Annotated in this window: 52 protein-coding genes and 1 pseudogene (1 of these 53 running past the window's edge); 32 read left to right on the forward strand and 21 right to left on the reverse strand. The window is 64.1% G+C overall.

Annotated features, from left to right (window positions below; translation table 11 throughout):
* Positions 1-16: 16 nt before the first annotated feature.
* The gene (locus Amn_RS08895; RefSeq protein ID WP_263007785.1) at positions 17-418 is read right to left on the reverse strand and encodes a DUF5330 domain-containing protein; all 402 of its coding nucleotides are present in this window, start codon (positions 416-418) and stop codon (positions 17-19) included.
* A 452-nt stretch (positions 419-870) separates the two neighbouring features.
* Here Amn_RS08895 and Amn_RS08900 point away from each other — a divergent pair, with 452 nt between their 5' ends.
* From Amn_RS08900 to Amn_RS08910, 3 genes are all read left to right on the forward strand, one after another.
* Positions 871-2,646, forward strand: coding sequence for a sensor histidine kinase (locus Amn_RS08900; RefSeq protein ID WP_286296327.1), 1,776 nt, complete (start codon positions 871-873; stop codon positions 2,644-2,646).
* Positions 2,621-3,415, forward strand: a complete 795-nt coding sequence (locus Amn_RS08905; RefSeq protein ID WP_286296329.1) for a peptidoglycan-binding domain-containing protein — start codon at positions 2,621-2,623, stop codon at positions 3,413-3,415. The genes Amn_RS08900 and Amn_RS08905 overlap by 26 nt, the downstream gene beginning before the upstream one ends.
* Positions 3,416-3,498: 83 nt before the next feature.
* A complete protein-coding gene (locus tag Amn_RS08910; protein ID WP_067964346.1) occupies positions 3,499-3,846 on the forward strand; it encodes a DUF1491 family protein in 348 nt (115 codons plus the stop codon).
* Here Amn_RS08910 and Amn_RS08915 read toward each other — a convergent pair.
* Positions 3,833-4,840: a DUF2336 domain-containing protein gene (locus Amn_RS08915; RefSeq protein WP_286296331.1), complete on the reverse strand. Its 1,008-nt coding sequence runs from the start codon at positions 4,838-4,840 to the stop codon at positions 3,833-3,835. The two genes, Amn_RS08910 and Amn_RS08915, sit on opposite strands and share 14 nt — an antisense overlap.
* Before the next feature lie 393 nt (positions 4,841-5,233).
* Between Amn_RS08915 and Amn_RS08920 the strand changes: the two genes are divergently transcribed.
* Positions 5,234-5,422: a hypothetical protein gene (locus Amn_RS08920; protein WP_067964341.1), complete on the forward strand. Its 189-nt coding sequence runs from the start codon at positions 5,234-5,236 to the stop codon at positions 5,420-5,422.
* 60 nt (positions 5,423-5,482) lie between these two features.
* Here Amn_RS08920 and Amn_RS08925 read toward each other — a convergent pair whose 3' ends face one another.
* The 4 genes from Amn_RS08925 to Amn_RS08940 form a co-directional block, all read right to left on the reverse strand.
* Positions 5,483-6,025 carry a DUF1254 domain-containing protein gene (locus Amn_RS08925; protein ID WP_067964339.1) on the reverse strand — a complete coding sequence of 181 codons (543 nt, stop codon included), beginning with the start codon at positions 6,023-6,025 and terminating at the stop codon, positions 5,483-5,485.
* Complete coding sequence (locus tag Amn_RS08930; RefSeq protein WP_286296337.1) at positions 6,018-6,602, reverse strand: DUF1214 domain-containing protein; 585 nt, start codon at positions 6,600-6,602, stop codon at positions 6,018-6,020. The genes Amn_RS08925 and Amn_RS08930 overlap by 8 nt, the downstream gene beginning before the upstream one ends.
* A 115-nt stretch (positions 6,603-6,717) precedes the next feature.
* Complete coding sequence (locus Amn_RS08935; protein WP_286296339.1) at positions 6,718-8,871, reverse strand: transglycosylase domain-containing protein; 2,154 nt, start codon at positions 8,869-8,871, stop codon at positions 6,718-6,720.
* A gap of 29 nt (positions 8,872-8,900) precedes the next feature.
* Positions 8,901-9,281, reverse strand: a complete 381-nt coding sequence (locus Amn_RS08940; protein WP_157097147.1) for a hypothetical protein — start codon at positions 9,279-9,281, stop codon at positions 8,901-8,903.
* 35 nt (positions 9,282-9,316) lie between these two features.
* Between Amn_RS08940 and Amn_RS08945 the strand changes: the two genes are divergently transcribed.
* The 16 genes and pseudogenes from Amn_RS08945 to Amn_RS09020 all read left to right on the forward strand — a co-directional run bounded on the left by Amn_RS08945 (position 9,317) and on the right by Amn_RS09020 (position 25,996).
* Positions 9,317-9,613 carry a hypothetical protein gene (locus tag Amn_RS08945; protein WP_067964334.1) on the forward strand — a complete coding sequence of 99 codons (297 nt, stop codon included), beginning with the start codon at positions 9,317-9,319 and terminating at the stop codon, positions 9,611-9,613.
* A 66-nt stretch (positions 9,614-9,679) separates the two neighbouring features.
* Positions 9,680-10,345 carry a response regulator transcription factor gene (locus Amn_RS08950; RefSeq protein ID WP_067964332.1) on the forward strand — a complete coding sequence of 222 codons (666 nt, stop codon included), beginning with the start codon at positions 9,680-9,682 and terminating at the stop codon, positions 10,343-10,345.
* A gap of 22 nt (positions 10,346-10,367) precedes the next feature.
* Positions 10,368-11,768 (forward strand): ATP-binding protein, encoded by a 1,401-nt coding sequence (locus Amn_RS08955; protein ID WP_286297974.1) that lies wholly within the window; start codon positions 10,368-10,370, stop codon positions 11,766-11,768.
* Positions 11,769-11,873: 105 nt separating this feature from the next.
* Positions 11,874-12,317, forward strand: a complete 444-nt coding sequence (locus Amn_RS08960; RefSeq protein ID WP_353622422.1) for an RT0821/Lpp0805 family surface protein — start codon at positions 11,874-11,876, stop codon at positions 12,315-12,317.
* A gap of 99 nt (positions 12,318-12,416) precedes the next feature.
* Complete coding sequence (gene ccmI / locus Amn_RS08965) at positions 12,417-13,553, forward strand: c-type cytochrome biogenesis protein CcmI (protein ID WP_286296344.1); 1,137 nt, start codon at positions 12,417-12,419, stop codon at positions 13,551-13,553.
* 3 nt (positions 13,554-13,556) lie between these two features.
* On the forward strand, positions 13,557-13,997 hold the full coding sequence (gene ccmE / locus Amn_RS08970; RefSeq protein ID WP_067964325.1) for a cytochrome c maturation protein CcmE: 441 nt from the start codon (positions 13,557-13,559) through the stop codon (positions 13,995-13,997).
* Positions 13,998-14,013: 16 nt separating this feature from the next.
* Positions 14,014-15,999: a heme lyase CcmF/NrfE family subunit gene (locus Amn_RS08975; RefSeq protein ID WP_286296348.1), complete on the forward strand. Its 1,986-nt coding sequence runs from the start codon at positions 14,014-14,016 to the stop codon at positions 15,997-15,999.
* Positions 15,996-16,463, forward strand: a complete 468-nt coding sequence (locus Amn_RS08980) for a cytochrome c-type biogenesis protein (RefSeq protein ID WP_067964321.1) — start codon at positions 15,996-15,998, stop codon at positions 16,461-16,463. Before Amn_RS08975 ends, Amn_RS08980 begins: the two co-directional genes overlap by 4 nt.
* A gap of 117 nt (positions 16,464-16,580) precedes the next feature.
* On the forward strand, positions 16,581-18,110 hold the full coding sequence (locus tag Amn_RS08985) for a Do family serine endopeptidase (protein ID WP_286296351.1): 1,530 nt from the start codon (positions 16,581-16,583) through the stop codon (positions 18,108-18,110).
* Between the two features lie 186 nt (positions 18,111-18,296).
* Positions 18,297-18,971: a response regulator transcription factor gene (locus Amn_RS08990; protein ID WP_067964316.1), complete on the forward strand. Its 675-nt coding sequence runs from the start codon at positions 18,297-18,299 to the stop codon at positions 18,969-18,971.
* A complete protein-coding gene (locus Amn_RS08995; protein WP_286296354.1) occupies positions 18,971-20,407 on the forward strand; it encodes a sensor histidine kinase in 1,437 nt (478 codons plus the stop codon). Before Amn_RS08990 ends, Amn_RS08995 begins: the two co-directional genes overlap by 1 nt.
* Positions 20,408-23,371, forward strand: coding sequence for a bifunctional [glutamine synthetase] adenylyltransferase/[glutamine synthetase]-adenylyl-L-tyrosine phosphorylase (locus tag Amn_RS09000; RefSeq protein WP_353622423.1), 2,964 nt, complete (start codon positions 20,408-20,410; stop codon positions 23,369-23,371). It abuts the gene before it with no gap.
* A gap of 66 nt (positions 23,372-23,437) precedes the next feature.
* Complete coding sequence (locus Amn_RS09005) at positions 23,438-23,890, forward strand: EF-hand domain-containing protein (RefSeq protein WP_286296356.1); 453 nt, start codon at positions 23,438-23,440, stop codon at positions 23,888-23,890.
* Positions 23,891-24,000: 110 nt separating this feature from the next.
* A pseudogene (locus tag Amn_RS09010) lies at positions 24,001-24,381 on the forward strand (IS1595 family transposase); the annotation flags it as partial.
* A gap of 422 nt (positions 24,382-24,803) precedes the next feature.
* Positions 24,804-25,754, forward strand: a complete 951-nt coding sequence (locus Amn_RS09015) for a hypothetical protein (protein ID WP_286296358.1) — start codon at positions 24,804-24,806, stop codon at positions 25,752-25,754.
* Positions 25,754-25,996: a hypothetical protein gene (locus Amn_RS09020; protein ID WP_286296360.1), complete on the forward strand. Its 243-nt coding sequence runs from the start codon at positions 25,754-25,756 to the stop codon at positions 25,994-25,996. Before Amn_RS09015 ends, Amn_RS09020 begins: the two co-directional genes overlap by 1 nt.
* A gap of 94 nt (positions 25,997-26,090) precedes the next feature.
* On the opposite strand, the gene Amn_RS09025 is transcribed toward Amn_RS09020, so the two are convergent.
* The 3 genes from Amn_RS09025 to pepN form a co-directional block, all read right to left on the reverse strand.
* Positions 26,091-26,519: a type II toxin-antitoxin system PemK/MazF family toxin gene (locus tag Amn_RS09025; protein ID WP_286296361.1), complete on the reverse strand. Its 429-nt coding sequence runs from the start codon at positions 26,517-26,519 to the stop codon at positions 26,091-26,093.
* A gap of 114 nt (positions 26,520-26,633) precedes the next feature.
* Entirely contained in the window at positions 26,634-28,964 is a 2,331-nt protein-coding gene (locus Amn_RS09030) for a PAS domain-containing sensor histidine kinase (RefSeq protein ID WP_286296363.1), read from the reverse strand.
* A gap of 234 nt (positions 28,965-29,198) precedes the next feature.
* On the reverse strand, positions 29,199-31,844 hold the full coding sequence (pepN, locus tag Amn_RS09035) for an aminopeptidase N (protein ID WP_286296364.1): 2,646 nt from the start codon (positions 31,842-31,844) through the stop codon (positions 29,199-29,201).
* A 149-nt stretch (positions 31,845-31,993) separates the two neighbouring features.
* On the opposite strand from pepN, the gene Amn_RS09040 reads away from it, so the two are divergent.
* The 3 genes from Amn_RS09040 to Amn_RS09050 all read left to right on the forward strand — a co-directional run bounded on the left by Amn_RS09040 (position 31,994) and on the right by Amn_RS09050 (position 36,335).
* Positions 31,994-34,303 carry a xanthine dehydrogenase family protein molybdopterin-binding subunit gene (locus tag Amn_RS09040; protein ID WP_286296365.1) on the forward strand — a complete coding sequence of 770 codons (2,310 nt, stop codon included), beginning with the start codon at positions 31,994-31,996 and terminating at the stop codon, positions 34,301-34,303.
* Positions 34,300-35,247 (forward strand): DMT family transporter, encoded by a 948-nt coding sequence (locus Amn_RS09045; RefSeq protein WP_182575508.1) that lies wholly within the window; start codon positions 34,300-34,302, stop codon positions 35,245-35,247. Before Amn_RS09040 ends, Amn_RS09045 begins: the two co-directional genes overlap by 4 nt.
* Before the next feature lie 80 nt (positions 35,248-35,327).
* Positions 35,328-36,335: a stealth family protein gene (locus tag Amn_RS09050; protein ID WP_182575507.1), complete on the forward strand. Its 1,008-nt coding sequence runs from the start codon at positions 35,328-35,330 to the stop codon at positions 36,333-36,335.
* Here the strand turns inward: Amn_RS09050 and Amn_RS09055 are convergent.
* The gene (locus Amn_RS09055; protein WP_182575506.1) at positions 36,313-37,107 is read right to left on the reverse strand and encodes a helix-turn-helix domain-containing protein; all 795 of its coding nucleotides are present in this window, start codon (positions 37,105-37,107) and stop codon (positions 36,313-36,315) included. The two genes, Amn_RS09050 and Amn_RS09055, sit on opposite strands and share 23 nt — an antisense overlap.
* A gap of 132 nt (positions 37,108-37,239) precedes the next feature.
* Between Amn_RS09055 and Amn_RS09060 the strand changes: the two genes are divergently transcribed.
* Positions 37,240-37,644: a hypothetical protein gene (locus tag Amn_RS09060; protein ID WP_182575505.1), complete on the forward strand. Its 405-nt coding sequence runs from the start codon at positions 37,240-37,242 to the stop codon at positions 37,642-37,644.
* Between the two features lie 13 nt (positions 37,645-37,657).
* On the opposite strand, the gene Amn_RS09065 is transcribed toward Amn_RS09060, so the two are convergent.
* A complete protein-coding gene (locus tag Amn_RS09065) occupies positions 37,658-38,515 on the reverse strand; it encodes a uracil-DNA glycosylase (RefSeq protein WP_182575504.1) in 858 nt (285 codons plus the stop codon).
* A 37-nt stretch (positions 38,516-38,552) separates the two neighbouring features.
* A complete protein-coding gene (locus Amn_RS09070) occupies positions 38,553-39,167 on the reverse strand; it encodes a carbohydrate-binding protein (protein WP_246340960.1) in 615 nt (204 codons plus the stop codon).
* 290 nt (positions 39,168-39,457) lie between these two features.
* On the opposite strand from Amn_RS09070, the gene Amn_RS09075 reads away from it, so the two are divergent.
* Positions 39,458-41,140, forward strand: coding sequence for an electron transfer flavoprotein-ubiquinone oxidoreductase (locus Amn_RS09075; RefSeq protein ID WP_067964288.1), 1,683 nt, complete (start codon positions 39,458-39,460; stop codon positions 41,138-41,140).
* Between the two features lie 76 nt (positions 41,141-41,216).
* Here Amn_RS09075 and Amn_RS09080 read toward each other — a convergent pair whose 3' ends face one another.
* Entirely contained in the window at positions 41,217-42,251 is a 1,035-nt protein-coding gene (locus Amn_RS09080) for an endonuclease/exonuclease/phosphatase family protein (protein ID WP_067964286.1), read from the reverse strand.
* Between the two features lie 209 nt (positions 42,252-42,460).
* Between Amn_RS09080 and Amn_RS09085 the strand changes: the two genes are divergently transcribed.
* Together Amn_RS09085 and Amn_RS09090 are read left to right on the forward strand one after the other, a co-directional pair.
* Positions 42,461-43,063 carry a DUF922 domain-containing Zn-dependent protease gene (locus tag Amn_RS09085; protein WP_067964284.1) on the forward strand — a complete coding sequence of 201 codons (603 nt, stop codon included), beginning with the start codon at positions 42,461-42,463 and terminating at the stop codon, positions 43,061-43,063.
* 127 nt (positions 43,064-43,190) lie between these two features.
* On the forward strand, positions 43,191-44,351 hold the full coding sequence (locus Amn_RS09090; protein ID WP_182575503.1) for a hypothetical protein: 1,161 nt from the start codon (positions 43,191-43,193) through the stop codon (positions 44,349-44,351).
* Between the two features lie 27 nt (positions 44,352-44,378).
* Here the strand turns inward: Amn_RS09090 and Amn_RS09095 are convergent, their stop codons facing one another.
* Together Amn_RS09095 and Amn_RS09100 are read right to left on the reverse strand one after the other, a co-directional pair.
* Positions 44,379-45,881 (reverse strand): AMP nucleosidase, encoded by a 1,503-nt coding sequence (locus tag Amn_RS09095; RefSeq protein WP_067964278.1) that lies wholly within the window; start codon positions 45,879-45,881, stop codon positions 44,379-44,381.
* 64 nt (positions 45,882-45,945) lie between these two features.
* Positions 45,946-46,140, reverse strand: a complete 195-nt coding sequence (locus Amn_RS09100) for a hypothetical protein (RefSeq protein WP_067964277.1) — start codon at positions 46,138-46,140, stop codon at positions 45,946-45,948.
* Between the two features lie 327 nt (positions 46,141-46,467).
* Here Amn_RS09100 and Amn_RS09105 point away from each other — a divergent pair, with 327 nt between their 5' ends.
* Positions 46,468-47,190 (forward strand): glutathione S-transferase family protein, encoded by a 723-nt coding sequence (locus Amn_RS09105; RefSeq protein WP_067964275.1) that lies wholly within the window; start codon positions 46,468-46,470, stop codon positions 47,188-47,190.
* A gap of 87 nt (positions 47,191-47,277) precedes the next feature.
* Here Amn_RS09105 and Amn_RS09110 read toward each other — a convergent pair whose 3' ends face one another.
* Positions 47,278-47,619, reverse strand: a complete 342-nt coding sequence (locus Amn_RS09110; protein WP_067964273.1) for a DUF2147 domain-containing protein — start codon at positions 47,617-47,619, stop codon at positions 47,278-47,280.
* A 438-nt stretch (positions 47,620-48,057) separates the two neighbouring features.
* On the opposite strand from Amn_RS09110, the gene Amn_RS09115 reads away from it, so the two are divergent.
* From Amn_RS09115 to Amn_RS09125, 3 genes are all read left to right on the forward strand, one after another.
* The gene (locus Amn_RS09115) at positions 48,058-48,324 is read left to right on the forward strand and encodes an SEL1-like repeat protein (protein WP_067964272.1); all 267 of its coding nucleotides are present in this window, start codon (positions 48,058-48,060) and stop codon (positions 48,322-48,324) included.
* Between the two features lie 408 nt (positions 48,325-48,732).
* Positions 48,733-49,854, forward strand: coding sequence for an ABC transporter substrate-binding protein (locus Amn_RS09120; protein ID WP_067964270.1), 1,122 nt, complete (start codon positions 48,733-48,735; stop codon positions 49,852-49,854).
* Positions 49,855-50,056: 202 nt separating this feature from the next.
* Positions 50,057-50,719 carry a peroxiredoxin gene (locus tag Amn_RS09125; RefSeq protein WP_067966898.1) on the forward strand — a complete coding sequence of 221 codons (663 nt, stop codon included), beginning with the start codon at positions 50,057-50,059 and terminating at the stop codon, positions 50,717-50,719.
* Positions 50,720-50,772: 53 nt separating this feature from the next.
* On the opposite strand, the gene Amn_RS09130 is transcribed toward Amn_RS09125, so the two are convergent.
* The 5 genes from Amn_RS09130 to Amn_RS09150 all read right to left on the reverse strand — a co-directional run bounded on the left by Amn_RS09130 (position 50,773) and on the right by Amn_RS09150 (position 56,037).
* The gene (locus Amn_RS09130; RefSeq protein WP_115732956.1) at positions 50,773-51,393 is read right to left on the reverse strand and encodes a YitT family protein; all 621 of its coding nucleotides are present in this window, start codon (positions 51,391-51,393) and stop codon (positions 50,773-50,775) included.
* A gap of 201 nt (positions 51,394-51,594) precedes the next feature.
* Complete coding sequence (locus Amn_RS09135; protein ID WP_286296381.1) at positions 51,595-53,550, reverse strand: acetyl/propionyl/methylcrotonyl-CoA carboxylase subunit alpha; 1,956 nt, start codon at positions 53,548-53,550, stop codon at positions 51,595-51,597.
* 14 nt (positions 53,551-53,564) lie between these two features.
* Positions 53,565-55,172, reverse strand: a complete 1,608-nt coding sequence (locus Amn_RS09140) for a carboxyl transferase domain-containing protein (RefSeq protein ID WP_286296384.1) — start codon at positions 55,170-55,172, stop codon at positions 53,565-53,567.
* Positions 55,173-55,324: 152 nt separating this feature from the next.
* Complete coding sequence (locus tag Amn_RS09145; RefSeq protein WP_286296386.1) at positions 55,325-55,702, reverse strand: type II toxin-antitoxin system VapC family toxin; 378 nt, start codon at positions 55,700-55,702, stop codon at positions 55,325-55,327.
* Entirely contained in the window at positions 55,699-56,037 is a 339-nt protein-coding gene (locus Amn_RS09150; protein ID WP_286296388.1) for an AbrB/MazE/SpoVT family DNA-binding domain-containing protein, read from the reverse strand. Before Amn_RS09150 ends, Amn_RS09145 begins: the two co-directional genes overlap by 4 nt.
* 341 nt (positions 56,038-56,378) lie before the next feature.
* Here Amn_RS09150 and Amn_RS09155 point away from each other — a divergent pair, with 341 nt between their 5' ends.
* Positions 56,379-56,763 carry the 5' portion of a hypothetical protein gene (locus tag Amn_RS09155; protein ID WP_182575496.1) on the forward strand. Its footprint extends 8 nt past the window's final position, so only the first 385 of its 393 coding nucleotides appear in the window; the start codon lies at positions 56,379-56,381; the stop codon falls past the right edge of the window.

Here is a 56,763-nt window from a genome sequence, read left to right on the forward strand (position 1 = left end):
TGCCTTGTGTCGGAAATCAGTTGGCCGGAGCCGCGGGCCTCGGGGTCGGCACGGCGGCAGCCTCGGCCGGCACGATGCCAGCTTCCGGGCCAGCTTCCGGGCCAGCCTCTGGAGCAGCCTCGGGAACGCTGCCGGTCTGCGTTGCCGTGTCGGGCTGGCCGAACTGCTCATCGAGCGCCTGATAGGCGATGCGGGCGCTTTCACGGGCCCTGACACCGATGGTCTGCATCGCGGCCTTGCCCGTCTCGCAGACGTCAGGCTTGCGCTCGCAGATGCCGGCGAGGTCGCCGACGGCTTCGCGGGCGGCAAAGATCGCCTGCAGCGGGCTCACGCTGTTCTCGCCATTCGGCCCGGTGCCGAGCGGCAGAAGAAGAAGGACGAGCGAGAACCAGAATGCGGTCCTGATGAGAAAGCCCATGGTGTGCCTCTTACTGTGTGGCGGGCCTGTTTGTTTTTTGTCGACCCACATCTTGTTGAGCCGACAATGACATGGAGGAACAAAGGAGCGATTGCTGCAAACGGTGGCATTTTGCGCAGGCTTTTCACCAAAGTTTAACGGACTGGCTCGGCTCGCGCAGGTGGTTTCGCAGGCAATGTCTCACGGTTTCCGTAAGCAATTGATTTAAATTGAAAAACCGCGGGCAAATGCGGCCAGGACAGATTCGCGGGCGCCAAGTCGGCAAATAACCCCCTGTTTACCATGGCGATAACTGTTCTCGAATGTCGGCGCTGTGATCCCGATATTCGCCGCGTAGCCGGGTTTCGGTCGGCCAGCCTTATCCCTTCATTAAAGGCTCGGTGCGAGTTTGGGACAACTACAGAAGAGCCGCAAAGCGAGCCACGGAAGAGTGCGTAGCGTTGAGTTTTGTCATGACCAGATACGGTGAGTTTTCCGGCGCGATGGCCGGCGGCTGCGACCGGCTGGTCCATCCGTCAGCAGATGGCATCGAGCGTTCGCGCCAGCGGCGGCTCGTCGGCTTGCTGCTGGCGGCGCCTTTCCTGGTTGCCGGCGCGGGTGTGTTCCTGGTCTCTGCCAATCTCGGCGCAGCCTCGACCTTTGCCGTCATTTTCGCGGCCTTCAGCCTGAGCTGGCTTGCTGCATTGCTGATTGCTGCGACCGGCAAGACCGGACAGATCGGCACGACATCTCTTGTTGTCGCAACGACTGCGATCGCTGCGATCGTTGCCGCGGCGGGCGGACTGACGTCGCCGGCGACATTGCTTGTCGCGGCACTCCCGCTCGAGGCGCTGTGGGTCTGGCGAACGCGCAAGGCGGCAAAGTTCGGCACTGTGGCGGCCGCCGTCGCGCTGCTGTCCCAGGCTGCTCTCGGTTCCATGCCTTTTGCAGATGGCGCAGCCGTCTCGGCCTGGCAGTGGCTTCTGCCGGTTGCCTGGCTTGCCACATTTGCCGTTCGTGCCGGTGCTTTCCTCGATCGCCGCGTCGAACAGCAAGACGCGCCCGCTGGTTCTCTCGAAACGATCCTCAAGGCGGTCGTGCTGCGCATTGCCCATAATGGCGACGTGACCGACGTCTCCGAGCAGGCTCGGACAATGCTCAGGCTGCAGCCGGAGCTGCTGTTGGGAACGGCGCTTTTCGACCGCATCCATGTTGCCGATCGTGTCGGCTATCTCTGCGCGCTGGCTGACATGCGCGACGGTGCGCAACTGCGCGAGGTTGAATTGCGCCTGCGCCTGCCCAGGCAGAATGAGGGTGACGCCGGTGACAATTTCCGGCCGTTCGCGCTCGAGCTGATGAAGGCCGACGGTCAGGCCTTCGTTGCCGTCGTCCGCAACAACGACACGGTTGCCGAACTGCGCGATCAGCTGGCAACCGCAGCTGACGCGGTCAAGAGCGCCGAACTCGCCAAGAGCAACTTCCTGGCTGCCGTGAGCCACGAACTGCGGACGCCGCTGAATGCCATCATCGGTTTTTCCGACATGTTGCTGCACGAGATGTTCGGTGGCTTCAAGGAGCCGCGCCAGAAGGAATATGTCGGCATCGTCCGCGATTCCGGCCAGCACCTGCTCGACGTGGTGAATTCGATCCTCGACGTCACCAAGATCGAATCGGGCTGCTATGCGATCACGCCTGAGCCGTTCAGGTTCCGCGATGCTGTCGACATGTGCGCTTCGATGCTGGCGCTGCAGGCGCAGGCCAAGTCGCTTGACCTTGTGGTAGAGGTGGCCGCCGGCACCGGCGAGGTCAAGGCTGACCGGCGCGCCGTGCAGCAGATGCTGATCAACCTCGTCTCCAATGCGGTCAAGTTCACGCCCGATGGCGGCAGGGTCGAGATCGGCGCCAAGCGTCTCGGTTCGCGCCTGCACTTCTGGGTTTCCGACACGGGCATCGGCATTGCACAGGACGACCTGTCGCGGCTGGGCACGCCGTTCACGCAGATCCAGAACGACTATACCCGCCGCTTCGAAGGCACCGGCCTCGGACTGTCGCTGGTCAAGGGACTGGTTGCCCTGCACGACGGCACGATGTCGATCGAGAGCGCGCCGGACGAAGGAACGACCGTCACCATCAGCCTGCCCATCGAGGGCCCCGCCTACCGGCCCGAGCCTGCGCGGGGCGAGTTGATGAAGCTTCCTGCCGGCAGGAACAAGGAGATGCGCAGTGGCCCGCTCCGCAAAGCAAGCTAAACGGCAGGTCATTGAGGAACGTAGCCCGCTGCAGGACGGCGTCCTGGCGCTCGGCGGGCTGATTGCCCGCAACCCGGTCCTGGTGGGCGGATCGACGGCGTTCATGGTGGCGCTGTTTTATGTCTCGGCGAATGCGCTCTGGTATCAGCCCTATGCGCACAAGGGCGCCTTCTTCTCGACCCGCGAAGCGGTCGAGTTTCCCGACATGAACCAGAACGCGCCCGAGACGACGATCAAGATCGAACGTCCCGAGGAGGCTGCGGGGGCCGTGCGCCCGCAGGGCGATCCGCGCATCGAACGGGTGCAGGGTATTCTCAAGGACCTTGCGTTCTACGACGGCAACGTCGACGGGTTGAACGGTCCGGCAACGCGCGGCGCCATCCAGGCCTACCAGAAGAAGGTCGGCATGGCGGCATCAGGCGAAATCGACGCGCAGCTGCTCGAGCAACTGGGCGCGGCCGACACCACCGCAGGCATAGCCCCGCGACCGACACCACGTGAACAGGTGATGCCTGCAGCGGCACAAAGGGCAACACAGGCTGCGACGCCGGCACGTGCCGAGCCTGCCGCAGATACCAGCGCGCGGATCATGAAGATCCAGGCCGGGCTGAAGGCTTTCGGCAATGACGGCATCGAGATCGACGGCGTCCCCGGGGCACGGACGAAGTCCGCAATCCGTGAATTCCAGGCTCTGTTCGGGCTGCCGGAAACGGGCGAGCCCGACCCTGGCGTCTATGCCAAGATGCGCGAGATCGGCCTGACCAACTGAAGCAGGGCAGCATTGGCTCGGATTGGCCTGTGCGCGCCGAGCCGCTATAGAGGCTTCGTCGAAACTGCGATCGGGCCGGTCCTATGCGTCTCACCACTGACTTCTGGGTGTCGGCCCTTTTGCGTCGCGTCTTCGGCGAAGGCGGGTTTGGCGCGATCCTCAACCGTGGCGCGCTGGAAGCCGGTGCCGTCTTCATCCTCACCCGCGATCGTTTCGGCCGCTCGAACCTCTACGGCCCGGCACCGCAGACCAGCTACGACATGGCCCGACCCGGCGAACGCCAGTTCAGCCTGCTTGAAAGCGATGATGACGGCACGGCGATCGAAAAGCGGCTCGAACGCGAGCGGCGTTTCGACCCCGACATTTGGGTGGTCGAGATCGAGCCCGGCAAGACCGGGATCGTCGACCTCGTTGCGATTACGACGCCTTGAGCCGGTCGCCCTTGGGCGTAGAGGACTTGACCCTCGTCTGCAGGCGCTCGGCATTGCTGCGGATGCGGGCACCGACCGACGCGGCCTTCCAGTCGCGAACACGGTCGAGTGCCACGTCGCGATGCAGGGCGCGATAGCGCTCCAGGAACAGCCTGACCGATTCCGCATGGGCGAACTGGCCGGGCAGGATGGCGGCGGCGAGCAGGAATGCCTGCTCTTCGGCGAGGTCGAGCGCCTTGAGCGCGTCGATGAGCTGGGAATAGCCAGACTTCTCGGTGATCGAGCGAGCGGCGAGAAGGTCGATTTCCAGCGCGTCGGCAAGCGCTGTCTGGAAGAAGCTGTCGTTGCCCGTCAGCGCCGTCGTCTTGAGCCTGTCGTAGGCCGGCGCGCGCTCTTCATCCGGCATTGCCTGGCGGGGCGTGGCCGGCGTCATCATCGCGCGCAGCTTGCGGCGGACATTCTCGGCAAGCTCACCGGGGACGGGGCCATTGGACATGACGGGTGCAGCGATCGCTTCGGCGGCTTGCGACGCGTTGGCGGCCGTCTCCTGCTGCCTGGTCATTTCGGGATACACCAGGCGTGGGCGCTCGAGCACCCGGATCAGGTCGGCAATGGTCTTGTGCAGGTTCGGGCGGCGGGCGATCGCGCGCGCATGCGGCAGGCCGTGACGGCCGATCAGCGCGATCAGCGTGACGTCGGACAGAACAGGTGACCGCACGAGCAGCGGTGCTGCGATGTCGACGGGTTCGTCGCAGAGTTTGCGGACCAGGCCGAACGGCGCGTATTCGCTTTCCGAAAGGGCTGCGGCGACAAACCGGCGGGCTTCCACCGACACCTTGTCGAACAGCGGCAGGGTCAGGTCTTCCAGTTGGGCGATCTCGCGGCGCGAAGGGCGGGGCAGGGCGCAGAAGGCTGAGACTGCTGCTCGGAACAGCCGCTCTGGCTTACCGGTTTCGCGTCCGATGGCAATTTGCCTGAAGTCCGATGCTGACACGAACGGGTACGCCTGACAAAAACTCGACACTGCCCTGGATCGTCTGACGCCCACGCGCCATGGCTTCCTAAGGTGAACATAAACTTAGCGAGGATTTGTTAGCGCACTGTTAACTCTGGCGTTAAGGAATCCGTTTGTTACCAATTGGTTACGCGGATTTTCCAGCGAAACCGGGCAAAGCGGGCCGCACCAGGCCCGTGTCATCGGCAATGCTGCTGCTTTCACGCGCGTCTAACGGCGATCGGATATCAAGGGGGTGCCAAGGGCGCAGGCGAGAACCAGGAATTGAATCAAATCCTTGGCAGTAACGGTCTGTTAACCTCTCTGCTGGCCTTATCGAAGCGGAGGCGTTGCGTGCTTACTCCGGTCGAACCGAGAGGGAAATCGCGAACCATGGGCAGTGTTGTGTCATTCATGCCGCGTCAGGCGGCCATCCGCCGGTCTCCCCGGACAGCGGAAACTTCGGCATCCATCATCATCTTTCCAGGCGTGCGCTACGAGCGGACCAAGGGCCCGGCTTCGGGTGCCGGTGAGTTGCGCAACGATGCGCCCCGCCGCAACGATCCGGTGCCGCGTCACTGAAGGCAACGGAGCGGAGCATCCGCAAGGCTGGGCATTGCACGCCCGGCTTGCTGCGCACCCTTACTGGATGTCGCAGTTGATGCCGTCGAGGAAGCGCGACACCGTCGGCTTCCAGCTGTCGTCGGGAACGAAGACGCGAACGACGACGATGCCTTCATCGATGGGCGTTTCGACGAAAATCGATTTCTCGAACTCGGTTGGCAGCTCCTTGCGCAGGTCGATCATCTGTGCCGGTGTCAGCACAACGAAATCGAGGGTGCCGTCGGTCGCGGTGCGGTCGTTGAAGCTGTAGATGTTCTGCCCGCTGCGGTCGTAGACCGAGACCGACCAGTAGGGGACCTTGCCGGCATTGTCGATGCGGACGACACCTTCGTCGAGATCGAAGCGGCAGGCGGCCTCGAAGAAGGACGGATCGAGCGCCTTCACCACCGGCGTGCCGCCGATCTCCTGGTCGAGACGGACGACCTTGTTGGGGCCGGCGACCATGGCAAGGCGCGACCAGGCATCGCGCTCAGAGAAGCTCGGCACCAGAAGCAGGATGACGATGTGGGCGATGCCGGCGCCGATCAGGCCGATCGCCAGGGCATGAAGCAGCCTACGCATTGCACTGGACCCTGACGATGCGCGGCATCTCGATGCCGGAGAGGCCGGTGCTGCTGGCAATGGGCGTGTCGTAGAAGGTCAGCACCAGGTTCATCGCGCCGACACCTGTGACCGAGAGCCAGTTGCCTGGTTCGGGCCGCGTGCCGACCGCGACGCTGATCGAGTTGTCGGGCTGGCGCAGCACTTCCAGCGAATGCAGCGTGGCATCGCGGCGTATCCCCGATTTGAGCGCGATATGCGCCCTGTCGGTCGCATAGAGCGTCCAGAATCGGGCGACCGGCAGCGACCCTTCGATGCGGTAGTTGCATTCGCTCTTCAGGGTAACGCCTGCGGAGTCGCGGTCGGCGACAAAGCTGAGGCCCTCGGCGCGGCCCAGCGCCAGAACGCCGTCGCGGGCGACACGCGCTTTCGAATAGGGGTCGGCTTCCGGGGTGCCGATGTCGGGAAAGGCGGTCCAGGGGCCGACTGACACGGCGCCGATGCCCTCCTGCGAGTTCAGCACCATGCCGACACTGGCAGCGCCGCCGCCGACAGCGATGGCGAGGGCGAGGGCGATCAGGATCGATTGTTTCAGCATGAGCCGCCGCAGGATGGAGTTGGCGGAGGAATATCCTGCCCTTTGACAGGAAGGCAAGCGGGCAGCGGCTGCAACCGGTGGGCGAACATGTGCTGGCTGGATCCTTGCCCCGATGTCACAGTGCCGACAGCGTCTCGGGTTCGGGCGGTGCAACGATCGCGGGCGCCTTGTGGAAGACGTCGGCGATGTCGCGCAGCGCACGGGTGGTCGTGCTGGACAGGACGGGAGGACGGTCGGAGGTATCGACGGCCTGCTGCGGCCCGTTCTTGGCGGCGTCCTCGGCCTTGGCGATGGCCGCCGGATCGACATAGGGATCCTTGATGCCGGGGATCGGCTTGAGGTCGATGTTCTGGTGGGCGTAGGCCATGAAGCGCTGCCAGACCATGGCAGGAAGCGAGCCGCCGGTCATGTTGTTGGTGGTCGAGAAGTCGTCATTGCCCAGCCAGACGGCGGCTGTGTAGTTGCCGGTGTAGCCGATGTACCAGGCGTCGCGATAGGATTGGGTGGTTCCCGTCTTGCCGGCGGAGCGGATGTTGGACAGCGCCGCCTTGCGCGCCGTGCCGACCTCGGGGATCTGCACCATGATCGAGTTCATCGAGGCGACCGCCTGCTCGGACAGCACGCGGTGCGGCGGCGGCGCATCCTTGCTGTAGTCGTAGATGAGCTGGCCGGAATGGGTGACGAGCTGGGTGATGCCGTGGCGGGTGCCGACGATGCCGTTCTGCGCCAACACGCTGTAGCCGGTCGCCTGATCCATGACGGTCAGGCCCGAGGTGCCGAGCACCATCGTCTTGTGCGAGCTGACAGGAGATTCGACGCCCATCGCCTCGGCCATCGCCTTGATCGGCGGGATCGACAGATGGTCCTTGGCAAGGCGTACCGGCACGGTGTTGATCGACTTGATCAGCGCGGTCGACAGCGTCATGCGCCCGGAATAGCCGCGGGTGTAGTTCTTCGGCGACCAGGCACCCCAGCTGATCGGGCCATCCGAAATGATCGATTCCGGCGTGAAGCCGTTTTCCATGGCGGTGGCATAGACATAGGGCTTGAACGACGAGCCGGTCTGGCGCTGCGCCCTGGTGGCGCGGTTGAACTGGCTGGCGCCATAGTCACGCCCACCGACGATGGCGCGCACCGCACCATTGGTCTCGATGACGACGACCGCACCTTCGGTGACGTGATACTCCTTGCCGAACTGGCGAAGGTGAAATTCGACCGACTCTTCCGCCGCCTTCTGGATGTTCATGTCGATGGTGGTGCGGGCGACCAGCGAGTGGATGCCTGATTTCGCCGCGATCTTCTTGACCTCGTCGAAGGCCCAGTCGAGGAAATAGTCGGGGCTCTTGCGGTCGCCGCGGTCGACGATGTCGGCCGGATGCAGCCGTGCCGACAGCACCTGGCCTTCGGTCATGAAGCCTGCCTGCACCAGGTTGCTGAGCACGACATTGGCGCGGGCGCGGGCGGCGGGAAGGTTGATGTGGGGCGCGTATTTGGTCGGCGCCTTGAACAGGCCGGCAAGCATCGCCGCCTCGGCGAGGTTGAGGTCCTTGACCTGCTTGCCGAAGTAGAAGTCGGCCGCAGCTGCAATGCCGAAGGTGCCGCCGCCCATATAGGCGCGGTCGAGATAGAGCTGCAGGATCTCTTTCTTGGACAGGTTCGATTCGAGCCAGATCGACAGGAAGGCTTCCTTGACCTTGCGCTCGACGGTGCGTTCGTTGGTCAGGAACAGGTTCTTGGCCAGCTGCTGGGTCAGGCTCGAACCGCCCTGGACCACCGAATTGGCGCGGACGTTTTCCGACATGGCCCTGACAAGGCCGAGAAAGTCGATGCCGTAATGCTCGAAGAAGCGCCGGTCCTCGGTCGCCAGCACCGCCTTGATGACATGGTCCGGCATCTCGTCGACCGGCACCGAGTCGCGCTGGATGATGCCGCGCTGGCCGATCTCGTTGCCGTAGCGGTCGAGGAAGGTGACGGCGAAGTCGTCCTGGTTGCGCCAGTTGCCGGTGGTTTCCTGGAAGGCCGGCATGGCCAGCGCCAGCATCACCACCGAGCCGCCTGCGGCCATGGTGAAGGATTCGCTCAGGACCTCGATGACTCCGCGGCGCCAGCCTTTGACGCGGAAGCGGCGGAAGAAGATGGTGGCATTTTCCCAGAACTGCTGCGCCCGGAAGCGGAGTTCATACAGCGACGAGTCGAGCCAGGCGTCGAATGCCAGCAGACCCGCCGAGATGCGGCCTCTTTTCTTGCGCGGTGGGATGGGATTTTCCATTCGAGACGAGCCCGGCACGTGACTGCAGCTTACACCAAAACACTTTTGCTGGCGAATTCAGGGCGCGCGTCCCTCGGCCCAGCTTCGACTTGTCCCCGATTTTTGTTGCCGCGACAAGAGCAAGTTGAACACAGTCCAGCGATTAGCAGGCAAGCTGCTTTACCCCTGAGATCATGAACATATTGAACCCGAACCCCCGAAATCTGCGATCCGGGCCGCCGCCATGACCATGCCGATCGGGGCAGGCTTTTTGGCGGTGTCGACGATGCGGCGATGACCGATACCCTGATGCGGGTGATCCCTGGGCGTCCGGCGCCGGTTGCGATCTTTGCCCGGATGTCGGCAAAGGGCGGATCGGCGAGAATGAGCAGACTTGCATATGCGCGTGTTTGCATGAATTCATTGTTCATTCCACGTTCAGCACTGGCGTATTAGAAATCCTGCCATGAAAACGCTTCGCTCCATATTCCGGCCTGCCATGACTGCGGTCTGCGCGCTTGGCCTGTTTGCCACCTCGGCGGCAGCGGCGCCGATGCCGTCGGCGGAAGGTGGCGAATATCTCGTGGCTGCCGCGGATTGCTACTCGATCGGCCAGCAAGTGGCCGACGAGCATGGTGGCACCCTGGCGCGGGCGTCCGAATCCAACCAGGGCGGCCAGTCGGTCTGCGTCATCGTGGTGCTGGTGCCGGCCAAGGACGGCCAGCGTCCGCGTCGCGTCGAGGTCGTGGTGCCGGCCAACTAGTCTGGATTTCCCGCAACTCCGGAATCGCCTATATCTCCATCATCTTTTCACTGGTCGCAAAACCGCATGCGCATACTCGTCGTCGAAGATGACAAGGACCTGAACCGCCAGATCTCCGAGGCGCTGACCGATGCCGGCTACGTCGTCGACAAGGCCTTTGACGGCGAGGAGGGGCATTTCCTCGGCGACACCGAACCTTATGACGCCATCGTGCTCGATATCGGCCTGCCGCAGATGGACGGCATCAGCGTCGTCGAGCGCTGGCGCCGCGAGGGCCGCAAGATGCCGGTGCTGATGCTGACGGCGCGCGACCGCTGGAGCGACAAGGTTGCCGGCATCGACGCTGGCGCCGACGATTACGTCACCAAGCCGTTCCATATCGAGGAAGTGTTGGCGCGGGTGAGGGCGCTGATCCGCCGCGCCGCCGGCCATGCCTCGTCCGAACTGTCCTGCGGGCCGCTCCGGCTCGACACCAAGGCCTCCAAGGCCGACGTCAACGGCGTGCCGCTCAAGCTGACCTCGCACGAGTTCCGGCTGCTTGCCTATCTGATGCACCATATGGGCGAAGTCGTCTCGCGCACCGAGCTTGTCGAGCATCTCTACGACCAGGATTTCGACAGGGATTCCAACACGATCGAGGTGTTTGTCGGGCGTCTTCGCAAGAAGATGGGCATCGACATGATCGAAACCGTCCGCGGTATGGGCTACCGCATGCGCGAGCCGGAGGCGTAAGGCGGAACAGCTGGCCAAACGACTGGGGCGCTGGAAGCGTTACGCGCTCGGGCTCGGACCGCGTTCCCTCGCGTTTCGCGTCATCGCGTTCTCGACCGTCTGGGCGATCCTCGCCTTTGCCCTGATCTTCACCGTCATCAGCTCGCTCTACCGCCAGACCAGCGAGCGTGGTTTCGACAGCCTGTTGTCGGCGCATCTGTTCAATCTCATCGGCTCTGTCGGCGTTTCGGACAGCGGCACGCTGACCGGCGGCCCCGATCTCGGCGATCTCAGGTTCTCCGAGCCTGAATCGGGCTGGTACTGGTCTGTCGAGCCGGTGTCCAAGGGCCTCGTCGGCCAGCTCAGGTCGTCGTCGATGACCGAGCCGGTCACATCGCCTGACGTCGCCGACGTGCCGTTCAACGCCGAGTTCCAGCGCCATTATCGCGTCGCCGGCATCGTCGGCGAGGAACTCGAGGTCTTCGAGACCGAGTTCGTGCTCGATGCGCAGAACCGCATCGCGCGGTTCCGTGTCATGGGCAACCGCTCCGAGCTCGAAGCCGAGATCAGCGGCTTCGAATGGCGCCTGTTCACCTATCTCTCGCTGTTCGGCCTCGGCATGATCGCGATCAACGCCATCGCCATCCTGCTCGGCCTGCAGCCGCTGGCGCGCGTGCGCAACGCGCTGGCCATGGTGCGAGAAGGCACGGCGCAGCGCCTGACCGGGCGGTTTCCCGCCGAGATCCAGCCGCTCGCCAACGAAACCAATGCGCTGATCGAAAACAACCGCCGCATCGTCGAGCGCTCACGGACCCAGGTCGGCAACCTGGCGCATTCGCTGAAGACACCTCTGGCGGTGATGCTGAACGAGGGGCGCGCCTTGGGCGGGCCCAAGGGGCAGCTTTTCGCCGACCATGCCACCGCCATGCAGAAGCAGATCGACCATTATCTCCAGCGCGCCCGGGTGGCCGCACAGCGCGAAAGCGTGGTCTACCGCACGCCGGTGGCGCCTTTGCTCCAGCGCATGGTGCGGGTGATGGAGAAGCTCTCGCGGGGGACGGCGTTTTCGCTGAACTTGCCGGCGACCGAGGTGGTGTTCGCCGGCGAACGCGAAGATCTCGAGGAAGTTGTCGGCAATCTGCTCGAAAACGCGATGAAATGGGCGCACAGTGCGGTCAGGATTTCCGTCGAAACGGCCGAGCCGGTGAATGAGGAGCCGCCACGGTTTTCGATCCTGATCGAGGACGACGGTCCGGGCATTCCGGAGGACAAGGCGCGCGAGGCGTTGCAGCGGGGCAAGCGCCTCGACGAGACCAAGCCGGGTACCGGCCTCGGGCTGGCGATCGTCGCCGATCTGGTCAAGGAATATGGCGGCACGCTTCGGCTCGAGCGCTCGACGATGGGCGGATTGAAGGCCGTCGTCGAGTTGCGCGGCGTCCAGTAGGGAATAGCAGGAGAAATGGCTGGCCGAATCGGCCCCATTTCGGCCAAAGATGCAATCTAACGCGGCGCCAAGCCCTTGTAAGCGGACGCAAATTCGGGACCGGTGATGAGCATGAGATTTCGGGTGGCACTGGTTGCAGCATTGCTTGCCGGCTCAGGCTGCACGACCACCAGCCTGAGCAGCGGTGGCGGCGTGGTGCCGGCGCTTGGCGGCGGTGACGATGGCTCGAGCGGCAAGGTTGCCACGCGCATCATCAATGCCATGGATGGCGGCCTCATCGGCGGCACGATCGGCAATGGCCTGAACGGCGACGACCGGCGCAAGGCGCTGGAAGCCGAGTACCGCGCGCTGGAATATGGCCAGGGTGGACAGGCGGTCGCCTGGAAGGGCGGCGATCGTTCCGGCGAAGTCGTGGCCGCGCAGCCCTATCGCGTCGGCTCTCAGGACTGCCGCCAGTATTCGCAGACCGTGTTCACCACCGGCACGCCGTTGATCGCGCGCGGCACGGCCTGCCGCAATGCTGATGGAAGCTGGACGCCGCTGACCTAAGTCTTCACGCGTTGTTGCTTTGGCAGGGGCGTTCGAACCGTCAATAAGCCGCAGCACGGAGATGTTGGCAGCTTGGAGGCTGCTGGCTATTTAGGTGACATGCAGTTCTGGATCATAGCCGCTGTTCTGACGCTTGGTGCAAGCCTTGCGGTCTTGTTGCCGCTGACGCGGCAGACCAGGGCCAGGGACGATGCCAGCCATGACCTCGAAGTCTATCGCGACCAGCTTGGCGAGGTCGACAGGGATGCGGCGCGCGGGCTGATTGCCGCCGCGGATGCCGAACAGGCCCGCGCCGAGATCGCCCGCCGGATCATCAGGCTGGATGCCGAAAATGCGCGCGAGCCAAAGAAGGCATCGCAGCTCGGACCGCGTCTCGTCGGCATGATCGCCGTGCTGGCCGTGCCGCTGCTGAGCTGGGGCGTCTACACCGCGATCGGCTCGCCCACCGTTCCCTCCCAGCCATTGAGCGCGCGCCTGTCGCAGAAACCGGCGGACAGCTCGGTCGACGAGCTGATTGCCCGCGCCGAGGCGCATCTGGTGGCCAATCCGTCCGACGGCCGCGGCTGGGACGTGCTCGCCCCTGTCTATCTCAGGATCGGGCGCGCCAACGACGCCGTCACCGCCTATCGCAACGCCATCCGCATCCTGGGGTCGACCACTGCGCGCCAGGCCGGCCTCGGCGAGGCGATTGCCGCCGCCGCGGGCGGCATCGTCACGTCGGACGCGCGTCTCGCCTTCGAGGCCGCGCTCAAGCTCGAGCCCGCCGATGCCAAGGCGCGCTATTTCCTGGCGCTGGCGCTCGCCCAGGAGGGCAAGATTTCAGACGCCGCCGCTGCCTGGCGGCTGCTGGCCGCAAGCCTGCCTGCCGACTCGCCGTGGCGTGCGGCAACCGAGCAGGCGATAGCCCAGGCGGAGGTGCGTACCGCACCGGTCAAGGAGGCCGCCGGCGCGCCTGCACCGAGCCAGGACGACATCGACGCCGCCGCATCCATGTCGTCGGGCGATCGCACGGCGATGATCGAGGGCATGGTGGCGACGCTGGACGAAAAGCTGCGCCAGAACCCGCGCGATCCGGAAGGCTGGGTCCGGCTGGTGCGTTCATACCAGGTGCTCGGCAAGACCGATCTGGCGCAGGATGCGCTCGGCCGCGCCTATGCGGCGCTGGGCCGCGACAGCGAGGACGGCCGCAAGCTGACCGAACTTGCAGGCTCGCTTGGCCTTGATGTCACGGAGTAGACGATGACGCGCAAGCAAAAACGGCTTTCGGTGATCGCGGGCGCGCTGGCCTTCCTGGGCGCCGCCACCGCGCTGACATTCTACGCGCTTGGCCAGAAGGCGTCCTATTTCTACATGCCCGCCGACCTGCAGACGGCGACCCTGCAGCCCGGCCAGCGCATTCGCCTCGGCGGCCTTGTCGAGAACGGCAGCATCCTGCGCGGGCAGGGCACCCAGGTCGAGTTCGGCGTCACCGATTCCGAAAAGACGGTGAAGGTGCGCTACACAGGCATCCTGCCCGACCTCTTCCGCGAGGGGCAGGGCGTGATCACCGAAGGCAGCTTTGGCCCCGACGGCGAGTTCATCGCCGACAGCGTGCTGGCCAAGCACGACGAGAACTACATGCCCAAGGAAGTCGCCGACAGCCTGAAGGCAAAGGGTGTATGGCAGGAAACGACGCAATGAATGGCGGGCAGCGCTGATGGTCGAGACGGGTCACTTCGCGCTTATCCTGGCGTTCGCCCTGTCGCTGGTGCAGTCGCTGGTCCCGCTCTATGGGGCCTATAAGGGCGACACCAGGCTGATGGCGGTCGGTGGTCCGGTGACCGTAACCGGTTTTGCCCTGATCGCCCTGTCTTTCGCCGCCTTGACCATGGCCTATGTCCAGTCCGACTTCTCGGTTGCCAATGTCTGGGAGAATTCGCACTCGCTGCAGCCGCTGATCTACAAGTTCACCGGCACCTGGGGTAACCACGAAGGCTCGATGCTGTTGTGGGTGCTGATCCTCAGCTTCTTCGGCGCCCTGGTCGCGGCCTTCGGCAGCAACCTTCCGGCCACGCTGCGCGCCAATGTGCTCGCCGTCCAGGGCTGGATCGGCACGGCCTTCCTGCTGTTCATCCTGATCACCTCCAACCCGTTCGCCCGCCTCGTGCCGGCGCCGATCGAGGGCAAGGACCTCAACCCGATCCTCCAGGACATCGGCCTCGCCGTTCATCCGCCGCTGCTCTATCTCGGTTATGTCGGCTTTTCCGTCTGCTTCTCCTTTGCGGTCGCAGCCCTGATCGAAGGCCGCATCGACGCGGCCTGGGCCCGCTGGGTGCGGCCGTGGACGCTTGCCGCCTGGGTGTTTTTGACCGGCGGCATCGCCATGGGATCCTACTGGGCCTATTACGAGCTCGGCTGGGGCGGCTTCTGGTTCTGGGATCCGGTCGAGAACGCGTCCTTCATGCCCTGGCTGGCCGGCACCGCACTGCTGCACTCGGCCATCGTCATGGAAAAGCGCTCGGCGCTGAAGATCTGGACGCTGCTGCTCGCCATCCTGACGTTTTCGCTGTCCTTGCTCGGTACCTTCCTGGTGCGTTCGGGCGTGCTGACCTCGGTCCACTCCTTCGCCAGCGACCCGAGCCGCGGCGTGTTCATCCTGTGCATCCTGACGCTGTTCATCGGCGGTTCGCTGGCGCTGTTTGCCTTCAGGGCGTCGCAGCTTGCGGCCGGCGGCATCTTCCACCCGATCTCGCGCGAAGGCGCGCTGGTGCTGAACAATCTGTTCCTGACCACGGCGACTGCGACCGTGCTGATCGGCACGCTCTATCCGCTGGTCGTCGAAGCCTTGTTCGGCGACAAGATTTCCGTCGGCGAGCCGTTCTTCAACCTCACCTTCGGCCCGCTGATGATCCCGCTGCTGGTCGTCGTGCCGTTTGGCCCGTTGCTGGCCTGGAAACGCGGCGATGTCTTTGCTGTGGCGCAGCGGCTGATGTTTGCCTTTGGCGCCGCCTTGCTGGCGGTGCTGGTGACCTTCCTGTTCATCGACGGCGCCTCCGTCTTCGCCGCCCTCGGCGCCGGTCTCTCGGCCTGGCTGGTGCTCGGCGCGCTCACCGACCTCGCCTTGAAGGCAGGCATCGGCAATGTCGCGCCCAGGATGGCGCTGCGCCGTTTCGTCGGCCTGCCGCGCTCGGTGTTCGGCACGGCGATCGCCCATCTCGGCCTTGGCCTGACGCTGCTCGGCATCGTCGGCGTGCTCTCCTTCGAAAAGGAAGCGATCCTTGTCATGAAGCCGGGGCAGGTGGTTGAGATCTCCGACTACCGCCTGCGCTTCGACGGGCTGACGCCGGTGCGTGGACCCAACTTCACCGAGGATCAGGGCCATTTCTCCCTGCTCGGCGCCAATGGCCAGCCGAGCGATGTCATCATGTCGTCCAAGCGCTTCTATCCGGTGCGGCAGATGCCGACGACAGAGGCCGGCATCAAGACGATGTGGCTCAGCCAGCTCTACATCTCGCTCGGCGATGAAGCGGGAGACGGCTCGGTGGTCGTGCGTGTCTGGTGGAAGCCGCTGGTCACGCTGATCTGGGGCGGATCGCTTGTCATGATGCTGGGCGGCTTCGTCTCGCTGCTCGACCGCCGCTTGCGGGTGGGCGCGCCGGCGCGGCGCAAGTCCGCCGCCAAACCAGCTGCGGTGACGCCATGAAGACCCGGCTGGCGGCGCTTGCCGGATTTGTCGCCGCACTGCTGTTTGCGGGAACCGCGCTTGCGGTGAAGCCCAGCGAAATGCTCGCCGATCCGAAGCTCGAGGCGCGCGCGCGGCTGCTTTCGGAAGAGCTGCGCTGCATGGTCTGCCAGAACCAGTCCATCGACGAATCCGATGCCGAACTGGCCGGCGACCTGCGCGTGCTGCTGCGTGAGCGGTTGCTGGCCGGCGACAGCGACGAGCAAGTGATGGCCTATATCGTTTCGCGTTATGGCGAGTTCGTGCTGCTCAAGCCGCAGTTCAATCTACGCAATGCCTTGTTGTGGGGCACGCCGGTGCTGTTGCTGCTCGGCGGCGGCGCCTTCGTCGTCCTGCAGGCCCGCTCGCGGCGCAGGCAGGAGCCGGCCGGCCTGACAAAGGACGAGCAGGCAGCACTCGACGCGATCCTGAACAAGGACGCCTGAGCCACGTCAACATTACCAAAGTTTCATGCTTCGGAAATGATCGCGTAATGTGAGCTCCTCTATCTCTTGAACCAACGGATGCGCACCCCGGCATCCTGTTCAAGAGGATCAGAGACAATGAGCACCACCTCCCTTTCGCGTTCTCGCAAGCGTCTCATGGCTGCCGCCGCATCCGTCGCCCTGGCGGGCGCGATCGGCCTCGGCGCCGTCACCAGCGGAACCGCGCCCGTCTATGCCGAGGCCGTGCGCGTCGAAGCGCCCCAGGCGCCCGGTTTTGCCGACGTCGTCCAGCAGGTCTCGCCGGCCGTGGTCAGCGTGCAGGTCAAGGCCCGGATCGATCCGGCTTCCGACCGTGGCATGTCGCCTTTCTCCGACCAGCAGGGTTTTGACAATCTCCCCGACAACCACCCGCTGAAGCGCTTCTTCCGTCAGTTCGGCCAGGATGGTTATGGCGACCAGAACCGTCCGCGCTTCAACCGTCGCGACGGCAGCCAGAAGCCGCGGCCGGTGGCGCAGGGTTCGGGCTTCTTCATCTCCGAGGACGGCTATCTCGTCACCAACAACCATGTCGTCTCGGACGGCACCGCCTATACCGTCGTCGCCAATGACGGCAAGGAATATGACGCCAAGCTGATCGGCACCGATCCGCGCACCGACCTCGCCGTGCTCAAGGTCGATGCCAGCACCAAGTTCACCTATGTCGGCTTTGCCGACGACGCCAAGGTTCGTGTCGGCGACTGGGTCGTCGCCGTCGGCAATCCGTTCGGTCTCGGCGGCACCGTCACTGCCGGCATCGTTTCGGCCCGTGGCCGCGACATCGGTGCCGGCCCCTATGACGACTTCCTGCAGATCGACGCTGCGGTGAACCGCGGCAATTCGGGCGGTCCCGCCTTCAACCTGAACGGCGAAGTCGTCGGCATCAACACCGCCATCTTCTCGCCCTCGGGCGGCAATGTCGGCATCGCCTTCGCCATTCCCGCCTCGACCGCCAAGCAGGTGGTGCAGGATCTGATGAAGAACGGCAGCGTGCAGCGCGGCTGGCTCGGCGTGGAAATCCAGCCGGTCACCGCCGATGTCGCGGAGTCCCTCGGTCTCAAGGACGAGAAGGGCGCGCTCGTTGCAAGCGCCCAGGACGCCGGCCCGGCCAAGAAGGCGGGCATTGCTGCCGGTGACATCATCACCGGGGTCAACGGCCAGGACGTCGCCTCGCCGAAGGAACTGTCGCGCCTCATCGCCGGCATCACGCCAGGAAAGTCGGTCGACATCACTGTCTGGCGCAACGGCAAGGCCGAGACGCTGAAGGTCGACCTCGGCGAAATCCCGGGCGGCGACAAGAAGGCCTCCGCCGACCAGCCGGCATCGCCATCCGAGCCGAGCACGCTGGCCGATCTCGGCATGACCGTGACCCGCTCGGAGGATGGCAAAGGCCTTGTTATCACCGACGTCGATCCCTCCAGCGACGCTGCCGATCGCGGCATCCAGGCCGGCGACGTCATCACCGCGGTGAACGCTGTCGAGGTCCAGTCGGCGGCCGACGTCACCAAGGCGCTCGACCAGGCGGAGAAGGCGGGCCGCAAGGCGGTGCTGTTCCAGATCAGCCGCGAAGACTCCAACCGCTTCGTCGCCCTGCCGCTGAACCAGGGCTGATCGGTCGCTCCCGTCGCGTGGTTTCATCACCCCCGACCGCATGACGGGAGATGACGGCCGGATAGTCTGTCAGTCTTCTATTCCGGCCCGGCGGCAGCGGACTCCCATCAGCCCGCTGCCGCTTTCACGTTGAGAGGAAACGACATGTCGCCTCTGACATCCCGCAAAATCGCGTATAACGACGGCATGAAGATTCTTGTCATCGAAGATGACCGTGAGGCCGCCGACTACATGCAGAAGGCCTTCGCGGAAGCCGGCCACACCGCCCATGTCGCGGGCGATGGCGATTCAGGTTTCGCCCTTGCCGATGCTGCCGAATACGATGTGCTTGTCGTCGATCGCATGTTGCCGCGGCGCGATGGTCTTTCGGTGATTGCCGGCCTGCGCTCGCGCGGCAACACGACACCTGTGCTGATCTTGTCGGCGCTCGGCGAGGTCGACGACCGGGTCACCGGCCTGCGCGCCGGCGGCGACGACTATCTCACCAAGCCATATGCGTTTTCAGAGCTTTTGGCCCGTGTCGAAGTGCTCAACCGGCGTGCGCCGACGCGTGAATCCGAGACGCTCTACCGGGTCGGCGATCTCGAGATCGACCGGCTGTCGCATACGGTGCGGCGCGCTGCGCAGGAGATCGTGCTGCAGCCGCGCGAATATCGCCTGCTCGAATATCTGATGCGCCATGCCGGCCAGGTGGTGACGCGCACAATGCTGCTCGAAAACGTCTGGGACTATCATTTCGACCCCCAGACCAACGTCATCGACGTCCACATTTCGCGCCTGCGCGGCAAGATCGAAAAGGGCTTCGAGAAGCCGATCCTGCACACCATCCGCGGCGCCGGCTACATGCTCAAGGCGGGCTGATGGCATTCAGGCTGCCGGCCATCATGAAGACGACCGCAGCGCGCCTTTCGGCGCTCTACCTCCTGCTTTTCGCCCTCTGCGCGGTGCTGCTTGTCTTCTACATGACGTCGCTGTCGGCACGCATGCTGATGGTCCAGACCCAGGAAACCATCAACGAAGAGGTCCAGGGCCTTGCCCGCGGCTACCAGCGCGGCGGCATCCCGGTGCTGGTACGCGTGGTCGAGCAGCGTTCGCGCCAGCCCGGCGCCAACCTCTATCTGCTTGCCGACCCCAACGGCCAGATCCTGTCGGGCAACGTCCAGAGCATCCAGCCGGGCGTGCTGCAGCGCGAAGGCTGGACCGAACTGCCCTTTTCCTATGAGCGCTACGGCGAAGCTGCCGGCAGGCGCCAGTCTGCCGAGACGGAAACACCGACCGAGGTCGGCCACAACGCCATCGCGGTGGTGCTGCGCCTGCCCAACCAGATGATCCTGATGGTCGGCCGCGACCTCGGCGAACCCGAACGATTCCGCGACGTGATCCAGCGCTCGCTGATGCTGGCGCTGGCCATGATGGGTTTCGGCGCGCTGCTGATCTGGTATTTCGTCGGCCGCCGCGCCCTCAAGCACATCGACGGCGTCTCGGAGGCCAGCCGCCGCATCATGGCCGGCGATCTCAGCGGCCGCCTGCCGGTGACAGGCGCGGGCGACGAATTCGACCGGCTCTCGGAAAACCTCAATGCCATGCTGGCCCGCATCGCCCATCTCAACGATGGGCTGAAGCAGGTCTCCGACAACATCGCCCATGATTTGAAGACCCCGCTGACGCGCCTGCGCAACCGCGCCGAAGCGGCCCTGTCGGGCAAGAAGACCGGCGCCGATTATCGCGAGGCGCTCGAAGGCACCATTGCCGAGTCCGACCAGCTTATCCGCACCTTCAACGCCATTCTGATGATCTCGCGCCTCGAGGCCGGCTACTCCGCCGAATCCACCGACAAGGTCGATCTCGCCGCCGTGGTTCACGACGTCGTCGAACTGTACGAGCCGGTCGCCGAGGAACTGGGCGTTGGCTTAGAGGCGTCCGTCGCCGGTCCGGTCGTCGTCAACGGCAATCGCGAACTGATCGCCCAGGCGCTGTCCAACATCATCGACAATGCCATCAAATATTCCGCCGGCGCGGTCGACAAGCCGCATGTCGGCGTCACCCTGCAGCGCGAAGGCGACGAAGTCAGGCTGCAGGTGTCGGACAACGGCCTTGGCATTCCAGACGAAGGCGATCGGGCGCGCGCCACCGAACGCTTCGTGCGGCTGGAAAAGAGCCGCTCGCAGCCGGGCTCGGGCCTCGGGCTCAGCCTCGCCAAGGCAGTGATGAAGTTTCACAATGGGCGGCTTGATCTTCTGCCCGGCAATCCCGGATTATCGGTCCTGATGGGCTTTCCCGGATCGAAGGACGCATAGATGAAGATCGAGGCCGCCAAGAAGACAGCGATCGAGTGGCGCCTGGAGCCGGTAAGCACCGTCGCCCCGCTCGATACCGAGCGGGCGCAACGCGAACTCATGGAGTTTGCCGGCACGGCCAAGGAGGAGGGGCTCGACCGTCTGGCCACGTTCCTCAAGGCGAAAGGCCAGGCCCAGTCCTTTCTCGCTGCCGTCTTCGATCTTTCCGAATTCATGCGCGACAGCGCCCGACGCCAGCCGGAGATGCTGGACAGGCTGTTCGACCAGACCATCGAACAGCGGCTTTCAGACATCGGCACGGCAATCGCCGCAATCCCGTTCGAGGACGGCATCGCCGAAAACGCCCTGATGATGCGCTTGCGCCGGCTCAAGGGCGAGGCGCATTTCCTGATTGCGCTTGCCGACCTGTCGGGCGAGGCGAGTGCAGCGGATAGCGTGCGCCGGCTGAGCGACCTGGCCGACCTGTGCACCGGTGCGGCGGTCAATTTCCTGCTCCGCGACGCCCATGGCCAGGGCAAGCTCAAGCTGCCCGATCCCGAAAACCCGACTGTCGGCTCCGGCTGGATCCTGCTCGGCATGGGCAAGCTCGGTGCTCACGAGCTGAATTTCTCCTCCGACATCGACCTCGTGGTGTTCTTCGACCCCGAGGCGCCGGCGATTGCCGACCCGTATGAAGCAACGGAGCTGTTCGCACGGCTCACCCGGCGGCTTGTCCGCATCCTGCAGGACCGCACCGAGCACGGTTATGTCTTCCGCACCGATTTGCGCCTGCGTCCCGATCCCGGCTCGACGCCGCTCGCCATTCCGGTCCTGGCCGCGCTGCATTATTACGAGAGCCGCGGCCAGAACTGGGAACGCGCCGCGATGATCAAGGCGCGTCCGGTGGCGGGCGACATCGCAGCCGGCGAAGCCTTCCTCAAGGAGCTTCAGCCTTATGTCTGGCGCAAATACATGGATTACGCGGCGATCGCCGACGTCCATTCGATCAAGCGCCAGATCCACGCCCACAAGGGCCATGGCGAGGTCGCGGTCAAGGGCCACAACGTCAAGCTCGGCCGCGGCGGCATCCGCGAGATCGAGTTCTTCGTCCAGACCCAGCAGCTGATCGCCGGCGGCCGCTTCCCTGAATTGCGCGGCAAGGCGACGGTGCCGATGCTGACGCAGCTTGCCTTGCGCGGCTGGATTACGCCCGAGGCGCGCGACGCGCTCGAACGGCAATACTGGTTCCTGCGCAGCGTCGAGCACGCCATCCAGATGGTCGCCGACGAGCAGACCCACATGCTGCCGGAGGACGACGAAGGCCTCCAGCGCATCGCCCATATGCTCGGCTTTGCCGATGCGGATGCCTTCTCCAAGGCGTTTCGCGCTTCGCTGCAGGAGGTCGAGCGCCATTATGCAGCGCTGTTCGAGGCGGCACCCGAACTCTCTTCCGGCGTCGGCAATCTGGTCTTCACCGGCGACGTCGACGATCCCGACACGTTGCACACGTTGCGCCAGCTGGGTTTCCAGCGCCCCTCCGACATCTGCCGCGTCATCCGCAGCTGGCACTTCGGCCGCTACCGCGCCACCCAGTCAGCCGAGGCGCGCGAACGCCTGACCGAACTGACGCCGGCACTGCTCGAAGCCTTCGGCAAGACCCGCCGCGCCGACGAGGCGCTGATGCGTTTCGACGAGTTCCTCGCCGGCCTGCCGGCGGGCATCCAGCTGTTTTCACTGCTCCAGTCCAATCCGGCCCTGCTCAAACTGCTAGCCACAATCATGGGCGCAGCCCCCCGGCTGGCCGGCATCATCACCCGCCGGCCGCATGTCTTCGATGGCCTGCTCGACCCGGCATTGCTGTCCGAACTGCCCGACCGCGCCTATCTTGCCGCGCGTCTGGCGGCCTTCCTCGAAAGCACCCGGCTCTATGAGGAGGTGCTCGATCGCCTGCGCATCTTCGCCGCCGAGCAGAAATTCCTGATCGGCGTGCGCCTGCTCGCCGGCGCGATCGACTCCGCCCGTGCCGGCAAGGCTTTTTCCGATCTCGCCGACCTGACGGTCGGAGCGGCGCTCGAGGCCGTCGAGGCCGAATTCGCCCGCCGCCACGGCAAGGTTGCCGGCGGCAGGGTGGCGATCCTCGGCATGGGCAAGCTCGGCAGCCGCGAACTGACCGCCGGCTCCGACGTCGACCTGATCCTGCTTTACGACCACAGCGAGACCGCGGAGGAGTCCGACGGCGACAAGCCGATGGCGCCGTCGCATTATTTCTCGCGTATGACCCAGCGCCTGATCGCTGCGGTGTCCGCGCCGACGGCCGAAGGCGTGCTTTATGAGCTCGACCTCCGGCTGCGCCCCTCTGGCAACAAGGGGCCGGTGGCCACCCATATCGACTCATTCCGCAAATATCAGCGCGGCGAAGCCTGGACCTGGGAGCATATGGCGCTGACCCGCGCCCGCCCGATCGCCGGCGACGCCTCGCTCTGCACCGAGGTCGAAGCCGAGGTCGCGGCCATCATCGCCTTGCCGCGTGATGCCGCCAAGGTGACGACCGAGGCCCGCGAGATGCGTGAGATGATCGAGGCCGAAAAGCCGCCGCACGATCTCTGGGACATCAAGCTTGTGCCCGGCGGGCTGATCGACCTGGAATTCATCGCTCAGGTCGCGGTCCTGACCGGCCGGATCGAGGGCCAAGGCCACGCCACCGGAACGGCCGAGACGCTGCACCGGCTTGCGCCTGGCTTTGCCGATGCGCAGGTACGGCAGGATCTCATCGATGCCTACGGGCTCTATCAGGCGATCACACAGATGACGAGGCTGTGCCTCACCGGTGCGTTCGAGCGGAACGACGTTCCGCCGGGGTTGTCGGACCTGCTGCTTGCGGCAACCGACCTTCCCGATTTCAGCGTGCTGGAGGCACATCTCAAGGAGACGTCGCAAAAGGTCAGGGGCCACTTTGACCTTCTGCTCCGTGCGAAGGGCAAATGAGGCGATGGGACGCCGCATGAGCACTTCGATCAGCATCGGGGGTGTCGATGCAACAGGAGAAACCCCATGAACACGTCAACAAGGATCGCGATCGCCTTTCTCGCCCTCGCGGGCACGGCCGGAACCTCAGCCTTTGCCGCCAACGGGCAAGGGCCGCGTGGCCAGAACATGAAGCCTGAGATGCGCTTCGAAAAGGCCGATGCCGACAAGAGCGGCGACGTCACCTTCGAGGAGTTCGCAGCCGCGATGAACAACCGGTTGCTGGACGCCGATGAAAATGCCGACGGCAAGATCACCGTTGCCGAGGTGGCGGACCAGATCCAGCGCATGCGCGCCGAGCGCATGGCCGAGCGCCTGATCAAGCGCTTCGATGCCAATAGCGACGGCGAGCTGACCAAGGCCGAGATCGAGTCGCGCCAGAAGAAGCTGTTTGCGCTGCTCGACCGCAACGACGACGGCAAGATCGTCAAGGACGAGATGCCGGTTCGCGGCTGGCATGGTCGCGACGGCAAGCGCTGACGCCAACGCTCAGGCCCGAGCTGAGAAACCTCCCGGAGAGTAGCTCTCCGGGAGATTTTGTTTGTCCGGACACGAACGCGCGCAACCTTGCCGCAATGTAGCCGGCCTTTGCTTGTTCCTTCCATGTCGATACCGCCCGCATGGGCAACGTCATGCCGATCGTCCGCGCCAACATCGCCAAGGAAAGCGCATTGATGACCGGCGAGAGCGGTATCTATCGCCGCGCCGGCCAGGATTTCGCCTCGCATGAATTCGTCACGCATTCCAAGGACGAATTCGTTCGCGGCCACGTCCACACCAACACGGTTGAAGGCTTCTTCTCGATCTTTAAGCGCGGCGTGAAAGGCGTCTATCAGGATTGCGCCGAAAACCATCTGCACCGCTATCTCGCGGAATTCGACTTCCGCTATTCGAACCGCATCGCCATGGGCGTCGATAACTGCACTCGTGCTTTCATCGCGTTGAAGGGCGGCGCCGGCAAACGCCTGACAACCGCAGACCTGCTTGACCACAAGCGCCGACATTTCCGAAAGCCGGTGCAGTTAGAGTTGTCGCTCTGGCGCTTCGCAAAGCCCTCCCGCCCCGGCGAAAAGATCAAGGGGATTCACAAACGAAAGCGGCGGTGATATTCTCACCGCCGCTCCCAGTTCGCTCTGGTGGCCCACTTCGAGGCTCTGCAACCCGGCCGGTTGCGGGGCCTCTTCGCTTATCCCGCGCCGTGTCCGTGGACCGTGACTGTGGCTAGGGGGACTCTCCTGTTAGTCATCGTCATTCCTTCCCGGTCTTGCCGACCGAGAATTATCATGCCCGACTGCTTACCGATTCGCAAGGGCGCTGCTTCAATTGCTTGCAGGTTTCGGCGAAACTGGCAGCGGCGGCTGCTCCAATTGCTTTTTCGGGCTGGCAATGTTATATGACGGGCATCAAAGGAGATGTTTTTATGGCGCGCGCTCAAAGCCCCGGATACCCGAATACCAGTTTGCCGAAGGCACTCATGCAGGCACGAGCAATACATGCTGCTGATCGCCGAAACATAATCGACCGAGATGTAGCCGCCAAGCACATCGGCTATGGCGGCCAAAGCGGTGCCTCTGACAAAGCTCTAGCGTCTCTTGCCCACTACGGATTGCTTGAGAAGGCAGGCAAGGGGCAAACGCGGGTTACGCAGTTAGCCGTCGATATCCTTCATCCTGATTCAGAGGCGTCCCGCAAAAAGGCTTTGGTGGAGGCAGCGTATAGTCCAGACATCTTTGCAGAGATCCGAGAGCGGTTCCAAGACGGCCATCCTTCAGAGGGTGCCCTGAAATCTTGGTTGATGCGTGAGAATTTTCTTGATCGCGCCATCGGTCCGGTTGTGGCCGCCTACATGGAAACTTGCCGCTATCTGGAGCAAGAGAAGGCATTCGAAAGTGGTGGCCCTTCGGCTGACACTGGTGAAAAATCAGCTTTGCCAAACATCCAGACGTTGGGAGATCCCGACAACAAGGCGTTTGGCGGAGCGAAAGTCGGCGATTTCGTCCAGTGGGAATCGCAGGGAGCGCTTCAACTACCAAAGCCTCTCCGCGTGCGGTTGGTTTCCGATGACGGGAATTGGGTCGCGGTGGAAGGAAGCCAGACAGGAATTCCCATGAGCGAAGTTATCGTAGAATCCAAAGCGGCCAACGCGCCGGCGACCCCACCTGTATTTGCCTTCCCCCAGGATTCCCACATTGCAACGGAACAGGGTGAGGTCGAGTGGATGCGCAATCGAGTCGGCCAAGAGACCAATGTGCGGCTTATGGTGAAGGGCGAAATGGGTCCCAAGGAGATTGGCAAGCTGATCAAACTCCTAGAGGCTCAGAAATTGGTCCTTGAGGACGATTGATGGGTGAAAGACCGAAAACCCAACGCGAGAAATTCGAGGAAGCCGCGCGTGAACTAAAGACGAATCAGTCAGACGAAGCCTTTGAGGCTGTCGTTAATAAGATCGCGCACGCGCCAAAGGTGACCGCCGAACAGGTAAGAGAGTTGGTGAGGCGCAAAGCTAGCCAGAAAGGCCAGGAAACGCTGGATACACAAAACCCCGCCGAAGCGGGGTTTTGGGGCAAAATTTCGGCACTGACCTAAGAGCTTGCCTTCGCTCAGGCTGGCCAGTGGCCCTTGGTAGGGTCTTAGACGCGGATGACATGAGCAGAGCCGCTAACCTACCCAATATGGGTAATTAGAGGTGTTTTGTCAACGTTGAGAGCCCCATGCCATGCAATACACAGGCTCTCACTACCGTTAGAATCGCAGCCGGAAGTGCCTGCATTTGATAGATGCGCTTCCCTTGATTGTCCTTTCCCAATCTCAATAAGTCGACTCTATGGAAGCCGACCGCATTGACCATGTCACCCTTAACCCACCTCGCCATATTGCCCCACTCTTTGGGCATATCGAATGGTATTTCAATCTGCTTGTGATACGGCATGATCTTTTCTGGCTCTGTCAGGCTCAAAGGTACAACAGTGCATAAATGGGGACGGGAAACGATCTTTGGAGACAGGACGATCGCAAGTCGCCGCTTCATCATCTCCGGTTCTTCAAACCCGCCTTTGGAATAATCTACCGTGACGATGCTGCCTTGCAGCGGATGTTCTTTGATCCCCATTCTTGGATGAATAGCAGAAACCTTGCGAAAGTGAACGCCGGCCTGACAGGACCGCCTGCCAGCACACGGCCGCTGGAGTTCATCGAGGCGCGGTTGCCGGAAACGCGTTGATGCTCAGGCGGCCTTGGCCAGGCGCTCGACCTTCTTCACCGGGATGCGCACCGACACGATGGTGCCGACGCCTTCGGTCGAGCGGATCTTCAGCGCGCCGCCATGCAGTTCGGCGAGCGAACGCGAAATGGCAAGGCCGAGGCCCGAGCCGGCATGGTTCTTCGAGAACTGGTTCTGCACCTGCTCGAACGGCCGGCCGAGCTTGCCCAATGCGTCCTTGGGAATGCCGCAGCCATTGTCTTCGATCGACAGCGTCAGCGCCCCCGAGGCGTTGCGCGCCCGCACCGAAATGCGTCCGCCTTCGCCGGTGAACTTCACCGCGTTGGACAACAGGTTGATGACGATCTGCTTGACCGCGCGGCGGTCGGCGAACAGCGTCATCGAGTCGGCGATCTGCGTCTCCACGGTGATCGACTTCTGTGCCGCCTGCAGCGACACCACCCGGACCGTCTCGCGGATCAGCGGGCAGAGATCGATCTCCTCGCGGTCCATCGAGAACTGGCCGGCCTCGATCTTCGACATGTCGAGGATGTCGTTGATGACGCCCAGAAGGTATTTGCCGCTGGAGTTGATGTCGCGGGCATATTCCTCGTAGCGCGGCGAGCCCATCGGGCCGAACAGGCGGCCTTCCATCAGCTCGGAGAAGCCGATCACCGCATTGAGCGGCGTGCGCAGCTCGTGCGACATGTTGGCGAGGAATTCCGACTTGGCCCGGTTGGCCGCCTCGGCGCGCTCGGTTTCTTTCATGTATTTGCGGTTGAGCTCGACCAGTTCGTGCGAGCGCTCTTCCTCGGAGCGCCGCGCCAGGCTGAGATCGTGGATCGTCGCCATCAGCCGGCGCTCGCTCTCCATCAGCTTGTCCTGGTGCTGCTTGATCTGGGTGATGTCGGAGCCGACCGACACCATGCCGCCATCGCGCGTTGTGAGCTCGTTGACCTGCAGCCAGCGGCCGTCGGCCAGCTGCCGCTCATAGGTGGCGCCGCCGCGCGGGCCGTTGGCATTGGCCAGCCGCCGCTCGGAGGCGAACGCGACCATGCGCTCCTCGATCTCCTCGCGCGCCGTGCCCGGCAGCACGTCGCGGTCGGCGAGCCCGTTGTCGTGCTGGTACTTCGAATTGCACATCACCAGTCGCCCGTTGGCATCCCATAGCACGAAGGATTCGGTGATGTTTTCGATCGCCGCGCGAAGCCGCTGGTCGGCGGCCTCCGAGCGCAAGGCGAGGTGGCGCTGCTCGGTGATATCCACGGCAATGCCGGTCATCTGGATCTCAGGCGCTTCCGGATCGACAACCTGGGCGCGGGCGCGCATCCACACCCAGCGGCCGTCGGCATGGCGCATGCGGAACACCCGGTCGATATGGTCGACCTCGCGCATGATCACCTGGTTGGCCAGTTCGAACAGGTCGCCGTCTTCGGGATGGATGATGCGGGCGACTTCGCCGAACGACAGCATCGCCTCGCAGGCCTCGTAGCCGAGCAACTCGTACATCGAGCGCGACCAGTACATCTTGCCGCGCACCATGTCCCAGTCCCACAGCCCGCATTTGCCGCGCACCAGCGCCAGGTCGATGCGCTCATGCGCCTCCAGATAGATGCCGTCGGCGGCCTGGGCGCGCGCCGCCTGGCTGAAATAGGCGAACAGGATGACGATCAGCATCCCGGCGGTCATCACGAACAGCGCGACATTGAGCGACACCGTCTTGCGCCAGTCGGCAAACACCGCATCCTGCGGCACCATGGCGGCGGCCGCGGCGCGCTTGTCGTCGGCGATGCTGATGGCTGCCAGCCAGTCCCGGCCGCCGATGCGCACCTCCATCACGCCGGCGCGGTCGCCGAACATGAACAGCGGCTGCCCGCCGGAGACGAGGCCGTCGAGCGCCTGGCCCTGCCAGCCGGTCGACTGCGGGCTGACGGCGACGATGCGGAAATTCTGGTCGGTCAAAGCAACCACATGGCTGCGGCTCAGCGTGCCTTGCTGGCTGGTGCGTTCGAGCAGGTCCTGGCTTGCGGCGGCAAGCGGCCGCTCGGTGGTGGCGCCGACCATCAGCGCGTTGACCAGCTCGCCGGCCGAGAGCGCCAGGATCGCCTTGGCGTTGCGCTCGACGTCGTCGCGCTGCGCCATCAGCGACAGGAAGCGTGTGCCGGCGATCACGATCAGGAAGACGACGATCAGCGTCGGGATCGAGCGGCGCAGCAGCGGCTCGGCGGCCAGCAGGCGGCGGTATGCGGGTTCGGCGATGAGGCGTGCATTGCCCGCCAGGCCAGCGCTGCGCGCCTGCCTGCGACGGCCAATAGCAGTCTCATCGGGCGCGCCCCACGCGTCCGCCTTTGCCATAAATGGCTCCCCAAATCCCGTTTCCTGGTAACTCGATGCGGAATACGCCGAACATCCGAATCGTCACTAAAGAATCAAAGCTGATTCGCCTTGTCCAGTGGCCGGCGCGAAAAAGATTAAAGTTCGACTAAAAGCCTGACGAATTGGCGGCGTGGTAGCGCGCAAATGAAAGCGGCGGCCCCCGGTTTCGGAAGCCGCCTCATTTCGGGCGATGTCGGTGGCAAGCCGGCCCGGTCAGGCCAGCGTGCGCTCGATGATGTCGCGCAGGTCGGCCGACAGACCTTCCCTCGCCTGTATCGCCAGCAAGGCATCGCGGGCCTTGGCCTGGCGCTTCGGCTCGAGCGAACGCCACGACCGCAGTGCCGTTGCCAGCCGCGCTGCGACCTGCGGGTTGCGCTTTTCCACCGTCAGCACCGTCTCGGTGAAGAAGGTGTAGCCGGCGCCGTCGGCGCGGTGGAAGCCGGTCTGGTTGGCACTGGCAAAACCGCCGATCAGCGAGCGCACCCGGTTGGGATTGGCGATCGAGAAGGCCGGGTGTTCGGTCAGCGCCCGCACCGCATCGACCGCGCCGGCGCCCGGCGCCGTCGCCTGGATCATGAACCACTTGTCCATGACAAGCGGGTCGCCGCGATAGCGCTTGTCGAACTCGGCAAGTGCTGCCTTGGCTTCCGCGCTGCCGGCATGGCGATGTGCCAGCACGGCAAGGGCCGCAGCCCGGTCGGTCATGTTGGTGGCGGAAGCAAAATGTGCCGACGCGCGCTTGGCGCCATCGGGCAGGATCGCGAGATAGTCGAGCAGCGTGTTGCGCAGCGCCCGCCGTCCGGCGCTCGCCGCATCCGGCGAGAACGGACCTGACATCAGCAGCTCGTCGTAAAGCTGCGAAAAGACGCCTGCATTGGCTTCGGCGATGCTGCGTGCCAGCGCCTCGCGTCCGGCGAAGATGGCGTCGGGGTCGATGTTCTTGCCGATCTCGCGGGCAATGTCGGCCTCGCCGGGCAGAGCGAGCGCCAAGGCGCGGAAGGCATGCTCGAGCGTGTCGTCGACCGCGATGCGCCCGGCCAGTCCTGTCAGCTCGGCGCCGAATTTCGGCTGCTTGCCGCCGAGGATGTTCCTGAATGCCGCGATGATCGCGTCGGTCAAAAGCGTGTTGAACGCCTGCCAGCGCGAGAATGCGTCGCTGTCATGGGAGGCAAGAAAGATCTGGTCTTCCGGCCGCTGCTCGATGCTCAGCGTGATTGGCGCCGAGAAGCCGCGATTGAGCGACAGCACCGGCCGCTCGGTGACGCCGGAGAAGGTCACGACATGCTTGCGCTTGCGCACATGGATGACGCCGTCCTCGACCGTTGCGCCCTCGGCGCCGCCATAGGCCATGTCCTTGCCGTCGCTGCCGACCAGGCCGAAGGCGAGCGGGATGTGCATCAGCCGTTTGCGGCTTTCCGACGGTGTCGGCGGCACCGATTGCTCGACCTCGATGGTGAACTCGGCGGTGGCGGCGTTGTGCCGCGTCGTCACGCTCAGATTGGGCGTGCCGGCCTGGTGGTACCAGAGCGCGAACTGCGACAGGTCGCGGCCCGACACGTCCTCGAACACCTGGAGGAAATCCTCGATGGTCGCTGCGTCGCCGTCATGGCGCTCGAGATAGAGGTCCATGCCACGGCGGAAGGTTTCGGCGCCCAGGATGGTGCGGATCATGCGCACCACTTCCGAGCCTTTTTCGTAGACCGTCGGCGTGTAGAAGTTGTTGATCTCGCGATAACGCCTGGGGCGGACCGGGTGGGCCAGCGGCCCCTGGTCCTCGGGGAACTGGTGGGCGCGCAAGGTGCGCACTTCGGCGATGCGCTTGACCGGCCGCGAACGCTGGTCGGCGGAGAATTCATGGTCGCGGAAAACCGTCAGCCCTTCCTTGAGGCAGAGCTGGAACCAGTCGCGGCAAGTGATTCTGTTGCCTGTCCAATTGTGGAAATATTCATGCGCGATGATCGCCTCGATATTGGCGAAATCGATGTCCGTCGCGGTCTCTTCGTCGGCCAGCACATATTTGTCGTTGAAGATGTTGAGGCCCTTGTTTTCCATCGCGCCCATGTTGAAGTCGGACACGGCGACGATGTTGAACACGTCGAGGTCGTATTCGCAGCCGAACACCTCCTCGTCCCATGTCATCGAGCGGCGCAGCGCGTCCATCGCGTAGCCGGCCTGGTTCTCCTTGCCGTGCTCGACATAGATGCCGAGCTCCACCTGCTTGCCCGAGGCGGTGACGAAGCGGTCCTTGATGCAGCCGAGATCGCCGGCGACCAGCGCGAAGAGATAGGACGGCTTGGGGAAGGGGTCGTGCCACACGGCATAGTGCCAGCCGTCTTCGAGGTCGCCATGCTCGACCGGATTGCCGTTGGAGAGCAGCAGCGGCGCTTCGGTGCGCTGTGCCTCCATCCGCACCGTATAGACCGACAGGATGTCGGGCCGGTCGAGGAAATAGGTGATGCGGCGGAAGCCCTCGGCCTCGCACTGGGTGCAGTAGACATTGCTGGAGCGGTAGAGGCCCATCAACGCCTCGTTGCGCGACGGCGCCAGCTCGGTCTCGATCAGAAGCGTGAAGCGGCCGGATGCGGGCGGATTGTAGATGACCAGCCGGTCTGGCGTGGCGTCGAAATCGGCGGCATCGACGGCTTCGCCATCGATCTCGATGCGGCGCATGGTCAGGCCGTCGCCGTCGAGTTCGAGCTGCACCGGCTTGTCGATGCCGGCGCGCCGCTCGATCGTCAGCCGCGCCACCACCCTGGTGCTGTCTTCGCCGAGCCGGAAGTCGAGTTCGGTTCTCGGGATCAGGTAGTCGCTGGGCCGGTAGTCTTCGAGACGAAACACCTGTCCAGTATCAGTGCGCATGTGATGGCCTTCCTGTCGACTTCCGGATGCTGGCCGCAGGCTGGTAGAATAAATATGCGGCCGCTGCTCTTTACACGAAACGCCCCCTCGGCAAAACTGTCCGGGACCGCACATTCGCTGCGCTCCCCACCAATCCTCACGAGGCAGATATGACAGTCGTCACGCCGAAATTCGGAATGGGCGCGTCCGTATTGCGCGTCGAGGACGGCGCCTTCATCACCGGCAAGGGCCGTTACACCGACGACATCGCCGCCGCTGCGCAACTGCACGGCTACGTCCTGCGCTCGCCCGTCGCCAAGGCCAGCTTCACGATCGGCTCGCTCGAGGATGCGCGCGCCGCCCCTGGAGTCCACCTGGTCCTGTCAGGTGCCGATGTCGCCCATCTCGGCGCCCTCAAGTCGACGGTCATGCAGAAGCAGCCCGACGGCAGCCGTGCGCCGACACGCGACATTCCGATCCTGTGCCGCGACCGGGTTCATTATGTCGGCGATGCGGTGGCCTTCATCGTCGCCGACAGCCGCGCGCTTGCCCAGGACGCCGCCGAACTGATCGAGGTCGACTATGACGGCGAGGACGCCGCCGCCAACACGGCGACTGCCCTCGACGCCGAGGCGCCGCTGGTCTGGCCTGAGCTCGGCAGCAACCGCGCCTTCACCTACCATCTCGGCGACAAGGCGAGGGCCGACAGCGCCTTTGCCAAAGCCGATCACGTCACCAGCATCGAGTTCATCAACAACCGCCTGATCTGCAACTACATGGAGCCGCGCTCGGCGATCGGCGAGTGGCGCGACGACGAAGACCGCTTCGTGCTCACCACCGGCTCGCAGGGCGTGCATTCGATGCGCAATGTGCTGACCGGCCAGGTGTTCGGCATCGAGAGCGACAAGCTGCGCGTCGTCACTCCCGATGTCGGCGGCGGTTTCGGCACCAAGGCCTTCGTCTACCGCGAGCATGCGCTGGTGCTGGAAGCGGCCAGGCGGCTTGGCCGGCCGGTCAAATGGGCGAGCGACCGCACCGAACACTTCCTCACCGACGCGCAAGGCCGCGACAATGTCGTCAAAGCCGAGATGGCCATGGACAGGAACGGCCGCTTCCTCGGCCTGCGCGTCAGGTTGCTCTCCAATGTCGGCGCCTACGTCTCGCAATATGGCCCTGTCATCGCCTATATCGGTGCCAGCATGTCGACCGGCGTCTACGACATCCAGGCGCTCGATGTGACGATCGAAGGTGTCTACACCAACACCTGTCCTGTCGATGCCTATCGCGGCGCAGGGCGCCCGGAAGCAGCGCTTCTGGTCGAGAAGCTGGCTGACGCCTGCGCCCGCGACCTCGGCCTCACCGTCGACGAAATCCGCCGCCGCAACTTCATCCGCCCCGAGCAGTTTCCCTACCGCACCCAGACCGGCCGGCTCTACGACGTCGGCGAATTCGCAGCGCATATGGACCTGTCGATGCAACGCGCCGGCTGGGCTGCATTCCCCGACCGTCTCGCCGAAGCCCGGTCGCGTGGAAAGATCCGCGGGCTCGGCATGGCGACCTACATCGAAGCCTGCGCCTTCGCCGGCTCCGAGCCGGCGCGGGTCGAACTCAATGCCGACGGCACCGTCTCGGTGTTCATCGGCACCCAGTCCAACGGTCAGGGCCATGCCACTGCCTATGCCCAGTTCGTCTCGGAAAAGCTCAATCTCGACGTCGCCAGCATCAGCGTCCACCAGGGCGACACCGACCAGCTTGCCAAGGGCGGCGGCACCGGTGGCTCGCGCTCGATCCCGCTTGGCGGCGTTTCCGCCTCCCGCGCGGGTGCAGCCCTTGCCGAGAAGCTGAAGAAGATCGCAGCCGACGAGCTGGAGGCGGCGGCCGCCGATATCGAGCTTGGCAATGGCGAGGCGCGCATCGTCGGCACCGACCGCGCCATGGCCTTCGCCGATCTCCATGCGGCGGCGAAAAACCCCGACGATCTCAAGGCGATGGGCGAATTTGTTCAGGACGAGGCGACCTATCCCAACGGCACGCATATCTGCGAGGTCGAGATCGATCCGGAAACCGGCACCACCGAAGTGGTCGCCTACACCATCGTCGACGATTTCGGCGCAACCGTGAACCCGATCCTGCTTGCCGGCCAGGTCCATGGCGGCGTCGTCCAGGGCATCGGCCAGGCGTTGCAGGAGGAGGCCGTCTACGGCGAGGACGGCCAGCTGCTGACGGCCAGCTTCATGGACTACACCATGCCGCGCGCCGACAGCGTGCCGTCCTTTCATTTCGAGACGCGCAACGTGCCCTCGACCACCAATGCCATGGGCATGAAGGGCGCGGGCGAGGCCGGCACCATTGGCGCCACGCCGGCGGCGCTCAACGCGGTCACCGACGCGCTCCACCGCGCCTACGGCATCACCCACATTGAAATGCCCGCGACGCCGTTGCGCATCTGGGCGGCGATAGAGGCGGCACGGCAGCAGTGAAGCAAAACGTGGTTCAGGCGGCGTCGTCGCCGCTTACAGGTATCGCTCTCAAGGTCATTTCGGTGGCGATCTTTGTCGGCATGTCGACGGCCATCAAGCTGGCCGGCCAGGTGCCCGCCGGCCAGATCGTCTTCTACCGGTCCTTCTTCGCCATCTTTCCGATCCTCGTCTTCCTCGCCTGCCGCGGTGAGCTGCGCACGGCGGTCACCACCAGGCGGCCATTCGGCCACATCATGCGCGGGCTCGCCGGCGTCACCGCCATGGGCTTCGGTTTCTATGCGCTGACCCAACTGCCGCTGCCCGAGGCGATCACGCTCAACTATGCCCAGCCGCTGCTCGTCGTCGTCTTCAGCGCGCTGATCCTCGGCGAAAACGTTCGCGCCTATCGCTGGACCGCGGTTGCCGTCGGTCTCGTCGGCGTGCTGATCGTGTCGTGGCCCAACCTGACGCTGTTCACCTCTCCCGGCGGCGTCAGCGACAAGGCGGCGATGGGAGCTGTCGCCGCCATCATCGGCGCGGGCCTGTCGGCCATCGCCATGCTTTTGGTGCGCAACCTCGTCCACACCGAACGCACGGCAACCATCGTTTTGTGGTTCTCGCTGACCGCCAGCGTCATGGCCCTGTTCAGCCTGCCTTTCGGCTGGCAGTCGCTGAGCTGGCAGCAGACGGCGCTGCTCGTCACCGGCGGCTTCTGCGGCGGTATCGCCCAGCTGTTCATGACCGAGGCCTACCGCCACGCCGAGGCCTCGACCGTCGCGCCCTTCGAATACACCTCCCTGCTGCTCGGCATCGCCGTCGGCTATCTCGTCTTCGGCGACCTGCCGACCATCCATACGCTGGTCGGCGGCATCATCGTCATCGCCGCCGGCATCTTCATCATCTGGCGCGAACAACGCCTTGGCCTGGAACGCCAGGCGGTCAAGAAAGCGTCCTCGCCGCAATAGGCGGCGACGGCAATGCATCCGGAGCCTGCCCGCTCCTCGGACTGATCTGAGGCGACCGAATTCCCGTCGAAGGGCGAGCCATGACTTTGAACGCATTTTCCGACCCGATCGACGTCGTCATGCCCTGGGTCGACGGCAGCGATCCTGTCCACCGTGAAAGCCTGCTGCGCCACTGGCCGAAGCGGCCATGGCTGAGGCCGGCATCCTGTCGTTTTCGCGAGAATGGCGAGTTGCGTTATGCGCTGCGGTCGATCCATTTCCATCTGCCCTGGGTCCGCACCATCCATCTCGTCACCAACGGTCAGGTGCCGTCATGGCTCGACCTCGATCGTCCCGGCATCAACCTCGTCACCCATGCGGAATTCTTCGCCGAGCCTTCCGGCCTGCCGGTGTTCAGTTCCAGCGCCATCGAAGCCAATCTGCACGGCATCGGGAGGGCCGGTGTCGCCAATCGCTTCCTGCTGTTCAACGACGACTTCTTCGTCGGCCAGATGGTATCGAAGGAAGAGTTCGTCTTGCCCGATGGTCGTGCGCGGCTTCACGTCATGGCGGCGAGGCTGCCACGGTTTCGGCTGCGGGCGGATCGCTACATCAGGACGCTCGCCTTCAACAATCTGCTTTTGTGCCTGGCGTTCCGCCGCAGGCGCTGGTCCTACCCGCCGCATGTCCCGCTGCTGCTGGAACTCGACAAGCTGGCCTGGCTGCACGACCGCTTCGGCTTCTGGCTGCGCCGCACGGCGCGGCATCGTTTCCGCCAGAGCACGGACGCGTCGGCGAAGGTGCTCTACATCAATGCCATTGCCGAGCGTGATCGCGGCCGCGCCGACGGCGTCGTGCAGGTGAAGCTGGTACAGGAGAATGTCGTGGCCGTCCGGGACGACGAGGCGTTCAGTCGGTCGCTGGCAGGCCTGGTCGCAGCACCGCCGGCCTTTTTCTGTCTCAATGACGAGATCGACGACGAGGCGCGTGCCGGTGTCAGGGCCGTGGAGATGCAGGCAGCCCTGGCGGCGATCTTTCCGGACCCGTCGCCGTTCGAAAAGGATCGTGTCTTATCGCGGCCTGACGCTATTGAACGGCCAGGCACCTGAGCCGCGCCGCCGTCTCTTCGTCGGCGGGGAAGAAGGATTCGATGGCGATTTCCGACAGAGTCACGTCGAGCGGCGTGCCGAACACGGTGATCGTGCTGATGAAGGACAGCACGTCGTCCCCGACGCGCAGCCGGAGCGGATGGGCGATCGCCAGCGGATCGGCCTGCAGCGGCCGGCCCTGGCGCGGCCCGTCGGGATAGGTCAGCAATTCCTGCTCCAGCGCCTTGAGCACCGGGTCGCCTGCCGTGTCGTTCTGGTGCTTCAGCCGTTCGAGCAGATGCGAGCGCCATTCATGCAGGTTGACGATGCGCGGCGCCACGCCTTTCGGGTGCAGGCTGAGCCGGAGCACGTTGACCGGCGGCTCGAGCAGGGCGGCATCGACGCCGGCAAGCATCGGGCCGAGCGCCGCATTGCCCTCGATCAGGTTCCAATGCCGGTCGACCGCGATGGCGGGGTAGGGCTCATGCCCCTTCAGCACCATGCGCACCGCCTCCATGGCGGGTGCCAGCGAGGGGTGGTCGAGCGGTTTTTCGCTGAAGCTCGGTGCGTATCCGGCGGCGAGCAGCAGCTGGTTGCGCTGGCGCAGCGGGATTTCGAGCTGTTCGGCCAGATGCAGTACCATCTCGCGCGACGGCGCCGAGCGCCCGCTTTCCATGAAGCTCAGATGCCGTTGCGAGATTTCAGCTTCCATCGCCAGGTCGAGCTGGCTCATGCGCCGCCTGGTGCGCCATTCGCGGATGAGGTCGCCTACGGAGTTTTGTGTGTTTGTCATGCCGCCACACTAAGCAGAGGCAATTCTGATTGCTATTACCTCAAGCGTAATCGCATTGGTTCAGCGGCGGTGAGATGTTCGGTTTCAGGAAGGCGGTCGCAGACAGCCTCCACAACCGAACAGGAGCCAGCCATGTCCATCACCGTCACCCCCTTCCTTCGCAACGTCCTCCATGCTGATGCGCTGATCAGCGGCGCGGCCGGCCTGCTGATGATGCTTGGCACCCCGCTGTTGTCGCCGCTGCTCGAACTGCCGGCGCAACTGCTGTTCTGGGCAGGCCTGGTGCTGGTGCCCTTCGTTGCCATGCTGGTGGTCATCGCCCGCCGCGCCACGGTGTCGAAGCTCGTCATGATCGACATCATCGCCATCAATGTGCTGTGGGTGGTCGCCAGCTTCGGCCTGCTCGTCAGCGGTGTCGTGGCGCCGAATGCACTCGGCATCGCCTTCGTGGTTGCCCAGGCGCTGGCGGTCGCGGTCTTCGCCGAACTGCAGTTCATCGGCATCCGCCGCGCCACGTCAGTGGTCGCGGCTGCCTGATCGGCGACAAAAGCTAGAGGCTGCCGAGTTGCCGCAGCTTCGCCTTGACCTCGAGGAAATCCCGCCACGCAAGCTTCTTGTGGGCGGGATTTCTCAGCAGATAGGCCGGGTGCAGCGTCGGCATGACAGGGATGACGGTGCCGTCTGCCGTGACATGGTTTTTCCAGCTGCCGCGCAGTCTCAGAATTCCGTCCTGCGAGCCGACCAGCAGCTTGGCCGAGGGGCCGCCAAGCGTCACCAGCACCTTGGGCCTGGCAAGGGCGATCTGGCGCTCGACGAATGGCCGGCAGATCTCCGTTTCATGCGGGGTCGGCGTGCGGTTGCCGGGCGGACGCCACGGAATCACGTTGGCGATATAGGCTGATGTCCTGTCGAGCCCGATCGCTGCAAGGATGCGGTCGAGCAATTGGCCCGAGCGGCCGACGAACGGCAGGCCTTCGAGGTCCTCGTCGCGGCCGGGCGCTTCGCCGACCAGCATCAGATCGGCTTCGGGGTTGCCGTCGGCAAAGACCATGCTCTTGGCCGTGGCCTTCAGATTGCAGCCCTCGAAACCTTCCATGATCTGCTTGAGCTCGTCGAGCGTTGCTGCCTTGGAGGCAAGTTCGCGTGCCGCGGCGGCCTGCGCCTCGTCAGGCACGGCGGCAACCGCTGCCGGTCGCGGCTGAGGCGGTGCCGTGGCAGGGGCGGCGCCGGGGCGGGGCGCCTCGGCCGCCCTGTCCGCCAGCTGCCGTGATGCCGCCAGGCGCTGCTGGGCGTTTTCGGCAAAGCGGTCGATCGGGTCGTCGACAAGCGCATCATCGACCCCCGCCGCCGCATAGAAGGCGAGCAGATCGCGCAGATCCGGAGGTTCGTTTCCCGAAAGTGAGGCCATTGGCACAGTTACGGCGTTACGCCGCCGGTTTGCAAGTTCACGAGGACGGAATGCGCGGGTCCTGCACCAGATAAAAGCGCCAGCGTGGTGTGTAGTCGGTGACCAGGAAGCTGAAGCCGGCAATTGCCAGCGGGTCGACCTTGCCGTCGATGAAGCGCAGCCGGTCATATGGTTCGAAGTCGCGGCTGTACTGGGCGAAGCTGTCGGAGGAGATGTTGACGTTGTCGGTGCGGCGCTGGTCGAAGGACAGCCCGTCGCCGAACACGCTGGCCTGGCCTTGCTGCTCCTGCAGCTCGAACTCGAATTCCACCCACGCCTGGCCGCTGTTGTTCAGCGCCTCGATGCGCATGAACATGATGCCATTGGCATAGAAGCCCGAGCTGTCGAAGGGCCGGATCGGCCGGGTCGTGCGGATCGTCAGCGTCACCGGCGTCGACGAATCCAGTTCTTCCCTGATGACGAAGGGGTCTTCCCTGGTGCCGGTTCCCGAAACGCCGGTGATCTGGAAGCCGCCGAGTTCATCGGAAAACGAATAGGCCCCGGCATTCCAGACCTTTTGACCGGCCTCGGTCTCCTGCGAGCGACCTTCGCTGACAAGACATGTCGCAATAAGAAGGGCAGCCCCAGCCAGGATGTGGCGTTTGGGGTGCAAGCGCTCCAGTCCGGTCCTGCAAGGCACGTGTTGGCGCATATGGAATCAATGGACGAAAAGGCTGTTGAACAACACCTGTTTCGTGACAGTACGGGCCATAACCCACAGCCGAAAGGTGAAATCTTTTGACCTTTACGTTAACGTAAGATAATTCATTGCTCGGAGGAGAGCGTCGTTAGGCCAAACAGCCGATGTGCGGATTGGTCCGTTTGACGTTTGCCGACGATGCGCTATGCAGCGCTTAGCTACAGATTGCCCCTGGGACAGGGCTAGCCAACGCGGAGGGATTGATGAGCGATATCGAACGCGAGAGCATGGAATTCGACGTTGTCATCGTCGGTGCAGGTCCGGCGGGTCTGGCGGCGGCGATCCGGCTCAAGCAGGTCAATCCCGAACTGTCCGTCGTCGTGCTCGAAAAGGGCGGCGAGGTCGGCGCTCACATCCTGTCCGGTGCCGTCGTCGATCCGATCGGCATCGACCGGCTGCTGCCCGACTGGCGCGACGACAGCGACCACCCGTTCAAGACGCCCGTCACCGACGACCACTTCCTGGTCCTCGGGCCGGCAGGTTCGGTCAAGCTGCCGAACATGTTCATGCCGCCGCTGATGAGCAACCACGGCAACTACATCGTCTCGCTCGGCAATGTCTGCCGCTGGCTGGCAACGAAGGCCGAGGCGCTCGGCGTCGAGATCTATCCCGGCTTCGCCGCTGCCGGCCTCATCTACAACGACCAAGGCGCCGTCACCGGCGTCTACACCGGCGACATGGGTGTCGAGCGCGACGGCTCGCATGGCCCGTCCTTCGCGCCCGGCATGGCGCTGATGGGCAAATATGTCCTGATCGGCGAGGGCGCCCGCGGTTCGCTCGCCAAGCAGCTGATCGCCAGATACGATCTCGGCGCCGGCAAGGAGCCGCAAAAATTCGGCATCGGCCTCAAGGAACTGTGGCAGGTCGCGCCCGAGCATCACAAGCCGGGCCTCGTCCAGCACTCCTTCGGCTGGCCGCTCGATTTCAAGACCGGCGGCGGCTCGTTCCTCTATCACCTCGAGGACAACATGGTTGCGGTCGGCTTCGTCGTCCACCTCAACTACAAGAACCCCTATCTGTCGCCCTTCGAGGAGTTCCAGCGTTTCAAGACGCATCCGGCGATCCGCCACACCTTCGACGGCGCCAAGCGCCTGTCTTATGGCGCGCGCGCCATCACCGAGGGCGGCTACCAGTCGGTGCCGAAGCTTTCGTTCCCCGGCGGCGTGCTGATGGGCTGCTCGGCCGGTCTGGTCAACGTTCCGCGCATCAAGGGGTCGCACAACGCCGTGCTGTCGGGCATGCTCGCCGCCGAGCACGTGGCGGAGGCCATCGGCGCCGGCCGTGCCAATGATGAGCTCGCTTCTTATGAAGCCGCATGGCGCTCGACCGACATCGGCAAGGATCTGAAGAAAGTCCGCAACGTCAAGCCGCTGTGGTCGCGCTTCGGCACCATCCTCGGCGTCAGCCTTGGCGGCCTCGACATGTGGCTCAACACGCTGTTCGGCGTCTCGCCCTTCGGCACGCTGAAGCATGGCAAGTCGGATGCCCAGTCGCTCGAGCCGGCGTCGAAGCACAAGAAGATCGACTACCCCAAGCCTGACGGCGTCCTGACCTTCGACCGCCTGTCGTCGGTGTTCCTGTCCAACACCAACCACGAGGAAGACCAGCCGGTCCACCTCCAGGTCAAGGACATGGAGCTGCAGAAGCGCTCGGAGTATGGCGTCTTCGCCGGCCCGTCGAGCCGATACTGCCCGGCCGGCGTCTATGAGTGGGTCGACAAGGACGGCAATTCGATCGCCGGCGATCCCGGCCACGCCGACGCCAAGTTTGTCATCAACGCGCAGAACTGCGTCCACTGCAAGACCTGCGACATCAAGGATCCCAACCAGAACATCAACTGGGTGCCGCCGCAGGGCGGCGAAGGGCCGGTCTATCCCAACATGTGAGCTGGCAAGCAGCACATGACGATTTCAGCGGCCCGGGGTCATCGACTTCCGGGCCGTTTCCGTCTGCGGGGCGATCTCAGCTGTGCGGCGGCTCGCCGGTCTCGATCCTGACCGTCTGCGTCTCGCTGTCTTCCGGATGGGTGGCGCTGTCGCGGAACGAGAACTCGATCAGCAGCGGACGGTGGTCCGAGCCGGCATCCTCGCCCATCGTCACCGCGTGGACCAGCACGTCGCCCTTGGCCATGACATGATCGATGGTCAGCCCGGCGAAGCGCATGAAGTCGGGCAGCATGAAGGTCAGCCAGGTGCGGCCGGCAGCCGGCATCAGCGTCAGTCCGCCGAGCCTGGCGACGCGGGCGACCGCGGCACTCCAAGGCGTGGCGTTGAAATCACCGCCGAGAATGGCGCTCTCGCCAAGCGCTGCGAGATTGCCGCTCAACTCGCCAATCTGCTGCGATTGCTCGAACGGCCAGGGCCAGCCGAGATGGATCGACACCACGTCGCTTGCCCGGCCGCCGAAATCGACCTTGGCCGTTGCCAGCGCGCCGCCGCCGAAGCACTGCGGCTGACTGCCTTCAACAAATGGCCGCCGCGACAGGATCGCCGAGCCGAAGATGCCGTTCGGATAAGGGCACATCATGCGGTAGGGGTAGCGCGCAAACAGCGGCTGCAGCTTGCCTTCCCACATCGCCGACACCTCCTGGAAGGTGATGACGTCGGGCTGCCAGCGACCGACAAGCGACAGCACCTTCTCAGGCTGGGTGTTCTTGAAGCGCAGGTTCATCTGCAGCATCTTGTAGACCGGCCGGCCATCGGCGCGCGGCTGGAACGCCGCATGCACAGGCCCGAGCCCGGGCAAAGGCAGCGAACTCGAGGTGGTGGACAGGGCTGCGGCACCGAATGCCAGCGCAGCAACGGCCTGCCAGCGCAGCGAGGTCAACAGCAGCGGCAATGCCGCCAGCATCATCGCCACCGCCAGGTGCACCCTGAAATGCGCAAAGGAGTCGAGCGCCGGATGCCAGGCGCCGAAGAAGCCGGCGACCAGCGGCACCGACAAGATCATCATCGCCAGGAAGCAGGCGATCCTGCCCAGTCTGTAGAACGTCGTCATTCCAGTTTCATGTAGCAACAAATGCGGCCCATTGATGATCGATTATGGGCCGCTTGCGCTTTGCTGGAAAGCTCCGTCGGCGAGGACGGGCAAGGTGGCAGCGCTGGCGACCGGCGGTTGAAATGCCGGGCGACTTGTGAGACCGATGGCCGGGAAATCGGCATCGATGCGCTCGTGATGCGCAACTGATCGGCCTTGTGGAGACTGGAATGAATTCGACCGCCCATCGCTGGCTGCGCGCATGTGCGGCGCTGTTCGTCATGGCTCCCTTTGCCGCGCATGCCGAGGGGCAGGTGGTCGAGCAGGTCAAGACCTACGCAATCTCGGGAAGCACGGCCCCCGAGCTCTACGCCTCGATCGGCGAGCGCGGCCCGAAGGCCGGCATCGGCCGCGCCATCGCCCACACCAATTTCAAGCTTACATGGCAGCGCAACTACGTGCCGCAAGGCGACGGCTGCACCTTGGTTTCGGCAAAGCCCAAGCTGATCATCACCTACACCTTGCCCAAACCGTCCGGACGCCTGCCGGACGGGCTGAAGCAGCGCTGGGACGTCTTTTACGAAGGCGTCCGCCGCCACGAGCTGGTGCACGGCCAGATGATCAAGGACATGGTGGCGACGATCGAGCGGACCACCATCGGCCTCTCTGTGCCGGGCGATCCCGGCTGCAAAAAGATCAGGCAGGAGATCATCAAGCCGCTGTCGGAGGCGTCGCTGGCGCAACGCCAGCAGAGCAGCGACTTCGACCGCGTCGAGCTCAACGATGGCGGCAACGTCCATCGCCTGATCCTGTCCTTCGTCAACGGGCAGTGATCTTGCCCGCCTCGGGCGCAAAGCTCTATGACGCAAGGGGATTCTTAACCACAGCTTGTGGTTGCGCTGGAAGTTAACCTTGCTTTTGCGGCCAAATGGCACCGTTGCGGTGAGGCGAGGTGCAACCATGACCGGCAGGTACACCAACAACATCCAGGCAGCGATCCTCTATGAGGGCGGCGACGAGATCTATCCGTCGCCGCATCTCAACGCCTTCCGCAAGGCGATGCTCGAGAGGCAATTGCCGCTCAACGTCGTCCAGGAGGACCGCCATTTCGTCCTGATGAGGGGCCCCGGCGAATTCCAGATCCTCGTCACCTATTTTCCCCGGCCCGCCGATGCGGCGGTTTTCGCCCCGACCCTCGGCTCCGCGGCAACCACGCTGCTGATGCCGGATGCCCGGGAGCGCGTGCGCCGGCACACCGCGCATGTCCTTGTCGAGGTCCACCATGGCGTGATGGGCGGCGTCACCGACAATCCTGACATTGCGGGCTTCTTCAGCCAGATCGGCATGCAGCGCCCGGGGGCGACGCTGCGCGAATTCAACATGCGCGTCGAGATCCTCGGCGAGGTCTGCCGCCACCTTCTCAAGGTCCAGCCCGCCAGCGCCATTCACTGGACCCAGAGCAACATGCTGATCGCCGGCGAGCAGTTCACGGCGTTTCTGGACCAGCCGCAGCCCAGCATGCTGACCGTCCATCCCAAGCTTTTCGCCGGCGAGCCGGCGCCCGGTTTCAACGAACAACCGGCTGGCCTGCTGACCCTGGGCGGCGCCGACTATATCGGCCGCGAAGTCTATGTCGCACCGGCGCCCATTCCGTGGATCGATCTTTACGACGCAGCGCTTGCCTTCATCCGCGTCGCCATTCAGCCCAATGGCTATGTCGTCCCCGACGACGAGACCTTCGGTCCCGAAAACGGCGACTATTCCTATCGTGTCCGGCATGTTGCTGCCGAGCAGCACCCGATCGGCATGCGCGAGCCGTGCTACGCGCTGACCCTGCGCTTCTCCCGGCAGCACAGCTACACCACGATGGAACATGAGAGCCGCACGCTGGTCCCAGGCGGCATGCGCTCGGTCGCCGCCTCGGTCGAGCCTGACCGGGACAAGCGGCGCGAATTGATCGCCGATTGGGAGCAGAAGGAGCGCACGGCAAAGGCCGTGGGCAACAGCCTGCAGCTCTACCGCAAGGGCGAGGGCGGCTCGGACGAGCCGCCTGCAGGATCGCCGCCGCGTTTCGGCGGCGGCTTTGTCAGACGCACCGCCGTCTTCGGCCGCAAGCACTAGGCTGCGGCCGAGCTCTCGGTCGGCAGCTTACTGGAACGCCGTCTCGGCGAAGCTGCGCAGCTTGCGCGAATGCAGCCGCTCATTCGGCATTTCGGCCAGCTTTTCCATGGCGCGGATGCCGATGGTCAGATGCTGCGCCACCTGCCGCTTGTAGAACTCGGTCGCCATTCCCGGCAGCTTGAGTTCGCCATGCAGCGGCTTGTCGGACACGCACAGCAGCGTGCCGTAGGGCACGCGGAAGCGGAAACCGTTGGCGGCGATCGTCGCCGACTCCATATCGAGCGCGATGGCGCGCGACTGCGACAGCCGCTGCACCGGCCCGCGCTGGTCGCGCAGTTCCCAGTTGCGGTTGTCGATGGTGGCGACGGTTCCCGTCCGCATGATGCGCTTGAGGTCGTAGCCGGACAGGCCGGTTACTTCTGCGACGGCCTCCTGCAGCGCCACCTGCACCTCGGCCAGCGGCGGGATCGGGATCCACACCGGTAGGTCGTCGTCGAGCACGTGGTCCTCGCGGACATAGGCATGCGCCAGCACATAGTCGCCCAGCGCCTGGGTGTTGCGCAGGCCGGCGCAGTGGCCGAGCATCAGCCAGGCATGCGGCCTGAGCACGGCGATGTGGTCGGTGATGGTCTTGGCGTTGGAAGGACCGACGCCGATATTGACCATGGTGATGCCGGCATGGCCTGCTTTCTTCAGGTGATAGGCCGGCATCTGCGGCAGCCGTGCCGCCGGCGTGCCTTCCGATGGCGCCGATTGGCCCGCCTTGGTCACCACGCCGCCCGGCTCGACGAATTCCGTATAGCCGCCGCCGCCCTTGGCCATCAGGTCACGGGCCAAAACGACGAACTCGTCGATATAGAACTGGTAGTTGGTGAACAGCACGAAGTTCTGGAAGTGATGCGGCGTTGTTGCCGTGTAATGCGCCAGCCGGTGCAGCGAATAGTCGATGCGCTGGGCGGTGAACACGGCCAGCGGGCGGGATTCGCCCGGCATGATCTCGAAGGTGCCGTTGGCGATGTGGTCGTCGGTGCCGTCGAGATCCGGCACGTCGAACAGGTCGCGGATCGGCCGCTGGATGCGGTCAGCGGCGGCACCGTCGACATGGGTGCCCTCGAGGAAGGCGAAATGCAGCGGGATCGGCGTCGTCGATTCCGAAACCGTCACCGGGCCGCCATGGTTGCGCATGATCAGCTTGAGCTGCTCGGTGAGGTAGCTCTGGAACAGGTCCGGCCGGGTGATCGTGGTCGAGAAATGCCCCGGGGTCGGCATGTGGCCATAGGCCTGGCGCGAGTCGACCTGGGAGTAGGATGTCGTGGTGACGCCGACTTCGGGATAGCAGGCGCGGAACCTGACATTGGTGTCGGCGCCGGCTGCCAGCGAGGCGAAGGCGTCGCGCAGGAAGGCGGTGTTGCGCTCGTAAAGCGCCTGCAAGGCAGCAACCGCCTTGTCGGCATCAGTAAAGCTCTGCCGAGGAAACGGCAGCGGCGAAGAGATCGATTCGATAGGTTGAGGATAGATTCGCTTTTCCATGACCTATTATAGAGATCAATTATGACGGCTGCGAGAGGTCTCGCGGCGCGTCCTTTCAAATCTCTCAGGTGCGCTGCAGGCTGACCAGGAGTACGAAGCCGACGCCGCTCTTGCGGGCGGCAGGTGCCTCGATGGTCGAGCCGTAATCGGCGCGAAGCTGCGGAACGGCCAGCACCGGAGCGGCAAGGACCATCAGGATCATGGCGGCGCGCGGCAGCAGCCGGAGCGTCTTCTTGATCTGGGTTGCGGTGCGGGTCATTGGCGTTGCTTCTTTTCGATCTTGTGTTGCGTCGTTACTTCTTCACGATTTCCCAGGAGCGGGCAGGGCGGCTGGTCTCTGCCACCAGCGTTGCGAACATGATCCCGAACAGGGCGCTGAGCAGGCAGACGATGGTGAACCGGCGGGCGAGCATTGGTGTCTTCTCCTTCGATGGATCGGACTATGCCAAGCTGCGACTGAACGGGTTCTGAGACCTCCGTTCATCTTCGGTTCAAATTTATTGACGAGCCTTGATGGGTCCGCAGGGTTGTGTTTCGCCCCGCTGCGCATATCTCCTGAGCAACGCTCACCAACGGAGACTGCGGAATGACCAGCCAGACATTGCCGATCGAACTCTATTACTGGCCGACGCCCAATGGCTGGAAGATTTCGATCATGCTGGAGGAACTGGGCGTTCCTTACACCGTCAAATACATCAACATCGGCAAGGGTGAGCAGTTCGAGCCGTCATTCCTCAAGATCGCGCCCAACAACCGCATGCCGGCGATCATCGACCCGGAAGGGCCGACCGCTGACGGCAAATGGGGCGGCGCGCCGATCTCGATCTTCGAATCCGGGGCGATCCTGCAATATCTCGGCCGCAAGTTCGGCAAGCTCTATCCCTCGGACGAGCGCGGCCGCGCCGAAGTCGATCAGTGGCTGTTCTGGCAGGTTGGCGGCCTCGGCCCGATGGCCGGCCAGGCCCATCACTTCCGGCAATATGCGCCGGAGAAGATCGCCTATGGCATCGATCGCTACACCAATGAGGTCAACCGGCTCTATGGCGTGATGAACAAGCGCCTCGCCGATCGCGAATTCCTTGCCGGCGACTATTCGATCGCCGACATCGCCTCGCTCGGCTGGGTCAAGCCTTACAAGAATCAGGGCCAGGAGCTCGAGGACTTCCCGCATCTCAAGCGCTGGTTCGACACGTTGCTGGCTCGTCCGGCAGTGAGCCGTGGCCTCGCCGTCGGTGAAGACCACCGCCGCAACCTCGCCGACGACAAGGAAGCCCAGAAGGTGTTGTTCGGCCAGCGTGCCAGGGCCTGAACGCGCAGACAGCGAAAAAACGAATGGGGGAGGCAGCGCCCGCCGGCACTGCCTCCCCCTGATACTGACGACTATTTCCTGGTCGCCTTACAGCTTCTTCCAGTTCTGCGTCTTGCAGATCAGGCCGCCGAGCACACAGCCGCTCATCTTGAGCGTCGAGCCGGCGACCGAGGCCTTGCCGGTATAGGTCTTGTCATTGGCCGGGTCGGTGATCTTGCCGGCATAGGTGCCGCCATTGGCATTGAAGGTGCCGATCTTCTTGCCGGCGTGCTTGCCGTCCTTCAGCGTGATGCAGAAGCCGCCGCCGCAGGGCGTGATCGCGGCAGTCGATCCGGCTTCCGTCTTCCAGTTGCCTTCGATCGGATCGGCATAGGCCGCACCCGCCATCATCAGGGTGGCCGCGATGGCCAGGCTCATCTTGCGAAGCATTGAAGTCCTCCCGGTTGAATTGTCGCCCACAGGCACTCTCCCTGCCTGACGTTTACGCAAACGTAAGCGTAATGCAGCCGTCGGCAAAACGAAAGTGGTGCCGCTGGGTAAGTTTTGAGCCTTTTTGAGACCGCCGAAAAGCGCCATCCGGGTGCCGAAGTTCATCCCTGGCTATCGATCAATGTGCCGCGTGGTTATCAAAGACTTATCCGGCGACTGGAGAATTTTCATCGCATTTTCTGCAAATTCCAGCTGCCGCAAGGACTCCTATCCTTAATGAATTCCGAGCTTTACCCTTTGTTTTCAGTTTGTTTTCTTCGAGTTAAGCAAGCCATTTAACGGCGGATTCAAGGCTCCCCGGCATTCTCGGAAGCATCGAAAGGGCAGCTCCGGAACACCACCGGGCCGGCTCTCAGGAGACAGGCAGGGGATAAGAAAATGGCACGTTTCGAAATCTTTGACGCTGGCTTCGGCGCGATGGGAACCACCGCTCAGGCCGACATTCTTCTCGAACTCGGCATGATGTATGCGACCGGCCGCGACTGCGAGGTCGACGTGGTTGCCGCCCACAAATGGTTCAACATCGCCGCGATCAAGGGTTCGGCCCGGGCGGCCGCCCTGCGCTCGGAGCTCTCCGGCACGATGTCCAAGCTCGACATCGTCAAGGCGCTGCGCGAAGCGCGCGAATGGATGACGATGCACTGATCAAGCTTCTTCGGGGGAAGAGCCGGGGCGCCGGGATGGCAGCCCCCAATTCCAAGAGCGCACTGCTTGAAGGACGAGCAAGATGTGCCAGGGACATGACCTCCAGCATGTCTCATCACCAGCTGGACCGAGTTAGACAGGGCAGGCGAATGTCCGACGGGCCGAAGATGCTCGCGGCGCTCTCCACGAAAAAGGCCGTGACCGGTCACATAAGATCGGCGCGGCCTTTTTGTTTTGGCCCCATGGCGTGGCAGCATCGTTCGGCCACCGCATTGCCCGCCGCCCCGTTTGCAGGCACAACATCCTGACGCCGATGCGCCAAGACAAGTCCCGGTTGCGATGACAGCTTTCGGCGATTGCACGCATGACGCGATCCGGGGAAACCGGAGCGTCCCAGGGAGGGTAACAATGCATTTGAAACGTACATTTGGCGCGGCACTGGTCGGCCTGTCGCTCAGCGCCGGCGCTGCCTACGCGCAGGATATCGGCATTGCCGTAGCCGGCCCGATGACCGGCCAGCTCGCCAATATCGGCGACCAGTTCAAGCAAGGTGCGGAAGCTGCCGTCAAGGCGATCAACGAAAAGGGGGGCGTTCTCGGGCGCCAGCTCAAGCTGTCGATCGAAGACGACGTCTGCGATCCCAAGCAGGCGGTTTCGGTCGCCAACCGCATCGTTGCCAACGGCATCAAGTTCATCGACGGCCACGCCTGCTCGGGCTCGAGCATCCCGGCCTCCGCCGTCTATGCCGAGAGCGGCGCGCTGATGATGTCGCCGGCATCCTCGAACCCGGTCTTGACCGACGACGCCGCCAAAAAGGGCTGGCCGACGATCATGCGTCTCTACACGCGTGACGACGCCCAGGGCGCCTTCATCGGCCCGTGGATCGCAGAGACGTACAAGGGCAAGAACGTCGTCGTGCTGCACGACAAGAGCGCCTACGGCCAGGGTGTCGCCGACGCCGTCAAGGCGACGATGAATGCCGGTGGCCTGACCGAAGTTCTCTACGAAGGCATCAATGCCGGCGAGAAGGATTATTCGGCGCTGGTCACCAAGCTCAAGGAGCTCAAGGCCGACGTCGTCTATTTCGGCGGCTACCACCCCGAAGCCGGCCTCATCCTGCGCCAGTCGGCCGAGCAGAACTTCAAGTATCAGCTGATCATGCCCGACTCGATCGCTTCGCCCGAGTTCTGGCAGATCGCCGGCCCGGCCGGCGAGGGCACGCTGTTCGTGTTCCCCTCCGACCCGCAGGCCAAGCCCGAGGCCAAGGAAGCTGTCGAGAAGATCAAGGCCGGCGGTTTCGTGCCGGAAGGCTTCACGCTGTTCTCCTACGCCACCATCCAGGCTTTCGCGCAGGGCATCGAGCGTGCCGGCACGGATGATCCGATGAAGGTCGCCGAGGCGCTCAAGGACGGCAAGCCGATCAGCACCGTCGTCGGCGATGTCGTCTTCGACGAGAAGGGCGATCTCAAGAACGCCAGCTACGACATCAACCAGTGGCACGACGGCAAATACGCGCCGATCAAGCAGTAAGCCGTCTGGACGCATTCAATGGCCGGGCACGTCCCGGCCATTGTGGCAGTAAGCCACAGAGATGCATTCAATGGCCGGGCACGTCCCGGCCATTGTCGTTTTCACGCGCTTGGCGCAAAATGACGTTTTCGCACTTGGACGCCGAAATCAGGCCGTTCTGGCCGGCGCAAGCCGTGTGCGTCGCATTCAGGAGGAACCGACCATGAGCCTTCGCATCAATGACACTGCCCCGGATTTCAAGGCCGACACCACGGAAGGCGCGATCAGCTTCCACGACTGGATCGGTGACGGCTATGCCGTGCTGTTTTCGCACCCCAAGGATTTTACGCCCGTCTGCACCACCGAACTCGGCTACATGGCCGGGCTGAAGGCCGACTTTGCCAAGCGCAATGCCAAGATCATCGGCATTTCGGTCGATCCGGTCGAGAATCATCACAAATGGAAGGCCGACATCGAAACACTGTCGGGCAACAAGGTCGACTATCCGATGATCGGCGACCCGACGCTTGCCATTGCCAAGCTTTTCGACATGCTGCCGGCGACGGCCGGCGACAGCTCGGAAGGCCGCACCCCGGCAGACAATGCCACGGTGCGTTCGGTGTTCGTCATCGGCCCCGACAAGAAGGTCAAGCTGACCCTGACCTATCCGATGTCGACCGGCCGCAACTTCGACGAGATCCTGCGCGCGCTGGATTCGATCCAGCTGACCGCCAAATACCAGGTGGCAACGCCGGTGCAGTGGAAGCAGGGCGACGATGTCATCGTCACCGCAGCCGTCTCCGACGAGGACGCGATCAAGCGCTTCGGCTCGTTCGAGCGCGTCCTGCCCTATCTCAGGAAGACCAAGCAGCCGACCGCCGGCTGATCCGGCATAGCTGTCGCACGCAGGGCCGCGCCGTCTGGCGCGGCTTTTGCGTTTCAGCTCATGCCGACATAACGGCCGGGGCGATGGTTGATGGCGATGATCAGGTTGAGCACCGCGGCACCCAGCACCGAAAGTGCGACCTTGTCGAGCTCAAGGTAAAACAGCGACACGACAAGGATGACAAGGTCGACCGCGAGCTGGAAATAGCCGGCGCGGATGCCATGATTGTCCTGCAGGTACAAGGCCAGGATGTTGAAGCCGCCGAGCCCGGCGCGATGGCGGAACAGCACCAGTAGGCCCATGCCCATCAGGCCGCCGCCCGCTATCGCTGCATAGAGCGGGTTGAGGTGGCCGATGCCGATCCAGTCGGGCATCAGCCGCGACAGCAGTGAAATCAGCGCCACGGCGGCAAAGGTGCGCAGCGCGAACGGCCAGCCCATGCGCTTCACGGCGAGATAATAGAACGGCAGGTTGATGACGAAGAAGATCGCGCCGAAGCCATAGCCGGTGGCGTATTGGACAAGCAGCGCCAGTCCGGCCGAGCTGCCGGTGATCAGCCCGGCATTGGTGTAGAGCACCAGCCCGAGCGCCACCATCATGGTGCCGGTGAGCAGGGCCAGCACGTCCTCGTATTGGCGATGCGGGAGGGCATCACTGTTGCTGATATTGGTCACTGCGCGTGCCTGTCCATGTTTGCTGCATCGCAGCAATACGGCACCAGCCCGGATTCCGATACGGATTTTCGGGCTGGTCTGGCATGCGCAAACAGCAAGGCTCGCGTAAGAGCCGGGAAAACTGTGCGGCGGTTTTCCCGGGAATTGCGCAAAAACAAGAAGATGGAGGGCTTCCGCGATTCGAAGAAAAGCGGAGACTGACTACTCCTCGAAGCGCACCAGCACCGTTCCGTCGGTCACCTGCGCGCCCTCGGCGGCGATCTCGCTGATCACCCCGTCATGGGTGGCGGTGATGGTGTGCTCCATCTTCATCGCCTCCAGCACCAGCAGCGGCTGGCCTTTGGCCACCTTGTCGCCCTTGGCGGCGCGCACGAGCTTGACCAGGCCCGGCATCGGCGCGCGCATGCTCGACGTGCCTTCGCCGATCTCGGCAGCGCGTGCGAACGGATCGCTGATGGCGAAGTCGAAGGAGCGGCCAGCTTCGAACACCGTGACATGGCCGGGCCATGCCGCCACTGTCGCACCCGCATCGCTGGCTCCAGCCGCAAGCACGAAGGCCTCGCCGCCCTCCGGCCTGACCTGGAAACGCCAGTCCGGCCGCGCCGTGACGTGGGCGACAATCCCCGTGCCGCCGAACGACAAAGTCGCCCGCCGCGCCAGCGGGTTGAAATGGGCATAGCCGGTGAGGCTGGACCACGGATCGTCAGAGGCAGCAGATGCCATGGCTCCGGTGGCAGCCAGTGCGGCAAGCGCCACGGCCCGGCTGCTCGGCGGCGCGGTCACCGTCAGCTCGTCCTGCTTGCGCCCGATCAGACCGGTGTCGACATCTCCTGAGGCGAAGTCGGGGTCGCGGGCAAGGGCAGCCAGGAACGCCGCATTTGTCGTCGAGCCCGCCACTTCGGTGCGGGTGACTGCGTCGGCGAGTGCTGCGAGCGCGGTTGTGCGATCAGGCCCGTGCGTCACCACCTTGGCGATCATCGGATCGTAGAAGGGCGAGATCGCATCGCCCTGGCGCACGCCGGTCTCGATGCGGAGTTCGGTGCCCGCCGCAGCTTCCCCGGGGAAGCTGAGATGATGCAGCGTGCCGATCGCCGGCAGGAAACCCTTGGCGGGATCCTCGGCATAGAGCCGTGCCTCGAAGGCATGGCCTGATAGCGTGATGTCCTCCTGCGCCAGCGGTATCGGCTCGCCCGAGGCGACCCGAAGCTGCCATTCGACAAGGTCGACGCCCGATATCATCTCGGTCACCGGGTGCTCGACCTGCAGCCGCGTGTTCATTTCCATGAACCAGAAACGATCCGGCTTCAGCCCGTCCGAGGCATCGACGATGAACTCGATCGTGCCGGCGCCGGAATACTGGATCGCCTTGGCGGCCTTGACGGCGGCATCGGTCATCGCCGCGCGCAATTCGGCGGTCATGCCGGGGGCAGGGGCTTCCTCGATCACCTTCTGGTGGCGGCGTTGCGCCGAGCAGTCGCGTTCGAACAGATGCACGGCATTGCCGAAATTGTCGCCGAACACCTGCACTTCGATGTGGCGCGGCTTGTCGACATATTTCTCGACCAGCACGCGGTCGTCGCCGAAGGCGGCCTTGGCCTCGCGCCGTGCGCCGGACAGCGCATCGGCGAAATCGTCGGGGTGGTCGACGCGGCGCATGCCCTTGCCGCCGCCGCCGGCACGCGCCTTGATCAGTACGGGATAGCCGATCTCGCGCGCCTTGGAAGCGAGGATGACGATCTCCTGCGCCTCGCCGTGATAGCCTGGAACGACCGGCACGCCGGCCTTTTCCATCAGCCGCTTGGCGGCATCCTTGAGCCCCATGGCGCGGATCGAATCTGCCGACGGGCCGATGAAGACGAGGCCTGCCTGCGTCACCTGGTCGACGAAACCGGGGTTCTCGGACAGGAAGCCGTAACCGGGATGGATCGCCTCGGCGCCGGTCGCCTTGGCCGCCGCGATGATGACGTCGCCGCGCAGATAGCTCTCGGCGACAGGCGAGCCGCCAATATGCACGGCCTCGTCGGCCATGGCGACATGCAGCGCGCGCGCATCGGCGTCGGAATAGACCGCCACCGTCTTAACGCCCATCCTGCGGGCGGTGCGGATGACGCGGCAGGCGATCTCGCCGCGATTGGCGATGAGGATTTTCGAGAACATACCTTGATCCCCCATCACATCCTGAACACGCCGAATTTGGTGTCTGCTACAGGCGCGTTGAGCGCTGCCGACAGGCTGAGCGCCAGCACCTCGCGCGTCCTGGCCGGGTCGATGATGCCGTCGTCCCACAGCCTGGCCGACGAATAGAGCGGGTGTCCCTCGCGCTCGTATTTCTCGAGGATCGGCGCGCGGAACTCGGCCTCTTCTTCCTTGCTCCAGCTGCCGCCCTTGCGCTCGATGCCTTCGCGCTTGACCATGGCAAGTACTGTCGCTGCCTGCTCGCCGCCCATCACCGAGATGCGCGCGTTCGGCCACATCCACAGGAAACGTGGCGAGTAGGCGCGGCCGCACATGCCGTAATTGCCGGCGCCGAACGAACCGCCGATGATGATGGTGACCTTCGGCACCTGGGCGGTCGCCACTGCCGTCACCAGCTTGGCGCCGTCCTTGGCAATGCCGCCGGCTTCGTATTTGGCGCCGACCATGAAGCCGGTGATGTTCTGCAGAAAGACAAGCGGGATCTTGCGCTGGCAGCACAGCTCGATGAAATGTGCGCCCTTCAGCGCGCTCTCCGAAAACAGCACGCCATTGTTGGCGATGATGCCGACCGGCATGCCGTGGACATGGGCAAAGCCCGTCACCAGTGTGGTGCCGTAGTTCTGCTTGAACTCGTCGAATTCGGAGCCGTCGACGACGCGCGCGATCACCTCGCGCACGTCATAGGGCTGGCGCAGGTCGGCCGGGATGACGCCATAGACCTCTTCCGGTGCATGAACGGGCGGAATCGATGTCTTCAGGACCAGCCCGATGTCCTTCTTCCGATTCAGGTTTTTGACGATGCGCCGGACGATCGCCAGAGCGTGTTCGTCGTCGACGGCATAGTGGTCGGCGACACCCGACACCCGCGTGTGCAGGTCGGCGCCGCCCAGCTCTTCTGCGCTGACATCTTCGCCCGTCGCCGCCTTGACCAGCGGCGGGCCGGCGAGAAAGATGGTCGCCTGGTTGCGCACCATGACGGTCTCGTCGGACATCGCCGGCACATAGGCGCCGCCCGCCGTGCACGAGCCCATGACGCAGGCGATCTGCGGAATGCCTGCTGCCGACATGTTGGCCTGGTTGAAGAAGATGCGGCCGAAATGATCGCGGTCGGGAAACACCTCGTCCTGGTTGGGCAGGTTGGCGCCGCCGGAATCGACGAGATAGATGCAGGGCAGATTGTTCTGCAGCGCGATCTCCTGCGCCCTCAGATGCTTCTTCACAGTCATCGGATAATAGGTGCCGCCCTTCACCGTGGCGTCGTTGACCACCACCATCACCTCGGTGCCTTCGACGCGGCCGATGCCGGCGATCACGCCGGCGGACGCGATGTCGCCGCCATAGAGGCCGAAGGCGGCGAACTGGCCGACCTCGAGGAAGGGCGAGCCGGCGTCGAGCAGTTGCGCCAACCTTTCACGCGGCAACAGCTTGCCGCGCGACACATGCCGCTTGCGCGCATCCTCCGAACCGCCGCGCTCCACCGTCGCAGCTTTCTCGCTGATGTCGGCCACCAGCGTTCGCAGGCGCGCCGCATTGGCCTTGAAGCTTTCGGAGGAGGGGGAGAGCTGGGAATGAAGCGTCGGCATTTTTCCTCTTGGAGTGATACCCATGCGATGCAGCGCGCAAGAGCGCGAAGCAGTCATGGTGGGTGGCGAATCTAACGCACTAGCCTCGTAATTTCGGCGAAGTCCAGACGTCGGTTTGTTGCTGTCGAGCCATCTCCGCTCTCGATCGCCTCTCAGCGAATGACCTCTATCTTGCAGCCGACATCCAGGTCGGCCCATTTCCTGTCGGCGGTGACGGCTGTTCGTTCCGTCAGTATCGCCAGCGCCAGGCAGGCGCGGTCACCCAGCGACAAGCCCTTGTGGCGCGTCGATGCGCGCAGGTGCCCGGCGACCAGCGCCAGGTGTTGGTCGAACGACACCACATCGAGACTCAAGTTCTCGTACTGCTGGCGTACGTCAACTTCGTCGTAGCCCCTGTCGGTCAGCTTCGAGATGACCTCCGTGACATTGACGGCGCAGATCACGCTCTTGTCGACGAGCGCATGGACCCGGTCGGCTCCGGGCTCCTGCAACATCGCCGCCAGCACGGCCGAGGCGTCGAGCACGATCACTCTTCACCCCACATCGCGCGGCGTTCGGCCAGGAACTCGTCGACAACGCTTTCTCCCGGCTTCTTGTACTTGGCCATCTCTTGCTGCACACGGGTGAGGGCCATCTGGTGCGAGATCAGCCTCAGCTCTCCGTTCTCGACCTGGGCGACGAGATCGTCGCCGGGCTTGATGCCCATTTCCTCACGCATGGCGGCGGGGATGACGATGCGGCCGCCGTCGCCCACGCGCAAGCGCTCGAACTTCGGCGGCTTGCGCAGCAACTCGGCCCGGATCCTGGAGCTGTATGGCTTCTGCGGCTCCTCGGCGAAGCCTTTGGGCGTCTCTGGCTCAGTCATGGCGCAAACCCCGATCTGTGGCAGAAAGAGAGATTGTGCCATGAATGACCATTTGCGGCAAACAGGCTGCCAGGCAGTTGCGGAAACCTCTGATTGTTTTGGCTTGATATCGATCCGGAATGCGTGTACGTGCCCGCTCCCGATGGGGCGAGCTGCTGGCGCGTCCGCATGCTCCGCAACCCGTCCTCTTGGAGACGACCGATGAGACGCATCGACATGCGCCTGACATTCCGTCTCCCTTCGGCAAAAGGCTGAGGCCGCCGAAGGGCGGCACTTTCACAGCTCGAATTCACCGAAGTTGCAGGGGAGCGCGCCGCCGTCGAGGCCGCGCGGTTGTCATCATGTATGTGCGTTTCGTTACGCCGCTCATCCACCCGAACAGCCGGGTGGAGGCCGGCTTCTTCCGCGCGTCCTGGTATCTCTACAGGAATGGCTGCCCGGACTGGATCCTGGCCGAACTGCGTGAGCAGTTCGACTGGTTCAACGAGCATTTGCCGATGCCCGGCAGGATCGGTCGCCACTTCAAGCGGCGTAACTCGATCTGGGGCATCTGCTGGTTCGACCCGCACGCCGCCGAGGCGATCAGCCGTGCGCGCTACTGCGCCTGGCTGATCGGCGAGGGCGGTCTGCCCGTGCGCACGATCAAGACGGCCGGCCAGCGCGAGGTCATCTGGCGCGACGCCCATCAGATCGTGTCGAAGCCGACGGCCGATCTGCCAAGGGCTT

It is taken from the genome of Aminobacter sp. Y103A, assembly GCF_030294925.1.
Lineage (GTDB): Bacteria > Pseudomonadota > Alphaproteobacteria > Rhizobiales > Rhizobiaceae > Aminobacter > Aminobacter ciceronei.

Coding starts and splice junctions, on each gene's coding strand:
- Amn_RS08895 (WP_263007785.1), bottom strand. CDS start 418: ATGGGCTTTCTCATCAGGACCGCATTCTGGTTCTCGCTCGTCCTTCTT.
- Amn_RS08900 (WP_286296327.1), top strand. CDS start 871: ATGACCAGATACGGTGAGTTTTCCGGCGCGATGGCCGGCGGCTGCGAC.
- Amn_RS08910 (WP_067964346.1), top strand. CDS start 3,499: ATGCGTCTCACCACTGACTTCTGGGTGTCGGCCCTTTTGCGTCGCGTC.
- Amn_RS08920 (WP_067964341.1), top strand. CDS start 5,234: ATGGGCAGTGTTGTGTCATTCATGCCGCGTCAGGCGGCCATCCGCCGG.
- Amn_RS08925 (WP_067964339.1), bottom strand. CDS start 6,025: ATGCGTAGGCTGCTTCATGCCCTGGCGATCGGCCTGATCGGCGCCGGC.
- Amn_RS08930 (WP_286296337.1), bottom strand. CDS start 6,602: ATGCTGAAACAATCGATCCTGATCGCCCTCGCCCTCGCCATCGCTGTC.
- Amn_RS08935 (WP_286296339.1), bottom strand. CDS start 8,871: ATGGAAAATCCCATCCCACCGCGCAAGAAAAGAGGCCGCATCTCGGCG.
- Amn_RS08940 (WP_157097147.1), bottom strand. CDS start 9,281: ATGAACAATGAATTCATGCAAACACGCGCATATGCAAGTCTGCTCATT.
- Amn_RS08945 (WP_067964334.1), top strand. CDS start 9,317: ATGAAAACGCTTCGCTCCATATTCCGGCCTGCCATGACTGCGGTCTGC.
- Amn_RS08950 (WP_067964332.1), top strand. CDS start 9,680: ATGCGCATACTCGTCGTCGAAGATGACAAGGACCTGAACCGCCAGATC.
- Amn_RS08960 (WP_353622422.1), top strand. CDS start 11,874: ATGAGCATGAGATTTCGGGTGGCACTGGTTGCAGCATTGCTTGCCGGC.
- ccmI (WP_286296344.1), top strand. CDS start 12,417: ATGCAGTTCTGGATCATAGCCGCTGTTCTGACGCTTGGTGCAAGCCTT.
- ccmE (WP_067964325.1), top strand. CDS start 13,557: ATGACGCGCAAGCAAAAACGGCTTTCGGTGATCGCGGGCGCGCTGGCC.
- Amn_RS08975 (WP_286296348.1), top strand. CDS start 14,014: ATGGTCGAGACGGGTCACTTCGCGCTTATCCTGGCGTTCGCCCTGTCG.
- Amn_RS08980 (WP_067964321.1), top strand. CDS start 15,996: ATGAAGACCCGGCTGGCGGCGCTTGCCGGATTTGTCGCCGCACTGCTG.
- Amn_RS08985 (WP_286296351.1), top strand. CDS start 16,581: ATGAGCACCACCTCCCTTTCGCGTTCTCGCAAGCGTCTCATGGCTGCC.
- Amn_RS08990 (WP_067964316.1), top strand. CDS start 18,297: ATGAAGATTCTTGTCATCGAAGATGACCGTGAGGCCGCCGACTACATG.
- Amn_RS08995 (WP_286296354.1), top strand. CDS start 18,971: ATGGCATTCAGGCTGCCGGCCATCATGAAGACGACCGCAGCGCGCCTT.
- Amn_RS09000 (WP_353622423.1), top strand. CDS start 20,408: ATGAAGATCGAGGCCGCCAAGAAGACAGCGATCGAGTGGCGCCTGGAG.
- Amn_RS09005 (WP_286296356.1), top strand. CDS start 23,438: ATGAACACGTCAACAAGGATCGCGATCGCCTTTCTCGCCCTCGCGGGC.
- Amn_RS09015 (WP_286296358.1), top strand. CDS start 24,804: ATGACGGGCATCAAAGGAGATGTTTTTATGGCGCGCGCTCAAAGCCCC.
- Amn_RS09020 (WP_286296360.1), top strand. CDS start 25,754: ATGGGTGAAAGACCGAAAACCCAACGCGAGAAATTCGAGGAAGCCGCG.
- Amn_RS09025 (WP_286296361.1), bottom strand. CDS start 26,519: ATGGGGATCAAAGAACATCCGCTGCAAGGCAGCATCGTCACGGTAGAT.
- Amn_RS09030 (WP_286296363.1), bottom strand. CDS start 28,964: ATGGCAAAGGCGGACGCGTGGGGCGCGCCCGATGAGACTGCTATTGGC.
- pepN (WP_286296364.1), bottom strand. CDS start 31,844: ATGCGCACTGATACTGGACAGGTGTTTCGTCTCGAAGACTACCGGCCC.
- Amn_RS09040 (WP_286296365.1), top strand. CDS start 31,994: ATGACAGTCGTCACGCCGAAATTCGGAATGGGCGCGTCCGTATTGCGC.
- Amn_RS09050 (WP_182575507.1), top strand. CDS start 35,328: ATGACTTTGAACGCATTTTCCGACCCGATCGACGTCGTCATGCCCTGG.
- Amn_RS09055 (WP_182575506.1), bottom strand. CDS start 37,107: ATGACAAACACACAAAACTCCGTAGGCGACCTCATCCGCGAATGGCGC.
- Amn_RS09060 (WP_182575505.1), top strand. CDS start 37,240: ATGTCCATCACCGTCACCCCCTTCCTTCGCAACGTCCTCCATGCTGAT.
- Amn_RS09065 (WP_182575504.1), bottom strand. CDS start 38,515: ATGGCCTCACTTTCGGGAAACGAACCTCCGGATCTGCGCGATCTGCTC.
- Amn_RS09075 (WP_067964288.1), top strand. CDS start 39,458: ATGAGCGATATCGAACGCGAGAGCATGGAATTCGACGTTGTCATCGTC.
- Amn_RS09080 (WP_067964286.1), bottom strand. CDS start 42,251: ATGACGACGTTCTACAGACTGGGCAGGATCGCCTGCTTCCTGGCGATG.
- Amn_RS09085 (WP_067964284.1), top strand. CDS start 42,461: ATGAATTCGACCGCCCATCGCTGGCTGCGCGCATGTGCGGCGCTGTTC.
- Amn_RS09090 (WP_182575503.1), top strand. CDS start 43,191: ATGACCGGCAGGTACACCAACAACATCCAGGCAGCGATCCTCTATGAG.
- Amn_RS09095 (WP_067964278.1), bottom strand. CDS start 45,881: ATGGAAAAGCGAATCTATCCTCAACCTATCGAATCGATCTCTTCGCCG.
- Amn_RS09100 (WP_067964277.1), bottom strand. CDS start 46,140: ATGACCCGCACCGCAACCCAGATCAAGAAGACGCTCCGGCTGCTGCCG.
- Amn_RS09105 (WP_067964275.1), top strand. CDS start 46,468: ATGACCAGCCAGACATTGCCGATCGAACTCTATTACTGGCCGACGCCC.
- Amn_RS09110 (WP_067964273.1), bottom strand. CDS start 47,619: ATGCTTCGCAAGATGAGCCTGGCCATCGCGGCCACCCTGATGATGGCG.
- Amn_RS09115 (WP_067964272.1), top strand. CDS start 48,058: ATGGCACGTTTCGAAATCTTTGACGCTGGCTTCGGCGCGATGGGAACC.
- Amn_RS09120 (WP_067964270.1), top strand. CDS start 48,733: ATGCATTTGAAACGTACATTTGGCGCGGCACTGGTCGGCCTGTCGCTC.
- Amn_RS09125 (WP_067966898.1), top strand. CDS start 50,057: ATGAGCCTTCGCATCAATGACACTGCCCCGGATTTCAAGGCCGACACC.
- Amn_RS09135 (WP_286296381.1), bottom strand. CDS start 53,550: ATGTTCTCGAAAATCCTCATCGCCAATCGCGGCGAGATCGCCTGCCGC.
- Amn_RS09140 (WP_286296384.1), bottom strand. CDS start 55,172: ATGCCGACGCTTCATTCCCAGCTCTCCCCCTCCTCCGAAAGCTTCAAG.
- Amn_RS09150 (WP_286296388.1), bottom strand. CDS start 56,037: ATGACTGAGCCAGAGACGCCCAAAGGCTTCGCCGAGGAGCCGCAGAAG.